Below are 57671 nucleotides of genomic sequence, written 5' to 3'. Positions count from 1 at the left end.
TTTTACGCACGAACAGGCGGAATCCCAGTCGCTGCTCCAGATCGCTGAACTGATGAGACAACGCCGATTGCGTCTGATGAAGCTGGGCCGCGGCCGCCGCCAGCGAGCCCGTATTGCGCAGAGCCTGAAGCGTCCGCAGGTGCTTGAGTTCGATCATGAGAGTCCTTCACATCGAAAATGAACATATTGCGCTTGAGCAATATACAGTACCCGCAGAGTATAGCAGTGTAAACATCTGGACGGCTAAACATCTTTGGCTGCCCATTTAAGCCAAAGTGAAAGATTATCTGGAGAACAGCACATGACTATCCTGAACCATACCCTCGGCTTTCCCCGTATTGGCCTGCGCCGTGAACTGAAAAAAGCGCTGGAGAGTTACTGGGCTGGCGACAGCACGCAGCAGGCGTTACTGGCGACGGGCCGTGAGCTGCGTGCGCGACACTGGCAACAACAGAAAGAGGCGGGCGTCGATCTGCTGCCGGTCGGCGATTTCGCCTGGTATGACCATGTGCTGACCACCAGCCTGATGCTGGGCAACGTGCCCGCGCGTCATCAGAACAAAGCCGGCACCGTGGACCTCGACACCCTGTTCCGCCTGGCACGCGGTCGTGCGCCGACCGGCGAGCCTGCAGCGGCGGCAGAAATGACCAAATGGTTTAACACCAACTATCACTACATGGTGCCGGAATTTACCCAGGGTCAGACGTTTAAACTGACCTGGACCCAACTGCTGGACGAGGTGGATGAGGCACTGGCGCTGGGACACAACATCAAGCCAGTGCTACTGGGGCCGGTGACGTATCTGTGGCTGGGTAAAGTGAAGGGTGAGCCGTTTGAACGTCTGTCGCTGCTGGAGGGGATTCTGCCGGTCTATCAGCAGGTGCTGGCGGAACTGGCAAAGCGCGGCATCGAATGGGTACAGATTGATGAACCTGCTCTGGCGCTGGAGCTGCCGCAGACGTGGCGCGAAGCCTTCCAGCCGGCGTATGACGCACTGCAGGGTCACAGCAAACTGCTGCTGACCACCTATTTTGACTGCATCGGCCAGAACATTGATGTGATTCGTGCGCTGCCGGTGCAGGGGCTGCATGTCGATCTGGCCCATGGAGGTGATGATATTCAGCAACTGAATCAGCAACTGCCCGCCAGCTGGCTGCTGTCGCTCGGCGTGATCAACGGACGCAACGTCTGGCGCGCCGATCTGAGCCGCTGGTTCAGCCGTTTGCAGCCGCTGACCAGAGCGCGTGAACAGGTGTGGATTGGCTCCTCCTGCTCGCTGCTGCATAGCCCTATCGACCTGAGCGTCGAGACCCGTCTGGATGATGAAGTCAAAAGCTGGTTCGCCTTTGCGCTGCAGAAATGTGCCGAGCTCTCGCTGCTGAGTCAGGCACTCAACAACAACGATGCGACGGCGCTGGAAGCCTGGAGCGCACCGGTACACGCCCGCGCTCACTCCCGCCGCGTGCATAATGCGGCGGTGAGCCAGCGTCTGCAGGCCATTACCCCACAGCACAGCGAACGCCAGAGCGCTTATCCGGTGCGGGCGGTCCTGCAGCGTCAGCGTTTCAATCTGCCAGCCTGGCCTACCACCACCATCGGCTCTTTTCCGCAGACCACGGAAATTCGCGGCCTGCGCCTCGACTTTAAACAGGGCCGGCTCGACAGCAACCATTACCGCACCGGCATCGCGGAGCACATTAAGCAGGCGATTCTCGAACAGGAGCGGCTGGGGCTGGATGTGCTGGTGCACGGTGAAGCGGAACGTAACGACATGGTTGAGTACTTCGGCGAACATCTGGAGGGGTTTGTCTTCACACAGAATGGCTGGGTTCAGAGCTACGGTTCACGCTGTGTGAAACCGCCTGTCATTATCGGCGATATCAGTCGCCCGGAGGCGATCACCGTTGAGTGGGCCAGATATGCTCAGTCGCTGACCGATAAACCGGTAAAAGGGATGCTGACCGGCCCGGTAACCATCCTCTGCTGGTCATTTCCGCGTGAAGATGTGTCACGCGAAACCATCGCGAAACAGATCGCGCTGGCGCTGCGTGATGAAGTCGAAGATCTGGAAAATGCGGGCATCGGGATTATCCAGATTGATGAGCCTGCGCTGCGTGAAGGTCTGCCACTGCATCAGTCACAGTGGGCCGCCTACCTGAACTGGGCGGTGGAGGCCTTCCGACTGAACGCGGCGGTGGCGCGGGATGAAACCCAGATTCACACCCATATGTGTTACTGCGAGTTCAACGACATTATGGACGCTATCGCGGCGCTGGATGCCGATGTGATCACCATCGAAACCTCGCGATCTGACATGGATCTGCTGGAGGCGTTTGAAAACTTCGACTACCCGAATGAAATCGGCCCCGGCGTCTACGACATCCATTCGCCTAACGTCCCCAGCGTGGAGTGGATAGAAGCACTGTTACTGAAGGCGGCAAAACGTATTCCGGAAGCGCGTCTGTGGGTGAACCCGGATTGCGGTTTAAAAACACGGGGCTGGACGGAAACGCGTCAGGCGCTGGCGAACATGGTGACGGCGGCGAAGAAATTGCGTGGCGAAACGGCGTAGGGAATCGGGTCTGGTGGGTGAAAAAATCAGGGGCGCATAAGCGCCCCTTTTTCATTTACTGCGATGCAACACCATACTGCCTGAACCAGGCCAGCATCCGCTGCCAGCCATCATTGGCAGATTCAGCATGATAGCTTGCACGATAGTCAGCATTAAAGGCATGGCCCGCTTCGGGATAGACGATGATCTCTGCGGTCGCATTGGCGGCATGGAGTGCCTGACGCATCTGCTCGACGCTCTCCAGCGGGATACCCTCATCCTGGCCACCATACAAACCTAATACTGGCGCATTCAGATCGACCGCAATATCAATAGGATGCTTCTGCTGCTTCAGCGTACGCTCACCGGTCAGTCGTCCATACCACGCCACGGCGGCGCGCAGTTGCGGGTTATGCGCGGCGTAGAGCCAGCTGATGCGGCCACCCCAGCAAAAACCGGTAATGCCCATGCGACGAATATCGCCGCCGTTGCGTGCGGCCCAGTTGGCGGCATGATCGAGATCGGCCAGCACCTGGCTGTCAGGCACTTTGCTGACCAGCTCGCTGAACAGCGTCGGGATATCGTTATACTCAGCGGGATCGCCCTCGCGGAAATAGAGCTCAGGCGCAATCGCCAGATAGCCTTCCAGCGCCAGGCGGCGGCAGATATCCCGGATGTGTTCATGCACACCAAAGATCTCCTGCACGACCAGCACGACAGGCCACGGGCCTTCCGCTGACTGGGGTTTTGCAAAGAATGCCGGCATGTTTTCGCCCTGGCTGGGCACTGAGGTTTCACCCGCGTGAATCGCCGGGCTGTCGGTAATGATGGTGGTGGAGGCGATGGGCTGCACGGCAGGGGCAAAGCCGCCCGTCGCCGGTTTTTGTGCCATATTATCACTGGGTTTCATTATTCTCTCCGTGCAAGCATTTGCGCAATCACGTAACTATAGCCTGGCCGGAAAGCGTATGCGCCAGGTGTCGGGTCACAGAATCAGCAGCGAATAAAATCATCCTCCTCTTTAACATTGCGCAGACCCTGACACAGCCCCACCGAGAGCTATCCGCACCAGGAAGATGCTATTGTGTGATTGTTGTCACAATTTATCTTCCTGGAAATGTAACTTTCATTTTCTTAAGTGAATTTTGTCACATATTTATCGGGCGTGCTGGCGTAGAGTGGCGCGCTACCTTCCCTTAACAGGAGTCTGAAAATGACACAGTCTGACGTTTTCCATCTTGGCCTGACTAAAGCCGATCTGCAGGGCGCCACCCTGGCGATTGTGCCGGGCGATCCGGAGCGCGTGAAGAAAATTGCCGGACTGATGGAAGATGCCACGCATCTCGCCTCACACCGTGAATTTACCTCCTGGCTGGCAAAAATTGATGGTAAGCCGGTCGTAGTCTGCTCAACCGGCATTGGCGGTCCGTCTACCTCGATTGCGGTCGAAGAGCTGGCGCAGCTTGGCGTGCGGACCTTCCTGCGTGTCGGTACTACGGGCGCTATCCAGCCGCATATCAATGTCGGCGATGTGCTGGTGACTACCGCGTCTGTTCGCCTGGACGGGGCCAGCCTGCATTTTGCGCCGATGGAGTTCCCGGCAGTGGCTGATTTCGCCTGCACCACCGCGCTGGTTGCCGCCGCAGAAGCCTGTGGCGCGAAAACGCATATCGGCATCACCGCCTCTTCTGACACCTTCTATCCGGGCCAGGAGCGCTACGACACCGTCTCGGGCCGCGTAGTCAGTCGCTTCAGGGGATCGATGAAAGAGTGGCAGGAGATGGGCGTTCTCAACTATGAGATGGAATCCGCTACACTGTTAACCATGTGCGCCAGCCAGGGTCTGCGAGCCGGCATGGTGGCGGGCGTGATTGTGAACCGCACTCAGAAAGAGATCCCGGATGCGGTCACCATGAAACAGACAGAAAGCGACGCAGTGAAGATTGTGGTCGAAGCGGCGCGTCGTTTACTATAACGATTGCGTCTGGCAGCAGGTTTTTTGTCCAGACTCAAAATCTGCTGCCGGTAGTTAACGGCGCGTAACATCAGTGAAACCTGAGAGTTTTTATGCGCAATACTATTCCCGTCCGACGTCCTGCTCCTGGTGCTAATCCGGCCGCACTCAAAGCCATGCTGGAACGCAGTGCCGAACGTTTCCGTACCGCCATGCAACAGGGCGACTATGCGCTGGCCGCTCAATGCTGTGAAGAGGTATTGCGCACGATGCCCAATCAGATGCAGGTGTTGAGCGACTACGCGCTCTGCCTGCTGCGTCTGGGTCAGTACAATAAATCGTACAAAATCTACCAGAAGATTTATCAGTCACCGCCCGCGGTGCAGGCTACCGCCTCTGAAACCTGGCTGGATGGCCTGACCGAAGTGTGTGGCTGGCTGGATAAAAAGGACGAGGTGGCGCGTCACGGTCTGGCGTCGCTGAAGCGCTCTGATGCGCGTTTCAGTCAGGGGCAGCGCGCCGCGTTTCCCGCTCCGCAACCGGAGCCTGTCGATCTCACTCATCCGCACCAGAATGTCATCGCTTTCTGCCTCTATGGCGATCAGCCGCGCTACTGTGAAACCTTAATCAAAAACGTTGAAGTGGCGCCTGAGCTCTATCCCGGCTGGGTCTGCCGCATCTACCTTGATGACAGCGTGCCGCAGCATGTCTGGCAGCGCCTTGACCAGCCGCACGTCCAGCTGATCGATATGTCCCACGAGAAAACCCTGTTTCCGACCTTGTGGCGTTTCCTGGTGATGGACGATCCTGGCGTGAAACGCTTTATCGTCCGTGATGCCGACTCGCTGCTCTCGGAGCGCGAAGCGGCAGCGGTAAACGCCTGGCTGGCGTCACCTTACTGGTTCCACCATATGCGTGACTACTTCTCCCATACTGAGCTGTTGCTGGCAGGGATGTGGGGCGGCTGTCACGGCGTCTTCCGGGATGTGGAACAGGCGATGCGCGATTTCATTGCGGAGTATCAGGGCAGCCAGCGCTTCACCGATCAATATTTCCTCAAGGTGGCGTTGTGGCCGACGGTGCGCGAAAGCCTCCTGAGCCACGATGCGCTGTTTCATTTTCATCAGGCCCAGCCGTGGCCTGACCATGCCCCCGTGCGCTGGCAGACGCCGCATTTCCATGTGGGCAGCAATGCCGGTTTTGCCAGTATGACCGGCAAATCCAGCGCCGCTGAGGGAAGCAGACAGCGCGTCGCGATCACCTCGGGCGGAACAACCTGGCACTATCTGGCGCAGGTTAAAAAGGGTGAATGGCTATTTCCCATGCCGTTTTTCCTGATTGATGATTGGCAGGCTGGCAAGCTCACGGTGGCGGCACTGTAAGGCGCTGAATCCTGCTAAAATTATCTGGACATTCATACAGTGCGACTCTACCTTTCCCTCAGCAGCCTGAGTCGCGGGGGAAATCATGGATCAGCACATCATTATCAGCGCCTGTCTGGCGCTTGCCGGGTTAGGGATTGGCTGGATGCTGGCACAGTTACGTGCCGGCCATCAGGTCGCCAGTTTCCAGACCGAGCGCCGTCTGCAGGAAGAGGCGCAACAGCGTCAGCAGCAGCAAATCGAACAGCTTCAGCAGCAGACGCAGCAGCGTGAGCAGGAGCTTCGTCAGCTGCACGGCGCGCTGAGCGGCGCCAATGAGCGGCTGCAACAGCACGATTACTGGCGCAATGAAAGTGAGCAGCTTAATCGTGAACTGCGCAATCAGCTGGAGGTCAACAGCGCGCAGGAAGCGGAGTTGCGGGAAGTGACCATTCGTCTTGAAGAGACCCGTTTCGCCGCAGAAGAGAAACAGCGCCTGCTGACCAATAGCGAACAACGCCTCAGCGCCCAGTTTGAAAACCTCGCCAACCGTATTTTCGAAAACAGCGGCCGTCGCGTCGATGAGCAGAACCGGCAAAGTCTGGACGGGCTGATTGGCCCGTTGCGTGAACAGCTTGATGGCTTTCGTCGTCAGGTTCATGAAAGCTTTGGCGCAGAGGCGCGTGAACGGCATACCCTGACCCATGAAATCCGGCAGTTACAGCAGCTGAATGCGCAGATGGCGCAGGAGGCGCTTAACCTGACCAAAGCGCTGAAGGGCGATAATAAAATCCAGGGCAACTGGGGTGAAGTGGTGCTGAGCCGGGTACTGGAAGCCTCCGGACTGCGTGAAGGCTACGAATATGAAACCCAGGTTAGCATTCAGTCAGAACAGCAGGGCAGGATGCAGCCGGATGTGATTGTACGCCTGCCGCAGGGCAAAGATGTGGTGGTGGACGCCAAAATGACGCTGGTGGCCTATGAGCGCTACTTCAATGCGGATGATGAGATCGAACGAGAGCAGGCTATTCAGGAACATGTCGCTGCTATGCGGGCGCACATCCGACTGCTGGGAAGAAAAGATTATCAACAATTGCCCGGCTTACGATCGCTGGATTATGTGCTGATGTTTATCCCGGTGGAGCCCGCCTTTTTGCTGGCCATTGACCGCCAGCCTGAGCTGATTGGCGAGGCGCTGCAGCAGAACATCATGCTGGTCAGCCCCACCACGCTGCTGGTGGCGTTACGTACCATTAATAACCTGTGGCGCTATGAGCATCAGAGCCGCAATGCACAGCGTATTGCCGATCGGGCAACGCGGCTCTATGACAAGATGCGGCTGTTTGTCGATGACATGAGCGGCATTGGTCACAGCCTGGATAAAGCACAGAACAGCTATCGCGAGGCGATGAAAAAGCTGTCAGAAGGGCGCGGCAATCTGATTGCGCAGACTGAAGGATTTCGTGCGCTGGGTGTGGAGATCAAACGACCAATCAATCCTCAACTGGCCGAACAAGCCATGCCGGAAAACCGGGCGGCTGATGACGCAGATGATGACAGTGATGCGGATGAGAGTGCGATGCGTGTGAGGCGCCTCCACGAATAGTATGGGCGCAGCGTGCCTGGCTTCCGTGACTCTGATACACTTCGGGAAGTATTGTTTGTGGAGCAGGTAAAACCGATGGCAGATGAATCACAGCAGGAAACTACCCATTTTGGCTTTCAGACGGTCGCCAAAAGCGAAAAAGCTGACAAAGTCGCGGACGTGTTTCACTCCGTAGCGGCAAAATATGACCTGATGAACGATTTGATGTCGTTTGGCGTCCATCGTATCTGGAAGCGTTTTACCATTGACAGCAGCGGCGTACGTCGCGGTCAGCGCGTGTTGGATCTGGCGGGTGGTACCGGCGATCTGACGGCTAAATTTTCTCGTCTGGTGGGCGAAACGGGTCAGGTTGTACTGGCCGATATCAACAGTTCCATGCTGAAGATGGGCCGCGAAAAGCTGCGCAATCAGGGCGTGGTCGGCAACGTGAGTTACGTACAGGCCAACGCCGAAGCCCTGCCTTTCCCCGATAACTATTTCGACTGCATTACCATCTCTTTTGGCCTGCGTAACGTTACGGAAAAAGAGAAGGCGCTGGCCTCTATGTTCCGGGTACTCAAGCCGGGCGGACGCCTGCTGGTGCTGGAGTTCTCTAAACCCGTCCTGGATCCGCTGAGCAAAGCGTATGACGCCTACTCGTTCCACATTCTGCCGCGCATCGGACAACTGGTGGCGCAGGATGCAGAGAGCTATCGCTATCTGGCCGAATCGATCCGTATGCATCCCGATCAGGAGACCCTGAAAGCGATGATGAACGATGTTGGTTTTGAAAATACCACTTACTCCAATATGACCGGCGGCATTGTGGCGCTGCATCGTGGATTTAAGTTCTGAGTGAGATGGTAATGAACCTGACGCCCTTGATTACCGCGGGCCTGGAAACGGCGCTGAACCGTATTCTCTATCGCGATCGTGGCCTGAAACCGGCGCGGCAACGCCTGAATGGCAAAGTGCTGACGCTGCGCCTGAATGAGTTCTCTCATCCGCTGGTGCTGGTCTTCAGTGAACAGCAGGTCGATGTGTTAGCTGACTGGCAGGATCGCAGTGACTGCACGGTGATCACCTCGCTGAAAACCCTGCCGAAGCTGCGCGATCGCCAGCAGCTGACGCCGCTGATCCGTAGCGGTGAACTGCAGGTTGAAGGTGACCTGCAGGTGGTGCAGCAGTTCTCTGCGCTGATGGATCTGGCTGAGCTGGATCCGGCAGAATATCTGGCTCCCTGGGTCGGCGATATCGCCGCACAGGGGATCAGCCAGCGCTCACAACAGGCATTACGCTTTTTCAAAGGTGAAGTGCAGCGTCGCCAGGATTATCTCGGACAGGCCATAACCGAAGAGTGGCGTGTTGCGCCTGGCTCGCTGGAATTAGCCTGGTTTTCTGAGGAGGTCGACGCGATGGAACGTTCGCTTGAGGCGCTTGATGCGCGTCTTGCGCAGCTGGAGGCAAAATGAGTTTTGGAGAGATCCGCCGCTTATATCTGATCATGAAGGTGTTTCTGACCTATGGCCTTGATGAACTGATTCCTCAGACACGCCTCACTTTCCTGTTTCGCCTGTGGCGTCGCTCTGTTTTCTGGATCCCTAATCTGCATCAGCATGAACCGATCGGCGCACGTATGCGCATGGCGATGGAGCAGCTGGGTCCGGTCTGGATCAAGTTTGGCCAGATGCTGTCGACCCGTCGTGATCTCTTCCCGCCGCTGATTGCCGATCAACTGGCGATCCTGCAGGACCGCGTTGCGCCGTTCGATGGCGTCAAAGCCAAAGCGCAGATTGAAGCTTCAATGGGCGCGCCGATTGAAACCTGGTTTGATGATTTTGATATCAAGCCACTGGCTTCGGCATCCATTGCGCAGGTGCACACCGCCACGCTGAAATCAAACGGCAAGAAAGTGGTGATCAAAGTGATTCGCCCCGATATTTTGCCGGTGATTCGGGCGGACATGAAGCTGATTTATCGCCTGGCCCGCTGGGTCCCGCGCCTGTTGCCGGATGGCCGTCGTCTGCGTCCGGTCGAGGTGGTGCGTGATTATGAGAAAACCCTGCTTGATGAGCTGAATCTGTTACGTGAAGCGGCTAACGCCATTCAGCTGCGCCGGAATTTTGAAGATAGCCGCATGCTCTATGTGCCGGAAGTCTATTCCGACTACTGCAGCGAAACCATGATGGTGATGGAGCGCATCTACGGCATTCCGATTTCAGACGTTGCCACGCTGGAGCGTCATGGCGTTAATATGAAGCTGCTGGCAGAACGTGGCGTGCAGGTCTTCTTCACCCAGGTCTTCCGCGACAGCTTCTTCCATGCGGATATGCATCCGGGCAATATTTTTGTCAGCTACGAACATCCGGAAGATCCACAATATATCGGCATCGACTGCGGTATCGTGGGTTCACTGAACAAAGAAGATAAGCGCTATCTGGCTGAAAACTTTATCGCCTTCTTCAACCGTGACTACCGTAAGGTCGCGGAGTTGCACGTTGACTCAGGCTGGGTGCCACCCGATACCAACGTAGAAGATTTCGAGTTTGCGATTCGCACAGTCTGCGAGCCGATTTTTGAAAAACCGCTGGCTGAAATCTCCTTCGGGCATGTGCTGCTGAACCTGTTCAACACTGCACGCCGCTTTAATATGGAAGTGCAGCCGCAGCTGGTCCTGCTGCAAAAAACGCTGCTCTATGTTGAAGGCATCGGCCGTCAGCTCTATCCGCAGCTCGACCTGTGGAAGACAGCCAAGCCCTTCCTGGAAGAGTGGATTAAAGATCAGGTGGGATTACCGGCTATTATCCGTGCGGTAAAAGAGAAAGCGCCATTCTGGGCTGAGAAGCTCCCTGAGCTGCCGGAGCTGTTTTACGACAGCATGCGCCAGCACAAACTTTTACGGCACAGCGTCGATAAATTAGTGGGCGATATGAATGCGCAGCGCGTCCGGCACCATCAGGCGCGTTACCTGTTCGGCGTCGGTGCAACGTTGCTGTTAAGCGGAACGGCTGTGCTGCTCACCCGACCGGATTGGGACTTTTTCCCGGCGGTGTTAATGGCAGCAGGAATTGTCTCCTGGTTAATCGGCTGGCGTAAGACAAACTGATTGTCACGTCCGTCTAAAAAAAGGTAATGTCGCTGGCTCAGGCCCGGTTGAAAAGGGCACTCTGTGGTGCATTACCTCATCGTTTTCACAGAATATTAGAGGCTATCTCATGGGCGGTATTAGTATCTGGCAATTGGTAATCATTGCCGTGATTGTTGTACTTCTGTTCGGTACTAACAAATTACGTAATCTGGGTTCAGATTTGGGTTCTTCGATTCGTGGCTTCAAAAAAGCCATGAGTGACGAGGACGACAAAAAGGATCAACCGAAAGAGCAGGACGCTGACTTCGCTGCCAAAACGCTGGCGGACAAACAGCAAACTTCGGCTAACAAAGAAGAAGCCAAGAACGACAAGCAGGTGTAAACCGTGTTTGATATTGGTTTTAGTGAACTGGTATTGGTGTTCGTGATCGGGCTGATTGTACTCGGCCCGCAACGTTTACCGGTTGCGGTGAAAACCGTGGTCGGCTGGATCAGGGCGATTCGTTCGCTGGCAGCCAATGTACAACATGAACTGGCGCAGGAGCTCAAGTTGCAGGAGTTGCAGGAGAGCCTGAAAAAGGTGGAAGAAGCGGGCCGTGGCACGCTCTCACCTGAGCTGAAAGAGTCAATGGAAGAGCTGCGTAAAACTGCGGATTCAATGAAACGCTCGGTCAGCCAGAGCATCGACATTGAAAAAGAGGAAGACGAGGCAAACACCATCCATTCGGCTCAGCACAGGCCCGCGCCTCATCCGGTCTCTGAGCCTGCTGCGTCTGAGCCTTCGGCGACACCGGCTACTGCAGAACACCAGGCCAGTGCCCCGGCACAGACGCCGTCTGCGGTTTCAGACTCAGGTCCGGCGGCGCAATCCTCTGCTGCACCTTCTGCCGTCGCCACTGCTCCGGCACCGGCTTCTCCAGCGGTTTCATCAGGTCCGGCGGTGCAATCCTCTGCCGCACCAACCGCTGTGGCCAGCGCACCGGCACAGGTACCCGCTGGCGACGTTGCCAGGCCGGCAGATCCTGCGCGTCATTCCGCTACCCCCTCTTCTGCAAGTGATGAACGATAATGGCCGTTGAAGATACCCAACCGCTCATCAGTCATCTGATTGAGCTGCGTAAGCGCCTACTGAACTGCATCATCGCCGTATTAGCGATTTTCCTGGTGCTGGTTTATTTCGCCAACGACATCTACCAGCTGGTCGCGGCACCGCTAATCAGCCAGATGCCGGTGGGCTCCAGCATGATCGCGACCGATGTGGCCTCACCGTTTTTCACCCCGATTAAGCTGACCATTATTGTGTCGGTGTTTCTTGCGGTGCCGGTGATCCTCTATCAGGTCTGGGCATTTGTCGCCCCGGCGCTTTACCGGCATGAGCGCAGGCTGGTTATGCCGCTGCTGTTTTCCAGCACCTTCCTGTTCTACTTTGGCGTGGCCTTTGCCTATTTCGTGGTCTTCCCGCTGGCATTTGGTTTTTTCACCAAGACAGCGCCGATCGGCGTGACCGTAGCAACGGATATCTCTAAGTATCTCGATTTTGTCATGACGCTGTTTATGGCATTTGGCGTGGCGTTTGAAGTGCCGGTGGCGATTGTGTTGCTGTGCTGGACCGGGATCACCAGCCCGGAAGAGTTGAAGAAGAAACGTCCCTATATTCTGGTGGGCGCCTTCGTGGTCGGGATGTTGCTCACACCGCCGGATGTTTTTTCCCAAACTTTGCTCGCTATTCCGATGTACTGCCTGTTTGAAGTCGGCGTATTCTTTTCCCGTTACTATGTGGGTAAAGGCCGCCGGTTACAGGATGAAGACGAGAATACCGACTCCTGATGCGGACAGCTTTACCCGCACTGGCGGGAAGCGATCAATCCAAACCGCCCTGATGGGCGGTTTTTGTTTATAAACTGTGGGAAAAATTATGTTTGATATCGGTGTAAACCTGACCAGCACGCAATTCGCCTCCGATCGGCAAAAGGTGGTTAAACGCGCGCGTGATGCGGGCGTCACCGGCATGCTTATTACCGGCACTAACGCGCTGGAGAGCCAGCAGGCTCAGCGACTGGCTGAGGATCAACCGGGCTTCTGTTGGTCTACTGCTGGCGTCCATCCTCATCATGCCAGCGAATGGTCAACGGAAATTGCCAGCACCCTGCGTCGTCTGGCTGAAAAACCGGAAGTGGTTGCCATCGGTGAGTGCGGACTCGATTTCAATCGCAACCTGTCGGCTCATGAGCAGCAGGAGTATGCGTTTGATGCGCAGCTGGCTCTGGCGGCGGAACTCAATATGCCGGTCTTTCTGCACTGCCGCGAAGCCCATGCGCGTTTCGCCGCAGTGCTGGCGCCCTGGCTGCCAAAATTGCCTGGCGCGGTGATCCACTGCTTTACCGGCACGCGTGACGAACTGGAAGCCTGTCTGGGCATGGGATTATCGGTAGGAATTACGGGCTGGGTATGCGATGAGCGCCGTGGTCTGGAGTTGCGCGAGCTGCTGCCACTGATTCCGGCCGATCGCCTGCTGCTGGAAACGGATGCCCCATATCTGCTGCCGCGAGACATGCGTCCACGCCCGACTTCGCGCCGTAATGAACCCTGCTTTTTACCGCATATTGTGCATCAGGTGGCGACATGGCGTGGTGAGAGTGCTGAGGAACTTGCGACCCGCATCGACCATAATGCGCGGACGTTATTCAGACTGGCTTAAATCTTGCGGAACTGCTTGTTGTCGACGCTGCGCATCACCTGCTTGTTCAGCAAATTAAGCAACAGAATCGAGCGTGTTTCGCCATCCGGCTCGGCAAAGATGGCGCGCAGCCCTTCAAACGTCCCTTCGGTGATGACCACTTCATCGCCGCTTTGCGGCGTTTCAGGGTCAAGCAGGATTTGCGGAACGTCCGTTTCCAGCGCTTCGATCACGGCTGAAGGCACGGTCGCGGGCGTCGTGCCAAAGCGCACAAAGTGACTGACACCACGGGTACTGCTGATCGTCGTGGTGTGAATGGCTTCCGGATCAAACTCGATAAACAGATAATTCGGGAACAGTGGCTCACTCACGGTGGTGCGTTTACCGCGCACGATCTTTTCCAGAGCGATCATCGGGCTGAGGCAATGCACTTCCTGCCGCTCCAGATGCTCCTTCGCGCGCAGTAGCTGTCCACGTTTGCAATAGAGTAAGTACCAGGATTCCATAACTGCTCCCATTGAATGGACGCTAAGAATAGCAAACCTGCTGCCAGAGTTATAGCGCAGGGGCAGGGTAAAGCGTCCCGCAAAGAAAATAAACTGAGACTTTTCTTAAGATGCCCGATGGCAGCAGAAAAGGTGACTGAAAATTGACGTCTGCTATTGCTCTGTATCAGACTCAATGACCATCACATCTGCAAAAGGATCCTCTGATGGAACTCTTTCTGTTGAGCAACGGCAAGCTGGCCGATGATGCGCCGCTGCTGGGCTATGCGCAGCCGCAGCTGCACGCCATGATCGCCCAACGCGCTATTCGCTCGGCGGTATTAATCCCCTACGCGATTATTCGTGGCGATCAGCAGCAACGCGCCGCCGAACTTAGTGCCTCTCTGGGTATTCAGGTTGAGCGGGTTCAGGCATTCGCCTCACCGGCTGAAGCGATTGCGCAGGCAGAGCTGATTTTAGTCAGCGGCGGTAACACCTGGTTCCTGAATCAGATGCTGCATGAGCAGGGTCTGATCGGGGCGATTCAGCGCGCGGTGCGGGAGCGGCAGGTACCTTATGTCGGCTGGAGCGCAGGCTGCAACGTGGCGACGCCCTCAATCCGTACCACGAATGATATGCCGGTGCGCAGCAGCGTGGTGCTGCCTGCGCTGGGACTCTTTCCGGTGCAGATTAATCCCCACTATCTGGATGCCAGCGTCAGCGGGCATATGGGCGAAACCCGCGACGAACGGCTGGCAGAGTTCTGTGCAGTTAATCCGACCGAGTCTGTGATTGCACTGCGTGAAGGTAGTTTTCTGCACCTTCACGACAATCAGCTGCGCTATCACAGCGTGCGAAACGAAGATTTTAAACTGTTTCGCCACGGCGAGCCGATTCAGGGGTATCACGATGCCCGCGCGTTACAACCGCTGGTTCCCTTTCAGTGCGTATGACGCTGCCATATAAACCTCAGCATAACCGCTTAATCAGACCTATAATGGCCGATTCACTCTGGCCGGAAAGCTAAAGCCGCATGAAATATCACGATTTAAGAGACTTTCTCGCGCTGCTCGAACAGCGCGGTGAGCTAAAGCGCATTACCCAGTCGATCGATCCTGAACTGGAAATGACCGAAATCGCCGACCGCACCCTGCGTGCCGGTGGCCCGGCTCTGCTGTTTGAAAACCCGAAAGGGTACGACATGCCGGTGCTGTGCAATCTGTTCGGCACACCAAAGCGTGTGGCAATGGGCATGGGCCAGGAAGAGGTCAGCGCACTACGTGAAGTGGGGAAGCTGCTGGCCTTCCTGAAAGAGCCGGAGCCGCCAAAAGGCTTCCGCGATCTGTTCGATAAGATGCCGCAGTTTAAGCAGGTCCTGAACATGCCGACCAAACGCCTGCGCAATGCACCCTGTCAGGAAGAGGTGTTCAGCGGCGATGAAGTCGATCTGACGCGCATTCCGGTGATGAAGTGCTGGCCGGGCGATGCGGCACCGCTGATTACCTGGGGGCTGACCGTGACGCGCGGTCCGCACAAAGAGCGGCAGAATCTTGGGATCTACCGGCAGCAGGTGATCGGCAAAAATCGTCTGATTATGCGCTGGCTGTCGCACCGTGGCGGCGCGCTCGACTATCTGGAGTGGACGAAAGCGCATCCGGGTGAGCGTTTTCCGGTCTCGGTGGCGCTGGGTGCCGATCCCGCCACTATCCTTGGAGCTGTAACGCCGGTGCCTGATACGCTGTCAGAATATGCGTTCGCCGGGTTGCTGCGCGGCAATAAAACTGAAGTAGTGAAATGCCTCTCGAACGATCTCGAAGTTCCCGCCAGCGCGGAAATCGTGCTGGAAGGGTATATCGAAGCGGGCGATATGGCGCCGGAAGGACCTTACGGCGACCACACCGGCTACTACAATGAAGTAGATAGCTTCCCGGTGTTTACCGTTACGCATATTACGCAGCGCCATAAGCCTATCTATCACTCCACCTACACCGGCCGTCCGCCGGATGAACCTGCGGTGCTGGGCGTGGCGCTGAATGAAGTACTGGTGCCGATTCTGGTGAAGCAGTTCCCGGAGATCGTGGACTTCTATCTGCCGCCAGAAGGGTGTTCATACCGGCTGGCGGTCGTGACGATTAAAAAGCAGTACGCGGGGCATGCCAAACGTGTCATGTTTGGCGTCTGGTCGTTTCTGCGGCAGTTCATGTACACCAAATTTGTTATTGTGTGTGACGATGACGTTAATGCGCGTGACTGGAACGACGTGATCTGGGCGATCACCACGCGTATGGATCCGGCCCGCGATACGGTATTAGTGGAAAATACCCCAATCGATTATCTCGATTTCGCTTCGCCCGTTTCCGGGCTGGGATCGAAGATGGGGATGGATGCGACCAATAAGTGGCCAGGTGAAACGCAGCGCGAATGGGGTACACCTATCGTCAAAGATCCTGCGGTCACCGCGCGCATTGATGCTATCTGGGATGAGCTAGGTATTTTTGATCAGCCGCCACAGCGTTGATGGCGAGCACAACCATAAAGACGACCCGACAGAGGGAACGCATGACAACGTTAAGCTGTAAAGTAACTTCGGTTGAGGCGATTACCGACACGGTCTATCGCGTTCGCCTGATCCCTGAAGCGGAATTCAGTTTTCGCGCGGGACAGTATCTGATGGTGGTGATGGACGAGCGTGACAAGCGTCCGTTCTCACTGGCCTCAACGCCGATGGAAAAAGATATCATTGAGCTGCATATCGGCGCGTCCGATCTGAACCTCTATGCCATGGCCGTCATGGATCGCATCCGTAACGATCGCCAGATTACGGTTGATATGCCGCACGGCGATGCCTGGCTGCGTGAAGAGAGCAGCAAGCCGCTGATTCTGATTGCAGGCGGCACCGGTTTCTCCTATGCCCGTTCGATTCTGCTCACTGCACTGGCGGAACAGCCAGAGCGCGATATCGCCATTTACTGGGGCGGACGTGAACTCAAGCATCTGTACGATCTGGAAGAGCTGGATGCGCTGGCGGTGAAGCATCCGAACCTGAAGGTGATCCCGGTTGTCGAGCAACCTGAAGCGGGCTGGCAGGGCCGCTCAGGCACGGTACTGACGGCAGTGATGCAGGACTTCAGTACGCTGAGCGAGCATGAGATCTACATCGCCGGACGTTTTGAGATGGCGAAGATTGCGCGCGATCGTTTCTGTGCCGAGCGTGGCGCAGTGGAGTCACAGATGTACGGCGATGCGTTTGCCTTTATCTGATCCCCTGTAGCAGCCTGTAGCAGACAGAAAAAACCCGCCGGTTTACTGGCGGGTAAATCTGACAAAGTAAGACTCAACGTATTACAGACGCTCGAATACGGTCGCAATGCCCTGACCCAGTCCGATACACATGGTGGCGAGGCCAAAACGGGCATCGCGTCGTTCCATAATATTCAGCAACGTCGTGCTGATGCGTGCGCCGGAGCAGCCCAGCGGATGGCCTAACGCAATCGCGCCGCCATTCAGATTGACCTTATCATCCATCCGTTCCAGCAAACCTAAGTCCTTGATACACGGCAGCGTCTGCGCGGCAAAGGCTTCGTTCAGCTCAAACACATCGATATCACTGACGCTCAGTCCCGCCCGTTTTAATGCCAGTTTGCTGGCCGGTACCGGTCCATAGCCCATGATCGAAGGATCACAGCCCACCACCGCCATGCTGCGGATGCGCGCGCGCGCTGTCAGCCCCAGTTCACGGGCGCGTGATTCACTCATGACCAGCATGGCGGCCGCGCCATCTGACAACGCCGACGACGTGCCCGCTGTGACGGTGCCGTTAACCGGATCGAAGGCGGGTTTGAGTGCTGCCAGTCCTTCGGCGCTGGTCTCCTCGCGAATCACCTCATCGAAGTCATAGCGTTTAAGAATGCCGTCGCTGTCGTGACCATAGGTGGCGACAATCTCTGTTGCAAAGTCTCCGCGCTGGGTGGCCTGCCAGGCCCGCTGGTGCGAACGCAGGGCAAATGCATCCTGCTGCTCACGGCTGATATGATGCATCCGCGCCAGCATTTCAGCTGTTAAGCCCATCATGCCTGCTGCTTTTGCCACGGTACGGCCCAGACCGGGATGAAAGTCGACGCCGTGATTCATCGGCACGTGCCCCATATGCTCCACGCCACCGATCAGACAACATTGCGCATCACCGACCATAATGGCGCGGGCCGCATCATGCAGCGCCTGCATTGAAGAGCCACACAGTCGGTTGACGGTGGTGGCCGGCACTGAGTGCGGGATTTCGGCCAGCAGCGCGGCGTTACGCGCGATATTAAATCCCTGCTCCAGCGTCTGCTGTACGCAGCCCCAGACGATATCATCCAGTGATGTCGGGTTCACCGCCGGGTTGCGGCTCAGGAGTTCGCGCATCAGGTGCGCAGAGAGATCTTCAGCGCGCACGTGACGAAAGGCGCCGCCTTTTGAACGTCCCATTGGCGTGCGCACCGCATCAATAATCACCACATTTTCCATCTTTTTGCCCTCAGGCGCTTTTCAGCGCGGCTTCATCAATCGGTTTGGCGGCGGGATACCAGCTTTCATGCTGATGGGCTTTTTGCACCAGCAGCGCAGGCAGGGCATATAAGCCTCCGAGCGCGCTATAACGCCGGGCCTGATCCACCACGTTGCTGTTGCCCAGGGTATCGAGATAGCGGAAAGCGCCGCCACGGAAAGGCGGGAAGCCGAGACCATAGACCAGCGCCATATCCGCTTCCGCTGGCGAGGCAATAATCTTCTCTTCCAGGCAGCGCACTACTTCATTCAGCATTGGCAGCATCATGCGGTTCAGGATCTCTTCGTCGCTAAAGACCCGCTTAGGCTGGCAGACCTGCTCCAGCAGCGTATCCACTTCGGTATCAGCCACTTTTGTCAGTTTGCCCTTTTTATCTTCTTCCCAGCGCCAGAAGCCTTTGCCATTTTTCTGGCCAAAACGACCGGCATCAAACAGCAGATCGATCGCATCACGATAGTCATACTTCATACGATCCGGGAAACCGTCAGCCATGACGCTTTGCGCGTGGTGCGCGGTATCAATGCCCACCACATCCAGCAGCCATGAGGGGCCCATCGGCCAGCCAAACTGTTTTTCCATCACTTTATCAATCTGACGGAAATCAGCGCCGTCGCGCAGCAGCAGGCTGAAAGCGGCGAAGTAAGGGAACAGCACCCGGTTAACAAAGAAGCCCGGACAGTCATTCACTACGATGGGGGTTTTGCCCATTTTGCTGGCCCAGGCCACCACTTTGCTCAGGGTCGCTTCACTGGTTTTCTCGCCACGAACCACCTCTACCAGCGGCATACGCGGTACCGGATTGAAGAAGTGCATGCCGCAGAAGTTTTCCGGTCGCTGCAGCGCCTGCGCCAGCTGGCTGATGGGAATGGTCGAGGTATTGGAGGCCAGAATCGCATCCTTACGCAGATGCTGTTCGGTTTCCGCCAGCACTTTTGCCTTGATCAGCGGGTTCTCTACGACCGCTTCAACCACCACATCAGCCTGTTCAAAACCGGCGTAATCCAGCGTGGGCTGGATAGTAGCGATCACACTGGCGAGTTTGTTGCCGTCGATTTTGCCGCGTTCCAGCAGCTTATTGAGCAGCTTGCTGGCTTCGTTCATCCCCAGCGTTAACGCCTGTGGATTAATATCTTTCATTCTGACCGGCACGCCTTTCCACGCAGACTGGTAGCTGATGCCGCCACCCATGATGCCTGCGCCCAGTACCGCTGCCTGAGCGGGTGCGCCGCTTTCGCTGCCGCGCTTTTTCGCCAGACCTTTCACGTACTGATCGTTGAGGAAGATGCCGACCAGCGCGCGTGCTTCATCAGACTGGGCCAGCGGCACAAACGCTGCGGTTTCAAGTTTCAGCGCGTCATCCCGGCCAAGGCTGGCTGCGGCTTCAATGGTTTTTACCGCCATCAGCGGAGCGGGATAATGCTTGCCTGCGGTTTGCAGCACCATGGCTTTCGCGATAGTGAAGCTCATGGCCGCTTCAATCGGGCTGAGTTTCAGCGGAGCCAGCTTAGGGGCCCGGCGTGCGCGCCAGCTGCCATCAGTGGCAGCGGCTTTGAGCATGATGATCCCCGCCTCACGCAGTTTCTCGCGAGACACCACCGCATCGACCAGACCGAGTTTAAGAGCGGCATTGCCATCGACATCTTTTCCCGCCGCAATAATTTCCAGCGCACTGTCGGCACCCAGCAGGCGCGGCAATCGCACGCTCCCGCCAAATCCCGGCATGATGCCGAGTTTGGTTTCCGGCAGGCCAATACGGGCGTCCGCAGTAGCGATACGCAGATCGGTTGCCAGTACGCATTCACATCCGCCGCCCAGTGCATAGCCGTCAATGGCGGCCAGAGTCGGGACCGGCAAATCTTCCAGACGATTGAAGATGCTGTTGGCGTAACTCAGCCACTGGCTCAGTTTTTCGGTGGGTGCATCAAACAGTGAAAGGAACTCGGTGATATCTGCCCCTACAATAAATGCAGGTTTAGCGGAGCTCAGCAGCAGGCCGCGCAGTTCTGGCTCCTGCTCCAGCACAGCTATCGCCTCGCCCAGGCTGGCGACAGTTTGCGTATCGAGCTTGTTGACCGAGCCCGTAGCGTCAAAAACCAGCTCGGCGATGCCATCGTCCAGCCAGTGAAGAGTAAGGTTAGCGCCTTGGTAGAGCATGTGCGTCTCCTGAAACCGCGAAAAGTGATCTGGTCATACCAGATGATCGTGAGTGTGGGAGCGATGTTAATTTTTTGCAAACTGGTCTTTGCTTATTTGCTAACAAGATCACAGCTGCGCCGACTTCGGCATCTGCGCAAGGGGTATGCTAAACTGCGGCCATTTCGCGACACTGGAGAGACGTCAATGGATTCACTGAAGACCTTGTATCACGCTCACATCGCCACGTTGCAACAACGGGCGCAGCAGGTGCTGGCACGCAATAAACTGGATGCGATGTTGATCCATTCCGGTGAGTTGTTGACGGTGTTTCTGGATGATCACACTTATCCATTTAAGGTGAATCCGCAGTTCAAGGCCTGGGTGCCGGTGACGCAGGTGCCCAACTGCTGGCTCTGGATTGATGGGGTGAACAAACCGAAACTGTGGTTCTACTCTCCGGTGGATTACTGGCATAACGTTGAACCGTTGCCGGATAGCTTCTGGACCGGGGATGTCGAAGTTATCGGCCTGAAAAATGCGGATGAGATTGCGCAGTTGCTGCCTGCACAGCGTGATAACGTCGCCTATATCGGCCCGGTTAACGCGCGTGCGTCTCAGCTCGGCATCGCCTCTGGCAATATTAATCCCAAAGCGGTCATCGACTTCCTGCACTTCCATCGCAGCATCAAAACTGATTATGAACTCGCCTGTCTGCGCCAGGCACAGAAGCTGGCGGTTGCCGGTCATCGCGCTGCTAAAGAGGCGTTCTCGGCGGGCTTAAGCGAGTTCGATATCAATCAGGCGTATCTGACCGCTACCGGTCATCGCGACACCGATGTACCTTACGGCAATATCATTGCGCTGAATGAGCACGCTGCGGTGCTGCACTACACCCGGCTGGATCATCAGCCACCGGCGAAACGCCATAGCTTTTTGATTGATGCGGGTGCCGAGTATCTTGGCTATGCCGCTGATTTGACCCGCAGCTATGCGGCGCAGAGCAGTTCGCTCTATGCCAGAATGGTTGAGGCGATGAACACTGAAGAGCTGGCCCTGATAGCCACGCTGAAACCGGGCGTACGCTACACCGATTACCATCTTCAGATGCATCAGCGTATTGCGAAGATGTTGCTGAAGTTTGAGCTGGTTCAGGGAATCAGTGAAGAAGCGCTGGTGGCTGAAGATCTGACTGGTCCGTTTATGCCACATGGCCTGGGGCATCCGCTGGGTCTGCAGGTCCATGACGTTGCCGGTTTTATGCAGGATGAGCAGGGCACCCATCTCGCCGCGCCAGCGCAATATCCTTATCTTCGCTGCACCCGCGTGCTGCAACCGGGCATGGTATTAACCATTGAGCCGGGCTTCTATATTATTGACTCGTTACTGAAGCCGCTGCGTGAAGGCCGTTTCAGTCAGCACTTTAACTGGCAGGCCATTGATGCGCTTCGGCCTTATGGCGGGATTCGTATCGAGGATAACGTGGTGATCCATGCGCATCGCGTTGAGAACATGACCCGCGATCTGCATCTGGCCTGATGGAGGCCTTTGATATTCCCGCTGTGCCAGTGAGCAGCAGTGAGGAGACAATCAAAAAGAGTCGCTTCATTACGCTACTGGCGCACACCGAGGGTGCAGAGGCGGCGCGCGCGTTTGTCCAGCAGGTTAAAAGCGAGCATCCCACTGCCCGGCATCACTGCTGGGCCTGGGTAGCGGGCGCACCGAATGATTCTCAGCAACTCGGTTTCTCTGATGATGGTGAACCTTCGGGTACGGCAGGGAAACCGATGCTGGCGCAACTGATGGGCGCGGATATTGGCGAGATTACCGCTGTGGTGGTGCGTTATTACGGTGGCATCATGCTGGGAACCGGCGGCTTAGTGAAAGCGTATGGTGGTGGCGTCCAGCAGGGGCTTAAGCAGCTGCCACGGCAGCGCAAAGTGCCGATGAAGCTGTTCACTTTGCAATGTGACTATGCACAGCTCAGTGATATTGAACGGCTGGTACAGCGTTTTGAAGGTAAGGTGACCGACAGCCAGTTTCAGGATCGTATTGCGTTGACGCTGGCTGTACCTTACGGACAGATCGACGGGTTCAAAAAAAATCTGTCAGACTTTAGTCGGGGCGCGTTATCGCTGATCCCGCTCACACCATGATGTTCATCTCTTTTATTTAAAGGAACGGCTGAATGCACTTTCGCGCCATTACCCGCATAGTCGGTCTGCTGGTGATCCTCTTTTCAGTGACGATGATTTTGCCCGGCCTGGTCGCCTTAATTTATCGCGATGGCGCAGGGCGGGCATTTAGCCAGACCTTTATGATGGCGCTGGTGATCGGCTCGCTGCTGTGGTGGCCGAATCGCAAAAAGAAAACCGAACTCAAACCGCGGGAAGGGTTTCTGATTGTGGTCCTGTTCTGGACGGTGCTGGGCAGTGTAGGGGCGATGCCCTTTATCTTTGCCGAACAGCCGCATCTTTCGGTGACGGATGCATTCTTTGAATCTTTCTCTGGCCTGACGACCACGGGTGCTACCACGCTGGTGGGGCTGGACTCGTTGCCTAAGGCGATTCTCTTCTATCGGCAGATGCTGCAGTGGCTGGGCGGTATGGGGATCATCGTATTAGCCGTGGCGATACTGCCGATTCTGGGCGTCGGGGGCATGCAGCTCTATCGCGCTGAAATGCCGGGGCCGCTGAAAGATAATAAAATGCGACCACGTATCGCCGAGACGGCCAAAACACTCTGGCTGATCTACGTTCTGCTGACGATAGCCTGTGCGCTGGCATTGTGGCTGGCGGGAATGCCAGCGTTTGATGCTATTGGCCACAGCTTCTCGACTATCGCCATTGGCGGCTTCTCAACCCATGATGCCAGTATCGGCTATTTTAACAGTGGTACTATCAATACCATCGTGGCGGTGTTTCTGCTGATCTCCGGCTGTAACTACGGCCTGCACTTTGCCATGTTAAGCGGACGCAATCTGCGCGTGTACTGGCGCGACCCTGAGTTCCGCATGTTTATTGGCGTTCAGCTGACACTGGTGTTGATCTGTACTCTGGTGCTCTGGTTCCATAATGTCTATGAAAGTGGCTGGCAGACGCTGAACCAGGCCTTTTTCCAGGTGGTCTCAATGGCGACGACGGCGGGATTCACGACCGACAGCATCGCACGCTGGCCATTGTTCCTGCCGGTACTGCTGTTGTGCTCCGCCTTTATCGGCGGTTGTGCCGGTTCAACCGGCGGTGGTCTGAAGGTGATTCGCATACTGCTGTTATGCAAGCAGGGTAACCGTGAGCTTAAGCGTCTGGTTCACCCCAATGCGGTCTACACCATTAAGCTGGGCAACCGGGCGCTGCCGGAACGTATCCTTGAAGCCGTATGGGGATTCTTCTCGGCTTATGCGCTGGTGTTCCTGATCAGCATGCTGGCGATCATCGCTACCGGTGTTGATGACTTCTCGGCTTTTGCTGCCGTTGCCGCGACGCTCAATAACCTCGGCCCTGGCTTAGGGGTCGTAGCTGATAACTTCACTTCAATGAATGACGTGGCGAAATGGATTCTTATTTCCACCATGTTGTTTGGGCGTCTCGAGGTATTCACCTTGCTGGTGCTGTTCACGCCTACTTTCTGGCGTGAATAATTAATAAGGATGCTGACATGAAAGCGCTGATTCTCTATTCCACTCGCGACGGACAAACAAAGAAGATTGCCTCTTCTATTGCTGATGTGATCCGTCAGCAGCAGCAGTGTGATGTGCTGAACATTCAGGATGCCACTCTGCCTGACTGGGCACAGTATGATCGCGTGTTAATTGGCGCATCTATCCGCTATGGCCATTTTCAGCCGGTCGTCGATAAGTTCGTTAAACAATACCTTCATGAGTTGCAGCAGCGTACCAGCGGTTTCTTTTCGGTGAACCTGACGGCGCGCAAACCTGAGAAGCGTTCTCCTGAAACCAATGCCTATACGCAGAAGTTCCTGGCACACTCGCCGTGGCAGCCTGATTGCTGTGCCGTGTTCGCAGGCGCGCTCTATTACCCGCGCTATCGCTGGTTCGATCGCGTCATGATTCAGTTGATTATGCGCATGACCGGTGGTGAGACAGATTCGACGAAAGAAGTGGAGTACACGGACTGGCAGCAGGTACGCACTTTTGCCAATGATTTTGCACAGTTACCAGGCAAATCGTAGCGAAATAGCGCGATTTGATGAAAATTACTGCGAACGATAATATTTTCGTAATAAACGCTTGTCAGCCCGCGGAAACTCCCTATAATGCGCCTCCATCGACACGGAACACCGGCAACGGAATGACAGGTTGAGAGGCGCAGGAGACTGAGCCGCCGGAGAAAAACTTCTGAGAAAGAAGTTGACTCTGCAGGAGGAAAGCGTAATATACGCCACCTCGCGACAGGACGCTAACGCACTGTTCGCACTGCTCTTTAACAATTTATCAGACAATCTGTGTGGGCACTCGCAGGATTGATATCAGCGTCTCCGGACGTAAAAAAATATCAAGCCTCACGAGTGAACACATAATGAAATTCATTATGACGTTTTACAGATGAGCACCGCTTAACTTGTTTAAGCAAATCAAACTTAAATTGAAGAGTTTGATCATGGCTCAGATTGAACGCTGGCGGCAGGCCTAACACATGCAAGTCGGACGGTAGCACAGAGAGCTTGCTCTTGGGTGACGAGTGGCGGACGGGTGAGTAATGTCTGGGGATCTGCCCGATAGAGGGGGATAACCACTGGAAACGGTGGCTAATACCGCATAACGTCGCAAGACCAAAGAGGGGGACCTTCGGGCCTCTCACTATCGGATGAACCCAGATGGGATTAGCTAGTAGGCGGGGTAATGGCCCACCTAGGCGACGATCCCTAGCTGGTCTGAGAGGATGACCAGCCACACTGGAACTGAGACACGGTCCAGACTCCTACGGGAGGCAGCAGTGGGGAATATTGCACAATGGGCGCAAGCCTGATGCAGCCATGCCGCGTGTATGAAGAAGGCCTTCGGGTTGTAAAGTACTTTCAGCGGGGAGGAAGGCGATGAGGTTAATAACCGCGTCGATTGACGTTACCCGCAGAAGAAGCACCGGCTAACTCCGTGCCAGCAGCCGCGGTAATACGGAGGGTGCAAGCGTTAATCGGAATTACTGGGCGTAAAGCGCACGCAGGCGGTCTGTTAAGTCAGATGTGAAATCCCCGGGCTTAACCTGGGAACTGCATTTGAAACTGGCAGGCTTGAGTCTTGTAGAGGGGGGTAGAATTCCAGGTGTAGCGGTGAAATGCGTAGAGATCTGGAGGAATACCGGTGGCGAAGGCGGCCCCCTGGACAAAGACTGACGCTCAGGTGCGAAAGCGTGGGGAGCAAACAGGATTAGATACCCTGGTAGTCCACGCCGTAAACGATGTCGACTTGGAGGTTGTTCCCTTGAGGAGTGGCTTCCGGAGCTAACGCGTTAAGTCGACCGCCTGGGGAGTACGGCCGCAAGGTTAAAACTCAAATGAATTGACGGGGGCCCGCACAAGCGGTGGAGCATGTGGTTTAATTCGATGCAACGCGAAGAACCTTACCTACTCTTGACATCCACGGAATTTGGCAGAGATGCCTTAGTGCCTTCGGGAACCGTGAGACAGGTGCTGCATGGCTGTCGTCAGCTCGTGTTGTGAAATGTTGGGTTAAGTCCCGCAACGAGCGCAACCCTTATCCTTTGTTGCCAGCGATTCGGTCGGGAACTCAAAGGAGACTGCCGGTGATAAACCGGAGGAAGGTGGGGATGACGTCAAGTCATCATGGCCCTTACGAGTAGGGCTACACACGTGCTACAATGGCGCATACAAAGAGAAGCGACCTCGCGAGAGCAAGCGGACCTCACAAAGTGCGTCGTAGTCCGGATCGGAGTCTGCAACTCGACTCCGTGAAGTCGGAATCGCTAGTAATCGTGGATCAGAATGCCACGGTGAATACGTTCCCGGGCCTTGTACACACCGCCCGTCACACCATGGGAGTGGGTTGCAAAAGAAGTAGGTAGCTTAACCTTCGGGAGGGCGCTTACCACTTTGTGATTCATGACTGGGGTGAAGTCGTAACAAGGTAACCGTAGGGGAACCTGCGGTTGGATCACCTCCTTACCTGAAGATACCTTCCCGCGCAGTGTCCACACAGATTGTCTGATAAAAAGTAACGAGCAGAAAAAACCTCTACAGGCTTGTAGCTCAGGTGGTTAGAGCGCACCCCTGATAAGGGTGAGGTCGGTGGTTCAAGTCCACTCAGGCCTACCAAATTTCTTCTCATGCTGCGTTATGCGCGCGGTCGTTTACCTGAGTAAACTTCCCTTCCGCATGCCTTGCCTGAAAAGAAATTGCATCCTTCTCCTGAAGAATGTAACTCGGTTGAGTGGTAGTAGTGGTCTCTGCAGTAACTGTATGGGGCTATAGCTCAGCTGGGAGAGCGCCTGCCTTGCACGCAGGAGGTCAGCGGTTCGATCCCGCTTAGCTCCACCATACCGTTTATCTGTTTTTTTTCTGAAATACCTCAGAGCATACCGGCGACGGTGTGCTGCGACGTATTATGCTCTTTAACAATCCGGAACAAGCTGAAAATTGAAACGACGCAGCGCGTCATTCCTCCGTAATTAAGGAATGACAAAGCGATGCGTTCGAGTCTCTCAAATGCTTGCAACACGCAGCGTTGTAAAACGCCTGTGGGTTGTGAGGTTAAGCGACTAAGCGTACACGGTGGATGCCCAGGCAGTCAGAGGCGATGAAGGACGTGCTAATCTGCGTAAAGCGACGGTAAGGTGATATGAACCGCTACAGCCGTCGATGTCCGAATGGGGAAACCCGGTGCACTCTGTGCATCATTGCAGCATGAATACATAGTGCTGCAAGGCGAACCGGGGGAACTGAAACATCTAAGTACCCCGAGGAAAAGAAATCAACCGAGATTCCCCCAGTAGCGGCGAGCGAACGGGGAGCAGCCCAGAGCCTGAATCAGCTTGTGTGTTAGTGGAAGCGTCTGGAAAGTCGCAGGGTACAGGGTGATACTCCCGTACACAAAAACACACATGCTGTGAGCTCGATGAGTAAGGCGGGACACGTGGTATCCTGTCTGAATATGGGGGGACCATCCTCCAAGGCTAAATACTCCTGACTGACCGATAGTGAACCAGTACCGTGAGGGAAAGGCGAAAAGAACCCCGGCGAGGGGAGTGAAACAGAACCTGAAACCGTGTACGTACAAGCAGTGGGAGCCCTCTTTATGGGGGTGACTGCGTACCTTTTGTATAATGGGTCAGCGACTTATATTCTGTAGCAAGGTTAACCGTATAGGGGAGCCGCAGGGAAACCGAGTCTTAACTGGGCGTTAAGTTGCAGGGTATAGACCCGAAACCCGGTGATCTAGCCATGGGCAGGTTGAAGGTTGGGTAACACTAACTGGAGGACCGAACCGACTAATGTTGAAAAATTAGCGGATGACCTGTGGCTGGGGGTGAAAGGCCAATCAAACCGGGAGATAGCTGGTTCTCCCCGAAAGCTATTTAGGTAGCGCCTCGTGAACTCATCTTCGGGGGTAGAGCACTGTTTCGGCTAGGGGGCCATCCCGGCTTACCAACCCGATGCAAACTGCGAATACCGAAGAATGTTATCACGGGAGACACACGGCGGGTGCTAACGTCCGTCGTGAAGAGGGAAACAACCCAGACCGCCAGCTAAGGTCCCAAAGTCATGGTTAAGTGGGAAACGATGTGGGAAGGCACAGACAGCCAGGATGTTGGCTTAGAAGCAGCCACCATTTAAAGAAAGCGTAATAGCTCACTGGTCGAGTCGGCCTGCGCGGAAGATGTAACGGGGCTAAACCATGCACCGAAGCTGCGGCAGCGACGCTTATGCGTTGTTGGGTAGGGGAGCGTTCTGTAAGCCGTCGAAGGTGTGCTGTGAGGCATGCTGGAGGTATCAGAAGTGCGAATGCTGACATAAGTAACGATAAAGCGGGTGAAAAGCCCGCTCGCCGGAAGACCAAGGGTTCCTGTTCAACGTTAATCGGAGCAGGGTGAGTCGACCCCTAAGGCGAGGCCGAAAGGCGTAGTCGATGGGAAACAGGTTAATATTCCTGTACTCGGTGTTACTGCGAAGGGGGGACGGAGAAGGCTATATCAGCCGGGCGACGGTTGTCCCGGTTTAAGCGTGTAGGCGGAGCGTCCAGGTAAATCCGGACGCTTGTTAACGCTGAGGCGTGACGACGAGGCACTACGGTGCTGAAGTGATAAATGCCCAGCTTCCAGGAAAAGCCTCTAAGCATCAGGTAACACAGAATCGTACCCCAAACCGACACAGGTGGTCAGGTAGAGAATACCAAGGCGCTTGAGAGAACTCGGGTGAAGGAACTAGGCAAAATGGTGCCGTAACTTCGGGAGAAGGCACGCTGGCGCGTAGGTGGAGGGACTTGCTCCCCGAGCCGAAGCCAGTCGAAGATACCAGCTGGCTGCAACTGTTTATTAAAAACACAGCACTGTGCAAACACGAAAGTGGACGTATACGGTGTGACGCCTGCCCGGTGCCGGAAGGTTAATTGATGGGGTTATCCGCAAGGAGAAGCTCTTGATCGAAGCCCCGGTAAACGGCGGCCGTAACTATAACGGTCCTAAGGTAGCGAAATTCCTTGTCGGGTAAGTTCCGACCTGCACGAATGGCGTAATGATGGCCAGGCTGTCTCCACCCGAGACTCAGTGAAATTGAACTCGCTGTGAAGATGCAGTGTACCCGCGGCAAGACGGAAAGACCCCGTGAACCTTTACTACAGCTTGACACTGAACATTGAGCCTTGATGTGTAGGATAGGTGGGAGGCTTTGAAGCGCGGACGCCAGTTCGCGTGGAGCCAACCTTGAAATACCACCCTTTAATGTTTGATGTTCTAACGTAGGCCCGTTACCCGGGCTGCGGACAGTGTCTGGTGGGTAGTTTGACTGGGGCGGTCTCCTCCTAAAGAGTAACGGAGGAGCACGAAGGTCAGCTAATCACGGTCGGACATCGTGAGGTTAGTGCAATGGCATAAGCTGGCTTGACTGCGAGAGTGACGGCTCGAGCAGGTGCGAAAGCAGGTCATAGTGATCCGGTGGTTCTGAATGGAAGGGCCATCGCTCAACGGATAAAAGGTACTCCGGGGATAACAGGCTGATACCGCCCAAGAGTTCATATCGACGGCGGTGTTTGGCACCTCGATGTCGGCTCATCACATCCTGGGGCTGAAGTAGGTCCCAAGGGTACGGCTGTTCGCCGTTTAAAGTGGTACGCGAGCTGGGTTTAGAACGTCGTGAGACAGTTCGGTCCCTATCTGCCGTGGGCGCTGGAGAATTGAGGGGGGTTGCTCCTAGTACGAGAGGACCGGAGTGAACGCACCACTGGTGTTCGGGTTGTCATGCCAATGGCATTGCCCGGTAGCTAAGTGCGGAAAAGATAAGTGCTGAAAGCATCTAAGCACGAAACTTGCCCCGAGATGAGTTCTCCCTGACTCCTTGAGAGTCCTGAAGGGACGTTGAAGACTACGACGTTGATAGGCCGGGTGTGTAAGCGCAGCGATGCGTTGAGCTAACCGGTACTAATGACCCGTGAGGCTTAACCTTACAACGCCAGAGGCGTTTTTGAGAGACACAATTTTCAGCCTGTACCGGATATTCTGCGCGGCCTTACGGGCGGCGCGGAGACAGAATTTGCCTGGCGGCTTTAGCGCGGTGGTCCCACCTGACCCCATGCCGAACTCAGAAGTGAAACGCCGTAGCGCCGATGGTAGTGTGGGGTCTCCCCATGCGAGAGTAGGGAACTGCCAGGCATTAAATAAGTGAAAAAGCCCCGCACAGTAGTGCGGGGCTTTTTCACGTCTGCAGATCGTGAAAAACCTCATCATAACCCCCGAAAACAGCCTGAGAACCCCTCTCTGATACGGTAAACTACGGCCAGATAACTCAGTAAAGGCCGTCAAATGTCCAGCCAGCATCTCTCCTTAAAAGCCGACAATACACTTGGGCTTGAAGTACATACACAGAAACGCATCGTCGCCGAGACGCCAGCCGCCATTCTGGCAGCATGGCAGGCCAGCCGGAGTGATCAAACGCCTTTTCTCGTGCTCGGTGAAGGCAGTAATGTCCTCTTCCTGGAAGATTTTGCCGGTACAGTGGTGCTGAACCGCATCAAAGGCATCAAAATTCAGGATGAATATGAGTGCTGGAAATTGCATGTCGGGGCAGGTGAGAACTGGCATCAGCTGGTTAAAAGCACGCTGGAAAAAGGGATCACGGGCCTTGAAAATCTGGCGTTGATCCCCGGTATGACAGGTTCGGCACCGATTCAGAACATAGGCGCTTATGGCGTGGAATTAAAAGACGTCTGCGAATACGTGGATGTACTTAATCTGCACAATGGTCAGACAGAACGTCTCGATCGTGAAGCCTGCGAGTTTGGCTATCGTGACAGCATTTTTAAACATCACTATCAGTCAGGCTATGTCATCGTTGCGGTCGGGATAATATTGCCTAAGCAATGGCAACCGGTATTAACCTACGGCGATCTGAAAACGCTCAATCCGGTGACCGCCAATGCCTGGGATGTCTATCATGCGGTATGCCAGATGCGGCAGAGCAAATTACCCGATCCTAAAGTCACCGGTAATGTAGGCAGCTTTTTTAAAAATCCTGTCGTCACCGAGGCGCAGTGCAGCTCACTACTGACGCATTTTCCGGCTATGCCACACTATCTGATGCCAAATGGTGAAATCAAACTGGCAGCAGGATGGCTTATCGATCAGTGCCAGCTGAAAGGTTATCGCATCGGGGGCGCGGCAGTTCACCAGCAACAGGCACTGGTGCTGATCAACGCTGAAAATGCCACACCCGACGATATCGTTGCGCTGGCAAAAACCGTGCGCGCTCAGGTTGGTGAAAAATTCGATGTCTGGCTTCAACCCGAAGTGCGCTTTATTCAGGCGCAGGGTGAGTGTAATGCCGTCGGGGTGATCGCATGAAAGACCATAATGTTCCGCTAAAGCTGGTTGATATCTTATCTGATGGTGAGTTCCATTCCGGTGAGCAGTTGGGTGAAACGCTGGGCATGAGTCGCGCAGCCATAAATAAGCATATCCAGACGTTAAAAAGCTGGGGTCTTGATGTCTATACCGTGACAGGCAAAGGTTACAGTCTCTCTGCCCCGATACAGCTGCTGGATGAGCAGGCGATTCTCTCACAGGTTACGCAGGGTAACGTCTCGGTAATCCCGGTGATTGATTCCACAAATCAGTATCTGCTGGAACGTATGCATGAAATGGAGTCGGGTGCTGCCTGCATTGCTGAATATCAGCAGGCGGGTCGAGGCCGTCGTGGGCGTCAGTGGTTTTCGCCCTTTGGCGCGAACCTCTACATGTCTATGTACTGGCGTCTGGAGCAGGGGCCGGCAGCGGCGATGGGCCTGAGTCTGGTAATTGGCATTATCATGGCTGAGACATTACGTTCATTAGGGGCCGATTATGTCCGCGTAAAATGGCCCAATGATATTTACCTGAACGATCGTAAACTGGCGGGTATTCTGGTTGAACTGACAGGTAAAACCGGCGATGCTGCGCAGATCGTGATTGGTGCCGGGATTAACCTGGCGATGCGAACAGCCGATGCATCACAGATTAATCAGGGCTGGATTAACCTGCAGGAGGCCGGGGTAACGGTAAACCGCAATGAGCTGGCGGCACGTCTGATCAACAGTCTGCGCGAAGCTCTGCCGCTCTTTGAGCAGGAGGGATTAACCCCGTTTGTCGCACGCTGGGCTGCACTGGATAACTTTATTAACCGGCCGGTTAAGTTGCTTATCGGTGAACGTGAGGTCCATGGTATTGCGCGAGGCGTAGACAGCCAGGGTGGTCTGTTACTGGAACAGGATGGCGAAATAAAAGCCTGGGTGGGTGGAGAAATATCACTGCGTCCTGTCTGAGTAAAAAAAGCCTGCAGAAACGCAGGCTTTTTTATGACTGCAGTTATTTACGTAAGCGAACCTTATCGACTGCATGATCGCCACTTTTGGTCATAATCAGGCTGGCTCGTTCGCGCGTCGGCAGGATATTTTCCTGCAGGTTAAGCCAGTTAATTTCTTTCCATAAATTGCCAGCAATTTCAACCGCTTCTGCCTCTGAAAGCTGGGCGTAATGATGGAAATAGGAGTCCGGATTGGTAAATGCGCCCTGGCGGAATTTCAGGAATCGATTGATATACCAGCTTTGCAGGAGATCTTCCTCTGCATCTACATAGATAGAAAAATCGACGAAGTCTGAAACAAAGACATGATGGGGATCGTGGGGATAGTCCATTCCACTCTGTAATACATTCAGACCTTCCAGAATAAGAATATCAGGCTGCTGTATCACTTTATCGCCATCAGGGATGACATCATAAATCAGATGTGAATAGACCGGAGCGGTCACCTGACTGGCTCCCGACTTCAAATCGGAGACAAAATTGACCAACCGATGCATGTCGTAGGATTGCGGAAATCCTTTTTTCTTCATTAACCCACGCTCTTTCAGCACGGCATTAGGATGAAGGAAGCCATCAGTAGTGATCAATTCGACTTTGCGATGTTCAGGCCAGCGGCTGAGCAAAGCCTGCAAGACACGCGCAGTCGTGCTTTTACCGACCGCTACGCTACCCGCAATACTGATGATATAGGGGATTTTCTGGCCATTGGTGCCCAGAAATTGCTCCAGTACAGCCTGCCGGCGAACGTTAGAACTTATATAGAAATTGAGCAGACGCGAAAGTGGCAGATAAATTTCCGCTACTTCCTCCAGCGAGAGATCCTCGTTGATGCCCTCCAGCTGCGCGATCTCTTCCTCTGACAGCGTCATAGGAACGGAATCACGTAATGCAGCCCATTGCTCACGAGTGAACTCTAAATAAGGCGTTGTCAGGGGGGTCGTTTTATCCATAAGCATGCATCTGACCGCAAATTCATGGCTATCAACCGCGTGTTATCCGATAAGCAGGACAGCACAGGTGAAGTGAATCACGAATCGCTGGTTTATCAGTGAGAACAATGGGCTGGAGGGTATCACCAGTATGGCTTTTAACAGAAGTAAAAAGATAAACGTGATCTCGCTTTCGTCGGCATACCCACAAAACATCATGGTGGCTTTAATTTTTACTGCTTTATCGTTGTTTATGATATTGCAGGTCATCACAGCGCATGTGCGGCTTTTATCTGCTTTTTATATCTGACTACGTCTGAATGACAAAACGCCGCCATAAAGGCATACAGAGAGGCTGAGGCGTTACAGATTCAATCTGTCCCATGAGAACTGCAGCAAAAGAACAAACGGTATAGAGTCATTTTGAACAACTCCACGGCAGGTCATCGTCGTACCGACATAAGGGACACGCATGTCAAAACGGCCTGCTTTCTACAGAAAAGTGCCTGCACATGAAAAAAACAGCGCAGGCGAGGTCAAAAAAGCATCGTTCGGTACAGGCGTGTAAAATAAAAATGCTGCCTGCAGATTTATTTACCTGCTGAAAAGCGACCCGGAGAAAGGCGTGAGGCAATAGCGCGAGCCGACTGAACCTATGAAAACAGGACCAGATTGCACAAATATTCTGCACAAGAACACTAAAATGCGATGATTTGCACAAATAGTAAGCGATAGAAAAAAATAAGCGATTTTTTAGTTGCATCCAGAGCCCGACCTTCCTAGAATGCGCACCACTTGATGCCGGCTTAGCTCAGTTGGTAGAGCAACTGACTTGTAATCAGTAGGTCACCAGTTCGATTCCGGTAGCCGGCACCATCAAGTAGGTGGGATTCCCGAGCGGCCAAAGGGAGCAGACTGTAAATCTGCCGTCACAGACTTCGAAGGTTCGAATCCTTCTCCCACCACCATCTCAACCTCGCGGTTGGGTACGCAGATGAACAACCTGTTTATCTGCCAGGTGAGTCACTTATCACCCTGAATTCAGACTGAGCGTTAGCGAAGTCAAAGTCGGTCAGCTTCGCTGACAGGCAGTAGATAGTAGAGAAACATCTCTGTTATCTACAAGCTACAGAAAGAACAGGTAGCCGAGTTCCAGGATGCGGGCATCGTATAATGGCTATTACCTCAGCCTTCCAAGCTGATGATGCGGGTTCGATTCCCGCTGCCCGCTCCAGATGTGCTGATATGGCTCAGTTGGTAGAGCGCACCCTTGGTAAGGGTGAGGTCCCCAGTTCGACTCTGGGTATCAGCACCACTTCCTTTAATCTCCCTCCTGATTTTCTCTGTAACTTCCTTGCAGTCAGGCATTGCCTGGTTAATGTGATGATATCATTGATATATCCGTGTCTTAGAGGGACTAGCGATGGCTAAAGAGCAATTTCAACGTAACAAACTGCACGTAAACGTGGGCACCATCGGTCACGTTGACCACGGTAAAACCACCCTGACTGCAGCTATCACTACCGTACTGGCTAAAACCAACGGCGGCCAGGCTCGTGCATTCGATCAGATCGACAGCACGCCTGAAGAAAAAGCCCGCGGTATCACCATCAACACCGCACACGTTGAGTATGAGACTGCTGCACGTCACTACGCTCACGTTGACTGCCCAGGCCACGCCGACTATGTGAAAAACATGATCACCGGTGCTGCTCAGATGGACGGCGCGATCCTGGTTGTTGCTGCGACTGATGGCCCAATGCCACAGACCCGTGAGCACATCCTGCTGGGTCGTCAGGTTGGCGTTCCTTACATCATCGTGTTCCTGAACAAATGTGACATGGTTGATGATGAAGAGCTGCTGGAACTGGTAGAGATGGAAGTTCGTGACCTGCTGTCAGCATATGACTTCCCAGGCGACGACACTCCAATCGTTCGTGGTTCTGCTCTGAAAGCGCTGGAAGGCAACCCAGAGTGGGAAGCGAAGATCATCGAGCTGGCTGAACACCTGGACAACTACATCCCGGATCCAGTCCGTGCGATCGACATGCCGTTCCTGCTGCCAATCGAAGACGTATTCTCAATCTCTGGCCGTGGTACCGTTGTTACCGGTCGTGTTGAGCGCGGCATCGTTAAAGTCGGCGACGAAGTTGAAATCGTGGGTATCAAAGATACTGTGAAATCAACCTGTACCGGTGTTGAGATGTTCCGTAAGCTGCTGGACCAGGGTCAGGCAGGCGAAAACTGTGGTGTTCTGCTGCGCGGTATCAAGCGTGAAGACATCCAGCGTGGCCAGGTTCTGGCTAAGCCAGGCTCAATCAAGCCGCACACCCAGTTCGAGTCAGAAGTTTACGTTCTGTCTAAAGACGAAGGTGGTCGCCATACTCCGTTCTTCAAAGGCTATCGTCCACAGTTCTACTTCCGTACAACTGACGTAACCGGCTCAGTAGAGCTGCCAGAAGGCGTTGAAATGGTAATGCCAGGCGACAACATCAAAATGGTTGTTACCCTGATCCACCCAATCGCAATGGACGAAGGTCTGCGCTTCGCAATCCGCGAAGGTGGCCGTACCGTTGGCGCGGGTGTTGTTGCTAAAGTTATCGCATAATTACCGATAACGTTTGACGCAATGCACACGGAAAGGGCATCATTTGATGCCCTTTTTGCACGCTGTTTCATAGAACCTGGCTCATCAGTGATTTTTTGAATCATAATCATTGCTGAGACAGGCTCTGTTATGCGGCGTTGGATACCGAGTTACGCCCCAAAAGCTCATTCGGTTTGGACGCCTCGCACTGCGGGGCAGAATAGTTTCTGAATTATTGTGGCAGGTTGGTTTATGAGTGCGAATACCGAAGCTCAAGGGAGCGGGCGTGGCCTGGAAGCGGTAAAGTGGGTAGTAGTCGTGTTACTGCTGCTTGCAGCGATTGTAGGTAACTACCTCTATCGTGATGTGTCACTGCCACTGCGTGCTTTAGCCGTAGTTGTACTGATTGCAGCGGCTGGCGGCATTGCGCTTTTAACGACCAAAGGCAAAGCGACCGTGGCTTTTGCTCGTGAAGCAAGAACAGAAATGCGTAAGGTTATCTGGCCAACCCGCCAGGAAACGCTGCACACCACGTTAATCGTTGCCGCGGTTACTGCCGTGATGTCACTGATTTTGTGGGGGCTGGATGGTATTCTGGTCCGTCTGGTATCGTTTATCACTGGCCTGAGGTTCTGAGATGTCTGAAGCTCCAAAGAAACGCTGGTACGTCGTACAGGCGTTTTCCGGTTTTGAAGGCCGCGTAGCACAATCGCTGCGCGAGCATATCAAATTGCACAACATGGAAGAGCTGTTTGGCGACGTCATGGTTCCGACTGAAGAAGTCGTTGAAATTCGTGGTGGCCAGCGTCGTAAGAGCGAGCGCAAGTTTTTCCCGGGATACGTACTGGTTCAGATGGTGATGAATGACGCCAGCTGGCATCTGGTACGCAGCGTCCCACGCGTGATGGGTTTCATCGGCGGTACATCTGACCGTCCGGCACCTATCAGCGATAAAGAAGTTGATGCGATCATGAACCGTCTGCAGCAGGTCGGCGATAAGCCTCGTCCGAAAACGCTGTTTGAGCCAGGTGAAATGGTTCGCGTTAATGACGGTCCTTTTGCTGACTTTAACGGTGTGGTTGAAGATGTGGATTACGAGAAGAGCCGCCTGACGGTATCCGTTTCCATCTTTGGACGTGCGACGCCGGTTGAGCTCGACTTCGGTCAGGTGGAGAAAGGTTAACCTCTTTCCGCTCACAAATTAGCTGTTGCAGCAGGCGCGAAATTTAACTACAATTTCGCGCCTTTTGTTTTTATGCGCTGGCAACAGCGTGTAAATCGTTATCACGGGGAGCCTTTACAGGCGCTATAACCCAATTGAGGAAATATCATGGCTAAGAAAGTCCAAGCCTACGTCAAGCTGCAGGTTGCAGCTGGTATGGCGAACCCAAGTCCACCGGTTGGTCCAGCTCTGGGTCAGCAGGGTGTTAACATCATGGAATTCTGTAAAGCGTTCAACGCTAAGACCGAATCTCTGGAAAAAGGTCTGCCGACTCCAGTTGTTATCACCGTATACAGCGACCGTTCTTTTACCTTCATTACCAAAACGCCTCCGGCTGCCGTACTGCTGAAAAAAGCAGCGGGCATCAAGTCTGGTTCTGGTAAGCCGAACAAAGATAAAGTCGGTAAAGTGACTCGTGCTCAGGTACGTGAAATCGCAGAAACCAAAGCTGCGGACATGACTGGTTCTGACGTTGAAGCGATGACTCGCTCAATCGAAGGTACTGCTCGTTCCATGGGCCTGGTAGTAGAGGACTAAGAAATGGCTAAGCTGACCAAGCGCATGACCGTAATTCGCGACAAAGTTGACGCGACCAAGCAGTATGATATTGCTGAAGCTGTTGCTCTGCTGAAAGAACTGGCTACTGCCAAGTTCGTTGAAAGCGTTGACGTTGCTGTCAACCTCGGCATTGACGCACGTAAATCTGATCAGAACGTTCGCGGCGCGACCGTTCTGCCACACGGTACTGGTCGTTCAGTACGTGTTGCTGTCTTCGCCCAGGGCGCCAACGCTGAAGCTGCTAAAGCAGCAGGCGCTGAGCTGGTAGGCATGGAAGACCTGGCTGATCAGATCAAGAAAGGCGAAATGAATTTTGACGTTGTGATTGCTTCTCCGGATGCAATGCGCGTTGTTGGCCAGCTGGGCCAGATTCTGGGTCCACGTGGCCTGATGCCAAACCCGAAAGTCGGTACTGTAACGCCTAACGTTGCTGAAGCGGTTAAGAACGCTAAAGCGGGTCAGGTTCGTTATCGTAACGACAAAAACGGCATCATCCACACTACCATCGGTAAAGTGGACTTTGACGCTGACAAACTGAAAGAAAACCTGGAATCTCTGCTGGTTGCGCTGAAAAAAGCAAAACCATCTCAGGCGAAAGGCGTGTACATCAAGAAAGTTAGCCTTTCAACCACCATGGGCGCCGGCGTTGCCGTTGACCAGGCTGGTCTGAACGCAACAGCAAACTAATTGCTGCTTGAAACGGGCGAAAAATTCACCTAGAATCTTACGCCCGTTGTTCTGTTATTAACGGAACAGGACACCAGAGAGCCAGAACTGATTGTTGCGTTTATCGCCTTTCCCTCTGACTCTGCTGCGTCGCACAGAATTTAGGTTGGAGCCAGGCCTTATCCTGGCCTCCGTCCAAGACCGCAGGAGCTGTTTATCTCCGGATATTCCGCTTAATACCCTGCGTAGACGGTGACAGAACCAAAAGAATTTTTTCTTAGCTGGATTCTGCTCACCGTGTTCGAGCGCTTATTTCCCTTCGGGGTGAGTAAGTGAAGTGAGTTCCGGGGAAATCCTTTCCCGGTCAAATCCAGGAGCAAAAGCTAATGGCATTAAATCTTCAAGACAAACAAGCGATTGTTGCTGAAGTCAGCGAAGTAGCCAAAGGTGCGCTTTCAGCGGTTGTTGCGGATTCCCGTGGCGTTACCGTTGATAAAATGACCGAACTGCGTAAAGCAGGCCGTGAAGCTGGCGTTTACATGCGTGTTGTTCGTAACACCCTGCTGCGCCGCGTCGTTGAAGGAACTCAGTTTGAGTGCCTGAAAGACACGTTTGTTGGTCCGACCCTGATTGCATATTCTATGGAACACCCGGGCGCTGCTGCTCGTCTGTTCAAAGATTTCGCGAAAGCGAATGCAAAATTTGAGGTCAAAGCTGCAGCCTTTGAAGGTGAGCTGATCACGGCGGCCAATATTGACCGTCTGGCAACGCTGCCGACCTACGAAGAAGCACTGGCACGTCTGATGTCGACCATGAAAGAAGCCGCTGCCGGCAAACTGGTCCGCACTCTGGCTGCTGTACGCGATGCAAAAGAAGCGGCTTAAGGCCATATTCTTTTCTTCGTACTTGCTTACGTATAAACTTTTTCTGATTCTTAGGAACAATTGTCATGTCTATTACTAAAGACCAAATTCTGGAAGCTGTTGCAGCGATGTCCGTAATGGAAGTAGTTGAGCTGGTTTCTGCTATGGAAGAAAAATTCGGCGTTTCTGCTGCTGCTGCTGTAGCTGTTGCTGCGGGCCCGGCTGAAGCTGTTGAAGAAAAAACTGAATTCGACGTAGTCCTGAAAGCTGTTGGCCCGAACAAGGTTGCAGTAATCAAAGCCGTACGTACTGCAACTGGTCTGGGCCTGAAAGAAGCCAAAGATCTGGTTGAAGCAACTGGCGTAATCAAAGAAGCGATCAGCAAAGATGACGCAGCTGCACTTGAAGCTGCTCTGAAAGAAGCTGGCGCTGAAGTTGAAGTTAAGTAAGACAGCCTTCGGGTTGCAGTCTGAGTAGTTTCAGGCTGATGGCTGGTGACTTTTTGGTCACCAGCCTTTTTGCGCTACAGGGTCTCAATGGGGTTTCACACTGTTTGTCCATTGTTACTCTTCAATATCTTTCTCTATCGACGACTTAATATACCGCTCTACCTGTGCGGGTTCCCTGCCCTCGCAACAGCGATGAAATGATTTAAGCGTGATAGAAAGAGGTATTGCACTGCTGCTGCGCAGCCAGTGAATCAAACAAAATCGTGTTGCATGAACTGTCCTGTCAGGACGGACAGCGTGGGTCGACTTGTCAGCTAGCTGAGGAACCCTATGGTTTACTCCTATACCGAGAAAAAACGTATTCGTAAGGATTTTGGTAAACGTCCGCAAGTACTGGACATACCTTATCTCCTTTCCATCCAGCTCGACTCGTTCCAGAAGTTTATCGAGCAAGATCCAGAAGGTCAGTACGGACTGGAAGCTGCATTCCGCTCTGTATTCCCTATTGCGAGCTACAGCGGCAACTCTGAGTTGCAGTATGTCAGCTATCGCCTGGGTGAACCTGTCTTTGACGTGAAAGAGTGTCAGATCCGTGGCGTGACCTATTCGGCACCGCTGCGCGTGAAACTGCGTCTGGTGGTCTATGAGCGCGAAGCGCCAGAAGGCACCGTAAAAGACATTAAAGAACAAGAAGTCTACATGGGCGAAATTCCGCTCATGACCGACAATGGTACCTTTGTTATCAATGGTACCGAGCGCGTTATCGTTTCTCAGCTGCACCGTAGTCCTGGCGTGTTCTTTGATAGCGATAAGGGTAAAACCCACTCATCGGGTAAAGTGCTCTACAACGCACGTATCATCCCTTACCGCGGTTCATGGCTCGACTTTGAGTTTGACCCGAAAGATAACCTGTTTGTCCGTATTGACCGTCGTCGTAAGCTGCCGGCCACTATCATCCTGCGTGCGTTGCAGTTCACTACACCTCAGATCCTCGATATCTTCTTCGAGAAAGTGGTGTTTGAGATTCGCGACAACAAGCTGCAGATGGAGCTGGTGCCTGAGCGCCTGCGCGGTGAAACTGCGACCTTCGATATCGAAGCGAACGGCACCGTCTACGTCGAAAAAGCACGCCGTATTACTGCGCGCCATATCCGTCAGCTGGAAAAAGATGGCATTCAGCACATCGAAGTTCCGGTTGAATATATCGCGGGCAAAGTGGTCGCTAAAGACTACATCGATGAGAGCACCGGTGAGCTGATCATTGCAGCGAACATGGAACTGTCACTGGATCTGCTGGCCAAGCTGAGCCAGTCCGGTCACAAGCGCATCGAAACGCTGTTCACCAACGATCTGGACCACGGTCCATATATGTCCGAGACCCTGCGTGTTGACCCAACCAGCGATCGTCTGAGCGCACTGGTTGAGATCTACCGCATGATGCGTCCTGGTGAGCCGCCAACACGCGAAGCAGCAGAGAACCTGTTTGAGAACCTGTTCTTCTCTGAAGATCGTTACGATCTTTCTGCTGTGGGTCGTATGAAGTTCAACCGTTCATTGCTGCGTGATGAAATCGAAGGTTCAGGCATCCTGAGCAAAGATGACATCATCGAAGTGATGAAGAAGCTGATCGACATCCGTAACGGTAAAGGCGAAGTGGACGATATCGACCACCTCGGTAACCGTCGTATTCGTTCAGTTGGTGAAATGGCTGAGAACCAGTTCCGTGTCGGTCTGGTACGTGTTGAGCGTGCGGTTAAAGAGCGTCTGTCACTGGGCGACCTTGATACCCTGATGCCACAGGACATGATCAACGCGAAGCCGATTTCGGCCGCGGTGAAAGAGTTCTTTGGTTCCAGCCAGCTTTCTCAGTTTATGGATCAGAACAACCCGCTGTCAGAGATTACGCACAAACGTCGTATCTCTGCTCTCGGCCCGGGTGGTTTGACACGTGAGCGTGCCGGCTTCGAAGTGCGTGACGTACACCCAACGCACTACGGTCGTGTCTGCCCAATCGAAACCCCTGAAGGCCCGAACATCGGTCTGATCAACTCCTTGTCTGTGTATGCACAGACCAACGAGTACGGTTTCCTTGAGACGCCTTACCGCCGTGTTATCGACGGTCTGGTTTCTGACGAGATTCACTACCTCTCTGCTATCGAAGAGGGTAACTACGTTATCGCTCAGGCGAACGCCCCTCTTGATGATAACGGTGCGTTTGTTGATGACCTGGTCACCTGCCGTAGCAAAGGCGAATCGAGCCTGTTCAGCCGCGATCAGGTTGACTACATGGACGTTTCGACTCAACAGATCGTTTCTGTCGGTGCGTCACTGATCCCGTTCCTGGAACACGATGATGCTAACCGCGCCCTGATGGGTGCGAACATGCAACGTCAGGCCGTTCCAACTCTGCGTGCTGATAAGCCGCTGGTTGGTACGGGTATGGAACGTGCTGTTGCCGTTGACTCCGGTGTAACTGCCGTTGCCAAACGTGGCGGTACCGTACAGTACGTCGACGCATCACGCATCGTTATCAAAGTTAACGAAGACGAAATGCATGCTGGCGAAGCCGGTATCGACATTTATAACCTGACCAAATATACCCGTTCTAACCAGAACACCTGCATCAACCAGATGCCATGTGTTTCTCTGGGTGAGCCGGTTGAGCGCGGCGACGTGCTGGCAGATGGCCCGTCCACCGATCTGGGTGAACTGGCGCTGGGCCAGAACATGCGCGTAGCGTTCATGCCGTGGAACGGTTACAACTTCGAAGACTCCATCCTGGTCTCCGAGCGTGTGGTACAGGAAGATCGCTTTACGACTATCCACATTCAGGAACTGGCTTGCGTGTCGCGTGACACCAAACTGGGGCCGGAAGAGATTACCGCTGATATCCCGAACGTGGGTGAAGCTGCACTCTCTAAACTGGATGAGTCAGGCATCGTCTACATCGGTGCTGAAGTGACCGGTGGCGACATTCTGGTTGGTAAGGTTACGCCGAAAGGTGAAACCCAGCTGACGCCAGAAGAGAAACTGCTGCGCGCTATCTTCGGTGAAAAAGCCTCTGACGTGAAAGATTCGTCACTGCGCGTACCGAATGGCGTGTCAGGCACCGTGATCGACGTTCAGGTCTTTACCCGCGATGGCGTGGAAAAAGACAAACGTGCGCTGGAAATCGAAGAGATGCAGCTGAAGCAGGCCAAGAAAGACCTGTCTGAAGAACTGCAGATTCTGGAAGCGGGCCTGTTCAGCCGTATTCAGAACGTATTGATTTCTGGTGGCGTTGAAGCAGACAAACTGGACAAGCTGCCGCGCGAGCGCTGGCTGGAACTGGGTCTGACTGACGAAGCCAAGCAAAACCAGCTGGAGCAGCTGGCAGAGCAGTACGACGAACTGAAGCACGAGTTTGAGAAAAAACTCGAAGGTAAGCGTCGTAAAATCACCCAGGGCGATGATCTGGCACCAGGCGTGCTGAAAATCGTTAAGGTTTATCTGGCTGTTAAACGTCAGATTCAGCCGGGTGACAAAATGGCAGGCCGTCACGGTAACAAAGGTGTTATCTCCAAGATCAACCCGATTGAAGATATGCCTTACGATGAAAACGGCACGCCGGTTGACATCGTTCTGAACCCGCTGGGCGTACCATCGCGTATGAACATCGGTCAGATTCTGGAAACCCACCTGGGTATGGCAGCGAAAGGCATCGGCGAGAAGATCAACGCCATGCTCAAAAAGCAGGAAGATGTCGCGAAACTGCGCGAATTCATCCAGCGCGCCTATGACCTGGGTAGCGATCTGCGTCAGAAAGTTGACCTGAACACCTTCTCCGATGACGAAGTATTGCGTCTGGCTGAGAACCTGAAGAAAGGTATGCCAATCGCCACTCCGGTGTTTGATGGCGCGAAAGAGAGCGAAATCAAAGAGCTGCTGCAGCTCGGCGGCTTGCCTTCTTCCGGTCAGATTACCCTGTTTGACGGCCGTACCGGTGAGCAGTTCGAACGTCAGGTAACCGTTGGCTACATGTACATGCTGAAACTCAACCACCTGGTTGATGACAAGATGCATGCACGTTCAACCGGTTCCTACAGCCTGGTTACTCAGCAGCCGCTGGGTGGTAAGGCGCAGTTCGGTGGTCAGCGCTTTGGTGAGATGGAAGTATGGGCACTGGAAGCATACGGTGCCGCGTATACCCTGCAGGAAATGCTTACCGTTAAGTCTGATGACGTCAACGGCCGTACCAAGATGTATAAAAACATCGTTGACGGTAACCATCAGATGGAACCGGGCATGCCGGAATCCTTCAACGTACTGTTGAAAGAGATTCGCTCGCTGGGTATCAACATCGAGCTGGAAGACGAGTAACCCCTTTTCAGGCTGCGGTTCGCCGCCGCCTGAAAGTGCAGGGTTTAAAGCGCTCGCAATTGTACTGGTTACGGGGCGTTCAATTTCGGTTGGACGCCCTCTGAGTCTCACTCCGACGGGAGCTAATCCGTGAAAGACTTACTTAAGTTTCTGAAAGCGCAAACTAAGACCGAAGAGTTTGATGCGATCAAAATTGCGCTGGCTTCGCCAGACATGATCCGTTCCTGGTCTTTTGGTGAAGTGAAAAAGCCAGAAACCATTAACTACCGTACTTTTAAGCCAGAGCGCGATGGTCTGTTCTGTGCCCGTATCTTCGGGCCGGTAAAAGACTATGAGTGCCTGTGCGGCAAATACAAGCGCCTGAAACACCGTGGTGTGATTTGTGAGAAGTGCGGCGTTGAAGTGACCCAGACTAAAGTACGCCGTGAGCGTATGGGCCACATCGAACTGGCGTCTCCGACTGCGCACATCTGGTTCCTGAAGTCACTGCCATCGCGTATCGGCTTACTGCTGGATATGCCACTGCGTGACATTGAGCGCGTGCTCTACTTTGAATCTTACGTGGTAATCGAAGGTGGCATGACCAACCTCGAGAAGCGTCAGATTCTGACTGAAGAGCAGTACCTTGACGCTCTGGAAGAGTTCGGTGACGAGTTCGACGCCAAAATGGGCGCCGAAGCGATCCAGGCCCTGTTGAAAAACATGGATCTGGAGCAGGAGTGCGAGCAGCTGCGTGAAGAGCTGAACGAAACTAACTCCGAAACCAAACGTAAAAAACTGACCAAGCGCATCAAGCTGCTGGAAGCGTTCGTACAGTCTGGCAACAAGCCAGAGTGGATGATCCTGACCGTGCTGCCTGTTCTGCCACCGGATCTGCGTCCGCTGGTACCGCTGGATGGTGGCCGTTTCGCAACGTCGGATCTGAACGATCTCTATCGTCGCGTGATCAACCGTAACAACCGCCTGAAACGCCTGCTGGATCTGGCTGCGCCAGATATCATCGTGCGCAACGAAAAGCGTATGTTGCAGGAAGCGGTCGATGCACTGCTGGACAACGGTCGTCGCGGTCGTGCGATCACCGGTTCCAACAAGCGTCCGCTGAAATCACTGGCTGACATGATCAAAGGTAAGCAGGGTCGTTTCCGTCAGAACCTGCTGGGTAAACGTGTCGACTATTCTGGTCGTTCGGTTATCACCGTAGGTCCATATCTGCGCCTGCATCAGTGCGGTCTGCCGAAGAAAATGGCACTCGAACTGTTCAAACCGTTCATTTACGGCAAGCTGGAACTGCGTGGCCTGGCCACCACCATCAAAGCCGCGAAGAAAATGGTTGAGCGCGAAGAAGCGGTTGTCTGGGATATCCTCGACGAAGTGATCCGTGAGCACCCGGTTCTGCTGAACCGTGCGCCTACGCTGCACCGTCTGGGTATTCAGGCCTTTGAACCGGTTCTGATCGAAGGTAAAGCAATCCAGCTGCACCCGCTGGTTTGTGCGGCATATAACGCCGACTTCGATGGTGACCAGATGGCTGTTCACGTACCGCTGACGCTGGAAGCCCAGCTGGAAGCACGTGCGCTGATGATGTCGACCAACAACATCCTGTCACCTGCGAACGGCGAGCCAATCATCGTTCCTTCTCAGGACGTTGTACTGGGTCTGTACTACATGACCCGTGACTGTGTTAACGCCAAAGGCGAAGGCATGGTGCTGACTGGCCCGAAAGAAGCTGAGCGTATTTATCGCGCTGGCCTCGCATCGCTGCATGCTCGCGTTAAGGTGCGTATCACCGAACACGAGAAAAATGAGCAGGATGAGTGGGTTGCTAAAACCAGCATCATCGACACCACTGTTGGCCGTGCCATCCTGTGGATGATCGTGCCAAAAGGTCTGCCTTTCTCCATCGTTAACCAGGCGCTGGGCAAAAAAGCTATCTCCAAAATGCTGAACACCTGTTACCGCATTCTGGGCCTGAAGCCGACCGTTATCTTTGCTGACCAGACCATGTACACCGGTTTCGCTTACGCAGCCCGTTCAGGCGCGTCTGTCGGCATCGACGACATGGTTATTCCAGAGAAGAAAGTGGAAATCATCACCGAAGCGGAAGCAGAAGTGGCTGAGATCCAGGAGCAGTTCCAGTCTGGTCTGGTAACCGCCGGCGAACGTTACAACAAAGTCATCGATATCTGGGCAGCGGCCAACGAACGTGTTGCCAAGGCGATGATGGAAAACCTCTCAACCGAAACCGTTATTAACCGTGACGGCGTAGAAGAGCGACAGGTTTCCTTTAACAGCATCTTTATGATGGCTGACTCCGGTGCGCGTGGTTCTGCTGCACAGATTCGTCAGCTGGCCGGTATGCGTGGTCTGATGGCGAAGCCAGATGGCTCCATCATCGAAACACCAATCACGGCGAACTTCCGTGAAGGGTTGAACGTACTCCAGTACTTCATCTCAACCCACGGTGCACGTAAAGGTCTGGCGGATACCGCACTGAAAACGGCGAACTCCGGTTATCTGACGCGTCGTCTGGTTGACGTTGCACAGGATCTGGTTGTTACCGAAGATGACTGTGGTACACACGAAGGCATCATGATGACACCTGTCATCGAAGGTGGCGATGTTAAAGAGCCACTGCGTGAACGTGTACTGGGTCGTGTGACCGCTGAAGACGTTCTGAAGCCGGGTACTGCTGACATTCTGGTTCCACGCAACACGCTGCTCGATGAGCACTGGTGTGACGTGCTGGAACTGAACTCAGTCGATAGCCTGAAAGTCCGCTCAGTAGTAGGTTGTGAAACCGACTTTGGTGTGTGTGCGCATTGCTATGGTCGCGACCTGGCACGTGGTCACATCATCAACAAAGGTGAAGCGATCGGTGTTATCGCGGCACAGTCCATCGGTGAGCCAGGTACACAGCTGACGATGCGTACGTTCCACATCGGTGGTGCGGCATCACGTGCGGCTGCTGAATCCAGCATTCAGGTGAAGAACAAAGGTACCATCAAGCTGACCAACGCCAAGTCGGTAACGAACTCGGCAGGCAAGCTGGTAATCACCTCGCGTAACGTTGAACTGAAAATGATCGACGAATTTGGTCGTACCAAAGAGAGCTATAAAGTTCCTTATGGTTCTACCATGGCGAAAGGTGATGGTGAGCAGGTTGCAGCGGGCGAAACCGTCGCAAACTGGGATCCGCATACCATGCCAGTCATCACCGAAGTGGGCGGTTTCATTCGCTTCACGGACATGGTTGATGGCCAGACCATTACCCGTCAGACAGATGACTTAACCGGTCTTTCTTCGCTGGTGGTTCTGGACAGTGCTGAACGTACTGCGGGCGGTAAAGATCTGCGTCCTGCGCTGAAAATTGTTGATGCCAACGGCAACGACGTTCTGATTCCGGGCACCGACATGCCGGCTCAGTACTTCCTGCCTGGTAAAGCGATTGTTCAGCTGGAAGATGGCGTGAAGATCAGTGCTGGTGACACGCTGGCGCGTGTTCCGCAGGAATCTGGCGGTACCAAGGATATTACCGGTGGTCTGCCACGCGTTGCTGACCTGTTCGAAGCGCGTCGTCCGAAAGAGCCAGCTATTCTGGCGGAGATCAGCGGCATCATCTCCTTCGGTAAAGAGACCAAAGGTAAGCGTCGTCTGGTCATCACTCCGCTGGATGGCAGTGAGCCGTACGAAGAGATGATTCCGAAATGGCGTCAGCTGAACGTGTTCGAAGGTGAACGTGTTGAGCGCGGTGACGTGGTTTCCGATGGCCCAGAGTCTCCACATGACATCCTGCGCTTGCGTGGCGTGCATGCGGTGACCCGTTACATCACTAACGAAGTGCAGGAAGTTTACCGTCTGCAAGGCGTTAAGATTAACGATAAGCACATCGAAGTCATCGTTCGTCAGATGCTGCGTAAAGCAACCATCGTGAGCGCAGGAAGTGCAGACTTCCTGGAAGGTGAGCAGGCTGAATTCTCTCGCATCAAGATCTCTAACCGTGATCTGGAAGCGAACGGAAAAGTTGGCGCAACCTTCATGCGTGACCTGCTGGGTATTACCAAAGCGTCACTGGCAACCGAATCGTTCATCTCTGCAGCATCGTTCCAGGAAACCACGCGTGTCCTGACCGAAGCAGCAGTAGCAGGTAAGCGCGATGAACTGCGCGGCCTGAAAGAGAACGTAATCGTGGGTCGTCTGATCCCGGCCGGTACCGGTTATGCGTACCATCAGGATCGTATGCGCCGCAAAGCGGCAGGTGAAGTTCCGGTTGCACCGCAGGTTACTGCGGATGAAGCCTCAGCCAGCCTGGCTGAACTGTTAAACGCCGGTCTCGGCGGCAACAAAGACGATTAATCGTCCTTTGCCTGATAAAAACCCTGCTTCGGCAGGGTTTTTTTTTGTCTCTGATTCAGGCATTCCAGTCGTTGCGGCCAAGGCCAATGTCTTTCAGCTGACTGTCACTCAGCTTCGACAGGATGACGCGTGTCTCACGCCGCAGCTGCCAGCGTTTATAACTGCGCCACAAGTAACGAACCAGCTGGTAAGGCGTGCCTGTAAACGGTTTAGCTGCGCGATTCTCGTCGTATCCCATGATAGTGCCCTCATTGAATTGTCTGAGGACTATTCTCAGCGGATCGCTCTGTATGATACAGACGCAAAAATCACCTTTCTTTAACATACAGATTGCGGTAATGGCGATCTGAATGGTAAAAAAGAGACATAACTGTACCGGTTAATGCTCAGCTCCTGAGTCAGAGGAAATACAATGACGCGATATGAACATCTGGCCACGCTGCTGGCTCAGCGTATCGAACAAGGTTTATATCGCAGCGGTGAGCGCCTGCCCTCGGTACGCAGTCTGAGTGCCGAACATGGCGTCAGTATCAGCACCGTGCAGCAGGCTTATCATCTGCTGGAAGAGAAGCAGATGATTACGCCGCAGTCGCGCTCTGGCTATTTTGTGGCCTCGCGTAAAGCGACGCCCCCGATGCCTGCGCTGACCCGTCCCGCACAGCGGCCGGTTGAGGTAACGCAGTGGGATGCGGTACTGGAGCTGATTAACAGCCGTCTGGAAGATGATGTGTTGCAGCTGGGAAGCGGCATGCCCGATCTGACCCAACCGACGCTTAAGCCGCTGTGGAAAGCCTTCAGCCGACAGGCTCAGAAGCAGGACATCGCGCTGCTCAATTATGACAACCTCTATGGTGTTCTCGCACTGCGGCAACAGGTTGCACGACTGGCGATAGATAGCGGTTGCCAGCTCACCGCCGATGACATTGTTATTACCACCGGCTGCCATGAAGCCTTATCGGTAGCCGTGCGTGCGGTCTGCGAGCCGGGCGATATCATTGCCGTTGAGTCGCCTTCGTTTCACGGGATCATGCAAACCCTGCGCGGATTTGGCATTCGTGCCATTGAGATCCCGACCGATGCGGTAACCGGCATCAGCCTGGAAGCGCTGGAACTGGCGTTTGATCAATGGCCGATTAAAGCAGTCGTTGTTGTACCTAACTGTAATAATCCGCTGGGATTTATCATGCCTGAGCAGCGTAAGCGGGCATTGCTGGCCCTGGCGCAGCGGTTTGACGCGGCGGTCATTGAAGATGATGTTTATGGTGAGTTAGCCTGGGAATATCCGCGCCCAGCGACCATTAAAGCGCTGGATCTCGATGGCCGGGTTCTGCTGTGCAGCTCCTTTTCCAAAACGCTGGCGCCAGGTTTGCGTGTCGGCTGGGTTGCACCCGGCCGCTATCGCGACCGTGTACTGCACATGAAATATATCGTCACAGGTTCCACCGCCACACAGCCTCAGCATGCGGTCTCCGAATTTATCCGCCAGGGCCATTATCAGCCCCATCTGCGCCGGATGCGGCAAATCTACCATCGTAACTATGAAACCTTTAGCTGCTGGGTGCGCCACTACTTTCCCTGCGGCATCTGCGTTTCCCGTCCTCAGGGCGGTTTTCTGATGTGGATAGAGCTCCCCGAAGCGTTTGATGCGGTCCGGCTCAATCGCGAATTGCGCGAGTCAAAAATTCAGATAGCCGTAGGCTCACTCTTTTCGGCCTCGGGTAAATACCGTAACTGTCTGCGCTTAAACTACGGGCTGCCGATCAACGAGCAGACTGAAAAGGCGCTGGCGCTGGTGGGTGCAGCCGTCGAACGCGCCATGCTCTCGTGCCAGCATGAAACGCAGATTTCAGCTTCTACTCTCGCATAGCGAAAAGAAGAAGCAGGGCCGGCAAGAGGAGGGAACCGGCCCTGGTCAGATAACCTTAACCTGACGGAGGCCACGTTAAGGTTTTACATCAGAGCACGCCAGCAGCAACTTACGCTTTTGCGCGTCACTTTCCCGGCAGAAACGCTGGCGTTACTGGTTTTGCAGCCGCTATGCGGGACAGCTTCCACAATTCCTTATTGGTGAGGCTCTGCCAGCGCCAGCAGAGTTCGTGTTGCTTCACGCCAGTCATCTGCCTGGGTAATCGCACTCACCACCGCAATACTGCCCACGCCGGTTGCCAGCACGTCAGGTGCGCGTTCAATCGAAATACCGCCAATTGCCACGGTGGGGATATGCGTCAGGCGCGTCAGATGCCGCTTCAGCTGCTCAATGCCCTGCGGCGCGGAAGGCATCTCTTTGGTCTGCGTCGGGAAAATATGTCCAAGCGCGATGTAAGAGGGCTGGATTGCCAGTGCGCGGTCCAGTTCAGTATCGTCATGGGTGGAGAGCCCCAGACGCAATCCTGCCTGATGAATCCGGGCAAGATCGGCGACATCGAGATCCTCCTGACCCAGATGCACGCCATAAGCCTGATGCCTTATCGCCAGCTGCCAGTAGTCATTGATAAACAAGCGCGCGTCATAGCGTTTACCCAGTGCAATCGCCTGAGCGATGGCGGGCTCGGCGACCTCATCGGGCTGATCTTTGATGCGCAGCTGCAGCGTACGAACGCCCATCTCCAGCAGGCGTTCAATCCAGTCGGGGCTATCAACCACCGGATAAAGCCCCAGGCGTGGGGCGGTAGCGGGAAATGCGGGCATCGTTACTCCTCCTTAGTGGCGTCGGCGGGATGATAAAGCTCACCGCCGCGACGACGAAAACGGTCTGACATCTGCGCCATGCCCACTTCAACGGGCTCGGCGCGCGTATCCTGACGTGCCGCGAACTCGCGCACCTCCTGGGAAATTTTCATCGAGCAGAACTTAGGGCCGCACATCGAGCAGAAATGGGCCACCTTGCCCGACTCCTGCGGCAGGGTTTCGTCATGCATTGCCCGTGCCGTATGGGGATCCAGCGCCAGATTAAACTGATCTTCCCAGCGGAACTCAAAGCGCGCTTTGGACATAGCGTTATCACGGATCTGCGCACCCGGATGGCCTTTCGCGAGATCGGCGGCATGCGCCGCGATTTTGTAGGTGATCAATCCCTGCTTCACATCCTCTTTGTTCGGCAGCCCGAGATGCTCTTTGGGCGTGACGTAACACAACATGGCGCAACCAAACCAGCCAATCATGGCGGCACCGATACCTGAGGTGAAATGGTCATAGCCGGGCGCGATGTCGGTGGTCAGCGGGCCAAGAGTGTAGAAGGGGGCTTCATCGCACAGGTCGAGCTGTTCGGTCATGTTGCGGCGGATCATATGCATCGGGACGTGCCCCGGGCCTTCAATCATTACCTGAACGTCATATTCCCATGCAATACGGGTCAGTTCGCCCAGGGTACGCAGTTCGGCAAACTGCGCCTCATCGTTGGCATCCTGAATGGAACCCGGACGAAGGCCATCGCCCAGCGACAGGGAGACATCATAAGCGGCGCAGATTTCACAAATCTCCCGGAAGTGCTGATACAGGAAGCTCTCCTGATGATGCGACAGGCACCATTTCGCCATGATAGATCCACCCCGCGATACAATCCCGGTCAGACGTTTCGCCGTCATCGGGACATAACGCAGCAGCACGCCAGCGTGGATAGTGAAGTAATCGACACCCTGTTCCGCCTGCTCAAGCAGCGTATCGCGGAATATTTCCCAGTTCAGCGCCTCGGCCACGCCATTCACTTTTTCCAGTGCCTGATAAATCGGCACTGTACCGATTGGCACCGGGCTGTTTCGCAAAATCCATTCGCGCGTTTCATGAATATAACGACCGGTAGAGAGATCCATCACCGTATCGGCACCCCAGCGAGTCGACCAGACCAGTTTTTCCACCTCTTCCTCAATAGAAGAGGTCACCGCCGAGTTACCGATGTTGGCGTTGACCTTAACCAGAAAGTTGCGGCCAATGATCATCGGCTCCGATTCAGGGTGATTGATATTGGCAGGGATGATGGCGCGTCCGGCAGCGACCTCCTGACGCACAAACTCGGGCGTGATACTGGCTGGCAGATGCGCGCCAAAACTGTGGCCGGGATGCTGTTGCAGCAATACCTCACTGCGGATTCGCTCACGGCCCATGTTTTCCCGCAGTGCGATAAATTCCATTTCCGGGGTGATGATCCCCTGACGGGCATAGTGCAATTGCGTGACGCAGCAGCCTGCGCGGGCACGGCGCGGTGTCGGGAGTTGATCGAAGCGCAGATGATCCAGTCCCTCGTCAGCCAGCCGCTGCTGGGTATAACCCGAGCTGTTCTGTTCGAGAAATTCGCTGTCGTCGCGTTCAGCAATCCAGCGGGCGCGCAGCTTTTCCAGGCCACGATGAACATCGATCTGTGCTGCGGGATCGCCATAGGCACCCGCCGTGTCATAGACCGGTACCGCTTCGTTCTGCTCATAGAGAGGCTGTTCTTTGCTGCCGCCGATGTGGGTCGGGTTTAGCACGATTTCACGCATGGGAACGCGGATATCCTCGCGGCTGCCGGTAATCCAGATGCGGCGGGACTGGGGAAATGCACTACCGCTTTGCAGGGAATCGATAAATTCCTGCGCCTGGGCACGCTGTTCACGACGGGTTGTTTTTTGGTCAGACATAGCAATCTTCCTGTTAAGGGGGAACGATGCTTGTCCGGAGTTCGGAAGGAGTAACCGTATAGACAGCGTAAGCATGCTGGCATACAGAGAATATTTACTCTTGTTCCCTTCGCAGGTTCTAACCTGATCAGGTTCCGCGGATCCCGAATTAACGGTCTCAGCCCAACTGGGCACTCCGACAAGAAGCTGTTTTTACGCTGGTGTCTGATAACAGTGCCAGGCGTAAAAACCTTATATTTCAAAGCAAAAATAAAAAAGGTTCTTTGGAGCACTCTCCTCAGAACCTGTTCAGCATAAAAGGGCTACGGGATAATCTCAACCCCTTTGCCGGAGATGATGATTAAGCCGGACGCGCGATATGGCTGTCATTGGCTACCGGCGGGGGGACAAGCTGGTTGTCCCATGCCAGCTGAATCAGCTTATCTTCCAGCGTAAAGCGTGCTTCCAGCACTTCACCCACTTCGGAGAGTGCCTGCTGGAAGGTCATGCAGTTCTCGTCGTCGATCGCCTGCTGCAGGTGGCCGTCATACAGCTGCATCAGACGCTCAGTATTGGCTTCCAGCGGTGGATAGATCTGTGCGGCGGCAATCATCGGGCTGTCGCCACTCATTTCACTGATCACGCGTTCATAGATACTGAAGTGACCCGCAGAAAGATAATCGACCAGACCGTGACAGAAGTTGTCCAGAGCCTGCTCATCAAGACGCGTCAGCGCCTCTTTGTTTGGTTTAAGTCCGACCAGGTGATAATAGGTCACCAGTAGCTGACGACGGGCTTCAAGCCACGAATCGACCAGTTCATTACTGCCACCTACGCGTTCAGCCAGGACGTCTAACTGGTTAAGCATATCTAACTCCATGTGAGTTATAGTTGTTTATCTACACACTTAACATCAGGACTTCAGCGTGCGAGTTGACGCTAAGGATGACGAAATAAATGCAATGCGAAATCTCAAGCGTAGACGCTGGATGGTGGATTGTCAGCCATGAACAGAAACTTTGGTTGCCACAAGGTGATTTACCCCACGGAAACGCCGAAAAATTTGGTTTGACCGGCAGTAAAGCCCGGACCATCGGTGAGTGGCAGGGCGAAAAAGTCTGGCTGATTTGTGAGCCGCGTTCTGCCGATATGTTCTCAGTACGACAGCTGATCGATCAGGATGTGGCGCTGTTTCAGCTGGTGGGGCGCGGTGTGCAACTGGCAGAATTCTACCGTTCTCATCGCTGGTGCGGCTATTGCGGCCATGAAATGCACCAAAGCAAACATGAATTTGCCTGTCTCTGCAGCCATTGTCGCGAGCGTTATTATCCGCAGATAGCACCCTGCATCATTGTGGCTATCCGTCGCGGTGATGAAATCCTGCTGGCGAATCATGCCCGCCATCGCAACAAGGTCTACACCGTGCTGGCGGGTTTTGTGGAAGTTGGCGAGACGCTGGAGCAGGCCGTTGCCCGCGAAGTGATGGAAGAGAGCAATATCCGCGTCAAAAACGTCCGTTACGTTACCTCCCAGCCGTGGCCCTTCCCGCAATCGCTGATGACAGCCTTTATGGCGGAGTATGACAGCGGCGATCTGCAGCACGACGGTAAAGAGCTGCTGGATGCGGCCTGGTTCCGTTTTGATGAGCTGCCGTTGCTGCCACCGCCAGGCACCGTGGCGCGCCGCCTGATTGAAGATACCGTCGCCCTGTGCCGCGCCGAAGTGTGAAAGTGCTACACTACACGCCTGTTATTGAGAGAGTGTTGAGATGAGTGAACTGAAGAACGATCGTTATTTGCGTGCCCTGTTACGTCAGCCGGTTGATGTCACGCCGGTCTGGATGATGCGACAAGCCGGGCGCTATTTGCCGGAGTACAAAGCGACACGCGCCCAGGCGGGTGACTTTATGTCGCTGTGTAAAAACGCCGAGCTGGCCTGTGAAGTCACCCTGCAGCCGCTGCGCCGTTATCCGCTGGATGCCGCCATCCTCTTCAGTGACATCCTGACCATTCCGGATGCGATGGGACTGGGTCTCTACTTTGAAACCGGCGAAGGCCCGCGTTTCTCAAATCCTGTGACCTGTCGCGCTGACGTTGAGCGTTTACCGGTGCCCGATCCGGAAATGGAGCTGGGCTATGTGATGAATGCTGTCCGCACCATCCGTAAGAACCTGAACGGCGATCTGCCGCTGATTGGCTTCTCTGGCAGTCCGTGGACGCTGGCCACCTATATGGTGGAAGGCGGGAGCAGCAAGGCGTTTACCAAAATTAAGAAGATGATGTATGCCGATCCCGCTACGCTCCACGCGATGCTGGATAAGCTGGCCGACAGCGTCATCCTCTATCTCAATGCTCAGATCCGCGCCGGTGCGCAGTCCGTTATGGTCTTTGATACCTGGGGCGGCGTGCTGACCGGTCGTGATTACCGCGAATTCTCACTCCATTACATGCACAAAATTGTCGATGGCCTGCTGCGTGAAAACGACGGTCGCCGCGTGCCGGTGACGCTCTTCACTAAAGGCGGCGGACAGTGGCTGGAAGCGATGGCCGCCACCGGTTGTGACGCGCTGGGGCTCGACTGGACCACCGATATTGATGACGCACGCCGTCGCGTGGGCGACAAAGTCGCACTGCAGGGCAACATGGATCCTTCTATGCTCTATGCGGCACCTGAGCGTATCGAACAGGAAGTGGCTGGGATCCTGGAGCGCTTTGGCTCGGGCACCGGGCATGTCTTTAATCTGGGTCATGGTATTCATCTGGATGTGCCACCGGAAAATGCGGGCGTCTTTGTTGAGGCGGTACACCGTTTATCACGTCCCTGGCATCAGGAGTAATCATGGATATTGCCGCACTTCGCGCTGAGCAGTTACAACGCGCCGCTGATGTGGTGCGTGAAGATGACTTTGATGTGCTGCCACCCCGCTTTATCGGCGGGGCGGACGTTGGATTTGAGCAGGAAGGCACTATCACCCGGGCGGCGATGGTGATACTGGAGTATCCCTCCTTAAAGCTGGTGGAGCATCGCATCGCACGCGTTGAGACCACCATGCCTTATATTCCGGGCTTTCTCTCATTCCGTGAATATCCAGCGCTGATGGCCGCCTGGCAGATGCTGGAGCAAAAGCCGGACCTGCTGTTTGTGGATGGACACGGTATTTCGCATCCACGACGACTTGGCGTCGCGTCACATTTTGGTCTGCTGGTCGATGTGCCCACCATTGGTGTCGCGAAAAGTCGCCTGTGTGGCCGTTTTGCCGATCTGGATGCGCAGCCTGGCAGTCGCCAGCCACTGATCGACAAAGGTGAGCAGATAGGCTGGGTATGGCGCAGCAAGCTCCGTTGTAATCCGCTGTTTGTCGCCACCGGTCATCGTGTCAGCCTGGATACCGCGTTGCAGTGGGTCGAAAACTGTACGCGTGGTTACCGCCTGCCGGAACCGACCCGCTGGGCCGACGCGGTTGCCTCGAACCGAACCGCTTTCCAGCGCTGGCAAAACGCGCTTTAACACTGTTTGTGCTGCGGTTTTGCAGTTACACTGCGGCCAGCGAAACGAATAAGAGCCATCTTTATGTTACAAAATCCCGTTCATCTGCGTCTGGCGAAGCTGGAAAGCTGGCAGCACCTTACTTTTATGGCCTGCCTGTGCGAGCGCATGTATCCCAACTATCGTGCGTTCTGCGAGCAGACTGAATTTGCCGATCCGGCACTCTATCGCCGTATTCTTGATCTGATCTGGGAAAACCTGACGGTCAAAGATGCGAAGATTAACTTCGACAGCCAGCTGGAAAAGCTCGAAGCCGCCATTCCGGATGGTGATGCGTTTGAGGTTTACGGCGTTTATCCGGCTATCGATGCCTGTGTGGCATTAAGCGAAGTCGTACATGCGCAGCTGAGCGGTGAAACTCTTGAGCATGCAATTGAAGTCAGCGAGACCTCAATTACCACTATCGCCATGCTGGAAATGACCCAGGCTGGACGCGAAATGACCGACGAAGAGCTGCGTGAAAACCCGGCTATCATCGATGAGTGGGACCTTCAGTGGGAGATTTTCCGCCTGCTGGCGGAGTGTGAAGAGCGCGACCTTGAATTGATTAAAGGTCTGCGATCTGACCTGCGTGAAGCTGGAATTAGCAACATCGGTATAAATTTCCAGCAGTAAGGCGATAAAACGTGACTTCAGGCCCGAATTAGCGCGCCTGGAGGCTTCACATTGGCCCCCTGTCTGGTCTACATTTGGGGGGCTGAAAATTGTGGCTATCGGTGCGTGCAGGCAGAAGAGTGCCAGAATATGGCTTTTCCCTCGCACTCGTTGCTTAGCAAGCGATAAATACACTTTAAGGATAACTTATGAACAAGACTCAACTGATTGATGTGATCGCAGAAAAAGCTGACCTGTCTAAAACCCAGGCAAAGGCAGCGCTGGAATCTACTCTGGCTGCGATCACTGAGTCTCTGAAAGATGGTGATGCTGTACAACTGGTTGGTTTTGGTACTTTTAAAGTGAACCACCGCGCTGAGCGTACCGGTCGTAACCCGCAGACTGGCAAAGAGATCAAAATCGCTGCAGCAAATGTACCGGCATTCGTGTCTGGTAAAGCGCTGAAAGACGCCGTTAAGTAAGACGTCGCACTGCGGTTAAGCTTTAAAACAGGGGGCGTTTCGCCCCTTTTGTTTAAGAGGCCAGCCA

At 54.4% G+C, this 57671-nt stretch carries 45 protein-coding genes, 6 tRNA genes, 3 rRNA genes and 1 riboswitch (1 of these 55 only partly in view); of the genes, 44 read left to right on the top strand and 10 right to left on the bottom strand.

All coding sequences use genetic code 11. The annotated features are described in order from the left end of the window. A protein-coding gene (gene metR, locus ACR8BN_RS18295; RefSeq protein ID WP_003854400.1) for an HTH-type transcriptional regulator MetR crosses the window boundary here: on the bottom strand, nt 1-157 show its 5' portion. The gene continues 770 nt to the left of window position 1, outside the view; 157 of the gene's 927 nt are visible here — the first part of the coding sequence; the start codon lies at nt 155-157; the stop codon falls past the left edge of the window. A gap of 144 nt (nt 158-301) precedes the next feature. Between metR and metE the strand changes: the two genes are divergently transcribed. Next, nucleotides 302-2572, top strand: coding sequence for a 5-methyltetrahydropteroyltriglutamate--homocysteine S-methyltransferase (gene metE, locus ACR8BN_RS18290; protein WP_434747202.1), 2271 nt, complete (start codon nt 302-304; stop codon nt 2570-2572). Nucleotides 2573-2627: 55 nt separating this feature from the next. Here the strand turns inward: metE and ACR8BN_RS18285 are convergent, their stop codons facing one another. Continuing rightward, nucleotides 2628-3461, bottom strand: a complete 834-nt coding sequence (locus tag ACR8BN_RS18285; protein WP_434747201.1) for a dienelactone hydrolase family protein — start codon at nt 3459-3461, stop codon at nt 2628-2630. 303 nt (nt 3462-3764) lie between these two features. Between ACR8BN_RS18285 and udp the strand changes: the two genes are divergently transcribed. The 10 genes from udp to tatD all read left to right on the top strand — a co-directional run bounded on the left by udp (nt 3765) and on the right by tatD (nt 13237). Beyond that, nucleotides 3765-4526, top strand: coding sequence for a uridine phosphorylase (gene udp / locus ACR8BN_RS18280; RefSeq protein WP_010257266.1), 762 nt, complete (start codon nt 3765-3767; stop codon nt 4524-4526). 92 nt (nt 4527-4618) lie between these two features. Further along, complete coding sequence (locus tag ACR8BN_RS18275) at nt 4619-5887, top strand: tetratricopeptide repeat protein (protein WP_434747200.1); 1269 nt, start codon at nt 4619-4621, stop codon at nt 5885-5887. An 85-nt stretch (nt 5888-5972) separates the two neighbouring features. Then, nucleotides 5973-7472, top strand: a complete 1500-nt coding sequence (gene rmuC / locus ACR8BN_RS18270) for a DNA recombination protein RmuC (protein ID WP_434747199.1) — start codon at nt 5973-5975, stop codon at nt 7470-7472. 75 nt (nt 7473-7547) lie between these two features. Continuing rightward, entirely contained in the window at nt 7548-8306 is a 759-nt protein-coding gene (gene ubiE / locus ACR8BN_RS18265; protein ID WP_008926452.1) for a bifunctional demethylmenaquinone methyltransferase/2-methoxy-6-polyprenyl-1,4-benzoquinol methylase UbiE, read from the top strand. An 11-nt stretch (nt 8307-8317) separates the two neighbouring features. Further along, nucleotides 8318-8923, top strand: a complete 606-nt coding sequence (gene ubiJ / locus ACR8BN_RS18260) for a ubiquinone biosynthesis protein UbiJ (RefSeq protein WP_010257253.1) — start codon at nt 8318-8320, stop codon at nt 8921-8923. Further along, complete coding sequence (gene ubiB, locus ACR8BN_RS18255; RefSeq protein WP_031590268.1) at nt 8920-10557, top strand: ubiquinone biosynthesis regulatory protein kinase UbiB; 1638 nt, start codon at nt 8920-8922, stop codon at nt 10555-10557. Before ubiJ ends, ubiB begins: the two co-directional genes overlap by 4 nt. Before the next feature lie 109 nt (nt 10558-10666). Then, nucleotides 10667-10921 (top strand): Sec-independent protein translocase subunit TatA, encoded by a 255-nt coding sequence (tatA, locus tag ACR8BN_RS18250; RefSeq protein WP_039390514.1) that lies wholly within the window; start codon nt 10667-10669, stop codon nt 10919-10921. A 3-nt stretch (nt 10922-10924) separates the two neighbouring features. After that, on the top strand, nt 10925-11608 hold the full coding sequence (gene tatB / locus ACR8BN_RS18245) for a Sec-independent protein translocase protein TatB (protein ID WP_039390516.1): 684 nt from the start codon (nt 10925-10927) through the stop codon (nt 11606-11608). Further along, nucleotides 11608-12366, top strand: a complete 759-nt coding sequence (gene tatC / locus ACR8BN_RS18240; protein WP_031590265.1) for a Sec-independent protein translocase subunit TatC — start codon at nt 11608-11610, stop codon at nt 12364-12366. The genes tatB and tatC overlap by 1 nt, the downstream gene beginning before the upstream one ends. Before the next feature lie 88 nt (nt 12367-12454). Next, a complete protein-coding gene (tatD, locus tag ACR8BN_RS18235) occupies nt 12455-13237 on the top strand; it encodes a 3'-5' ssDNA/RNA exonuclease TatD (protein ID WP_039390518.1) in 783 nt (260 codons plus the stop codon). Here the strand turns inward: tatD and rfaH are convergent. Continuing rightward, nucleotides 13234-13722, bottom strand: coding sequence for a transcription/translation regulatory transformer protein RfaH (rfaH, locus tag ACR8BN_RS18230; protein ID WP_033734838.1), 489 nt, complete (start codon nt 13720-13722; stop codon nt 13234-13236). The two genes, tatD and rfaH, sit on opposite strands and share 4 nt — an antisense overlap. Before the next feature lie 206 nt (nt 13723-13928). On the opposite strand from rfaH, the gene pepE reads away from it, so the two are divergent. From pepE to fre, 3 genes are all read left to right on the top strand, one after another. Then, nucleotides 13929-14654, top strand: coding sequence for a dipeptidase PepE (pepE, locus tag ACR8BN_RS18225; RefSeq protein ID WP_191939463.1), 726 nt, complete (start codon nt 13929-13931; stop codon nt 14652-14654). An 80-nt stretch (nt 14655-14734) separates the two neighbouring features. Further along, complete coding sequence (gene ubiD / locus ACR8BN_RS18220; protein WP_010257222.1) at nt 14735-16219, top strand: 4-hydroxy-3-polyprenylbenzoate decarboxylase; 1485 nt, start codon at nt 14735-14737, stop codon at nt 16217-16219. Nucleotides 16220-16260: 41 nt separating this feature from the next. After that, on the top strand, nt 16261-16962 hold the full coding sequence (gene fre / locus ACR8BN_RS18215) for an NAD(P)H-flavin reductase (RefSeq protein WP_010257219.1): 702 nt from the start codon (nt 16261-16263) through the stop codon (nt 16960-16962). 81 nt (nt 16963-17043) lie between these two features. On the opposite strand, the gene fadA is transcribed toward fre, so the two are convergent. Together fadA and fadB are read right to left on the bottom strand one after the other, a co-directional pair. Beyond that, the gene (gene fadA, locus ACR8BN_RS18210; protein ID WP_031590260.1) at nt 17044-18207 is read right to left on the bottom strand and encodes an acetyl-CoA C-acyltransferase FadA; all 1164 of its coding nucleotides are present in this window, start codon (nt 18205-18207) and stop codon (nt 17044-17046) included. 10 nt (nt 18208-18217) lie between these two features. Beyond that, the gene (fadB, locus tag ACR8BN_RS18205; protein ID WP_434747198.1) at nt 18218-20401 is read right to left on the bottom strand and encodes a fatty acid oxidation complex subunit alpha FadB; all 2184 of its coding nucleotides are present in this window, start codon (nt 20399-20401) and stop codon (nt 18218-18220) included. A 186-nt stretch (nt 20402-20587) separates the two neighbouring features. Between fadB and pepQ the strand changes: the two genes are divergently transcribed. From pepQ to birA, 11 genes are all read left to right on the top strand, one after another. Next, complete coding sequence (gene pepQ, locus ACR8BN_RS18200; protein WP_083070395.1) at nt 20588-21919, top strand: Xaa-Pro dipeptidase; 1332 nt, start codon at nt 20588-20590, stop codon at nt 21917-21919. Next, nucleotides 21919-22536 (top strand): IMPACT family protein, encoded by a 618-nt coding sequence (locus ACR8BN_RS18195; RefSeq protein ID WP_010257205.1) that lies wholly within the window; start codon nt 21919-21921, stop codon nt 22534-22536. Before pepQ ends, ACR8BN_RS18195 begins: the two co-directional genes overlap by 1 nt. A gap of 32 nt (nt 22537-22568) precedes the next feature. Further along, nucleotides 22569-24020, top strand: coding sequence for a Trk system potassium transporter TrkH (trkH, locus tag ACR8BN_RS18190; RefSeq protein WP_010257200.1), 1452 nt, complete (start codon nt 22569-22571; stop codon nt 24018-24020). Between the two features lie 17 nt (nt 24021-24037). Next, nucleotides 24038-24571: a menaquinone-dependent protoporphyrinogen IX dehydrogenase gene (gene hemG, locus ACR8BN_RS18185; protein WP_143991262.1), complete on the top strand. Its 534-nt coding sequence runs from the start codon at nt 24038-24040 to the stop codon at nt 24569-24571. Nucleotides 24572-24981: 410 nt separating this feature from the next. Next, nucleotides 24982-26521, top strand: a 16S ribosomal RNA gene (locus tag ACR8BN_RS18180). A gap of 73 nt (nt 26522-26594) precedes the next feature. Next, a tRNA-Ile gene (locus tag ACR8BN_RS18175) sits at nt 26595-26671 on the top strand. A 146-nt stretch (nt 26672-26817) separates the two neighbouring features. Continuing rightward, nucleotides 26818-26893, top strand: a tRNA-Ala gene (locus ACR8BN_RS18170). Between the two features lie 211 nt (nt 26894-27104). Then, a 23S ribosomal RNA gene (locus ACR8BN_RS18165) occupies nt 27105-30013 on the top strand. Between the two features lie 90 nt (nt 30014-30103). Beyond that, nucleotides 30104-30219 (top strand): 5S ribosomal RNA (rrf, locus tag ACR8BN_RS18160). The 16S, 23S and 5S rRNA genes sit together here with 2 tRNA genes alongside, the layout of an rRNA operon. Nucleotides 30220-30369: 150 nt before the next feature. Continuing rightward, complete coding sequence (murB, locus tag ACR8BN_RS18155; protein ID WP_143991717.1) at nt 30370-31407, top strand: UDP-N-acetylmuramate dehydrogenase; 1038 nt, start codon at nt 30370-30372, stop codon at nt 31405-31407. Next, the gene (gene birA, locus ACR8BN_RS18150; RefSeq protein WP_434747197.1) at nt 31404-32363 is read left to right on the top strand and encodes a bifunctional biotin--[acetyl-CoA-carboxylase] ligase/biotin operon repressor BirA; all 960 of its coding nucleotides are present in this window, start codon (nt 31404-31406) and stop codon (nt 32361-32363) included. The genes murB and birA overlap by 4 nt, the downstream gene beginning before the upstream one ends. 43 nt (nt 32364-32406) lie before the next feature. Here the strand turns inward: birA and coaA are convergent, their stop codons facing one another. Then, the gene (gene coaA / locus ACR8BN_RS18145) at nt 32407-33354 is read right to left on the bottom strand and encodes a type I pantothenate kinase (protein ID WP_010672227.1); all 948 of its coding nucleotides are present in this window, start codon (nt 33352-33354) and stop codon (nt 32407-32409) included. Between the two features lie 779 nt (nt 33355-34133). On the opposite strand from coaA, the gene ACR8BN_RS18140 reads away from it, so the two are divergent. From ACR8BN_RS18140 to rpoC, 13 genes are all read left to right on the top strand, one after another. Beyond that, nucleotides 34134-34209 (top strand) — tRNA-Thr (locus ACR8BN_RS18140). Nucleotides 34210-34216: 7 nt separating this feature from the next. Further along, a tRNA-Tyr gene (locus tag ACR8BN_RS18135) sits at nt 34217-34301 on the top strand. 191 nt (nt 34302-34492) lie between these two features. Then, a tRNA-Gly gene (locus ACR8BN_RS18130) sits at nt 34493-34567 on the top strand. 5 nt (nt 34568-34572) lie between these two features. Next, a tRNA-Thr gene (locus ACR8BN_RS18125) sits at nt 34573-34648 on the top strand. 108 nt (nt 34649-34756) lie between these two features. Next, nucleotides 34757-35941, top strand: a complete 1185-nt coding sequence (gene tuf, locus ACR8BN_RS18120) for an elongation factor Tu (RefSeq protein ID WP_031594449.1) — start codon at nt 34757-34759, stop codon at nt 35939-35941. A 231-nt stretch (nt 35942-36172) separates the two neighbouring features. Continuing rightward, nucleotides 36173-36556 (top strand): preprotein translocase subunit SecE, encoded by a 384-nt coding sequence (gene secE / locus ACR8BN_RS18115; protein ID WP_008927141.1) that lies wholly within the window; start codon nt 36173-36175, stop codon nt 36554-36556. 1 nt (nt 36557) lies between these two features. Further along, nucleotides 36558-37103 carry a transcription termination/antitermination protein NusG gene (nusG, locus tag ACR8BN_RS18110; RefSeq protein WP_003848088.1) on the top strand — a complete coding sequence of 182 codons (546 nt, stop codon included), beginning with the start codon at nt 36558-36560 and terminating at the stop codon, nt 37101-37103. Between the two features lie 147 nt (nt 37104-37250). Then, nucleotides 37251-37679: a 50S ribosomal protein L11 gene (gene rplK / locus ACR8BN_RS18105; protein WP_006121495.1), complete on the top strand. Its 429-nt coding sequence runs from the start codon at nt 37251-37253 to the stop codon at nt 37677-37679. Nucleotides 37680-37682: 3 nt separating this feature from the next. Beyond that, on the top strand, nt 37683-38387 hold the full coding sequence (gene rplA, locus ACR8BN_RS18100; protein ID WP_010261038.1) for a 50S ribosomal protein L1: 705 nt from the start codon (nt 37683-37685) through the stop codon (nt 38385-38387). 365 nt (nt 38388-38752) lie between these two features. Beyond that, complete coding sequence (gene rplJ, locus ACR8BN_RS18095; protein WP_003848098.1) at nt 38753-39250, top strand: 50S ribosomal protein L10; 498 nt, start codon at nt 38753-38755, stop codon at nt 39248-39250. A gap of 65 nt (nt 39251-39315) precedes the next feature. Beyond that, on the top strand, nt 39316-39678 hold the full coding sequence (gene rplL, locus ACR8BN_RS18090) for a 50S ribosomal protein L7/L12 (protein WP_008927142.1): 363 nt from the start codon (nt 39316-39318) through the stop codon (nt 39676-39678). A 330-nt stretch (nt 39679-40008) separates the two neighbouring features. Beyond that, the gene (rpoB, locus tag ACR8BN_RS18085; RefSeq protein WP_010261046.1) at nt 40009-44037 is read left to right on the top strand and encodes a DNA-directed RNA polymerase subunit beta; all 4029 of its coding nucleotides are present in this window, start codon (nt 40009-40011) and stop codon (nt 44035-44037) included. A 129-nt stretch (nt 44038-44166) separates the two neighbouring features. Next, nucleotides 44167-48390, top strand: a complete 4224-nt coding sequence (gene rpoC / locus ACR8BN_RS18080) for a DNA-directed RNA polymerase subunit beta' (RefSeq protein ID WP_010261049.1) — start codon at nt 44167-44169, stop codon at nt 48388-48390. A gap of 55 nt (nt 48391-48445) precedes the next feature. On the opposite strand, the gene ACR8BN_RS18075 is transcribed toward rpoC, so the two are convergent. Further along, entirely contained in the window at nt 48446-48628 is a 183-nt protein-coding gene (locus ACR8BN_RS18075; protein WP_033787304.1) for a DUF1127 domain-containing protein, read from the bottom strand. Nucleotides 48629-48802: 174 nt separating this feature from the next. Here ACR8BN_RS18075 and ACR8BN_RS18070 point away from each other — a divergent pair, with 174 nt between their 5' ends. Further along, nucleotides 48803-50257, top strand: a complete 1455-nt coding sequence (locus tag ACR8BN_RS18070; RefSeq protein ID WP_033759501.1) for a PLP-dependent aminotransferase family protein — start codon at nt 48803-48805, stop codon at nt 50255-50257. Nucleotides 50258-50451: 194 nt separating this feature from the next. Here ACR8BN_RS18070 and thiE read toward each other — a convergent pair whose 3' ends face one another. From thiE to ACR8BN_RS18055, 3 genes are all read right to left on the bottom strand, one after another. Beyond that, complete coding sequence (thiE, locus tag ACR8BN_RS18065) at nt 50452-51078, bottom strand: thiamine phosphate synthase (RefSeq protein WP_109654310.1); 627 nt, start codon at nt 51076-51078, stop codon at nt 50452-50454. Between the two features lie 2 nt (nt 51079-51080). Then, nucleotides 51081-53003 (bottom strand): phosphomethylpyrimidine synthase ThiC, encoded by a 1923-nt coding sequence (gene thiC / locus ACR8BN_RS18060; protein WP_434747196.1) that lies wholly within the window; start codon nt 53001-53003, stop codon nt 51081-51083. Between the two features lie 87 nt (nt 53004-53090). After that, nucleotides 53091-53191, bottom strand: a riboswitch (TPP riboswitch). A 152-nt stretch (nt 53192-53343) separates the two neighbouring features. Continuing rightward, the gene (locus tag ACR8BN_RS18055) at nt 53344-53850 is read right to left on the bottom strand and encodes an Rsd/AlgQ family anti-sigma factor (RefSeq protein ID WP_010261059.1); all 507 of its coding nucleotides are present in this window, start codon (nt 53848-53850) and stop codon (nt 53344-53346) included. An 89-nt stretch (nt 53851-53939) separates the two neighbouring features. On the opposite strand from ACR8BN_RS18055, the gene nudC reads away from it, so the two are divergent. The 5 genes from nudC to hupA all read left to right on the top strand — a co-directional run bounded on the left by nudC (nt 53940) and on the right by hupA (nt 57604). Next, nucleotides 53940-54710, top strand: a complete 771-nt coding sequence (nudC, locus tag ACR8BN_RS18050; RefSeq protein ID WP_010672223.1) for an NAD(+) diphosphatase — start codon at nt 53940-53942, stop codon at nt 54708-54710. Between the two features lie 40 nt (nt 54711-54750). Continuing rightward, nucleotides 54751-55818 carry a uroporphyrinogen decarboxylase gene (hemE, locus tag ACR8BN_RS18045; RefSeq protein WP_010672222.1) on the top strand — a complete coding sequence of 356 codons (1068 nt, stop codon included), beginning with the start codon at nt 54751-54753 and terminating at the stop codon, nt 55816-55818. 2 nt (nt 55819-55820) lie between these two features. After that, on the top strand, nt 55821-56489 hold the full coding sequence (gene nfi / locus ACR8BN_RS18040; protein WP_010261068.1) for a deoxyribonuclease V: 669 nt from the start codon (nt 55821-55823) through the stop codon (nt 56487-56489). A gap of 63 nt (nt 56490-56552) precedes the next feature. Further along, nucleotides 56553-57143: a YjaG family protein gene (locus ACR8BN_RS18035; RefSeq protein ID WP_010261070.1), complete on the top strand. Its 591-nt coding sequence runs from the start codon at nt 56553-56555 to the stop codon at nt 57141-57143. Between the two features lie 188 nt (nt 57144-57331). Continuing rightward, entirely contained in the window at nt 57332-57604 is a 273-nt protein-coding gene (hupA, locus tag ACR8BN_RS18030; protein ID WP_003850136.1) for a nucleoid-associated protein HU-alpha, read from the top strand. Nucleotides 57605-57671 lie beyond the last annotated feature (67 nt).

The sequence above is a fragment of the Pantoea sp. Lu_F5_004 genome, assembly GCF_051136245.1.
Classification (GTDB): Bacteria; Pseudomonadota; Gammaproteobacteria; order Enterobacterales; family Enterobacteriaceae; genus Pantoea; species Pantoea agglomerans.
Note: the sequence above shows the minus strand (reverse complement) of the source record. Positions and strands in the feature narration are given on the sequence as shown.

Bases quoted from the DNA above. Each gene is read 5' to 3' on its own strand.
- rmuC (WP_434747199.1), top strand. From the start codon at position 5,973: ATGGATCAGCACATCATTATCAGCGCCTGTCTGGCGCTTGCCGGGTTA.
- nfi (WP_010261068.1), top strand. From the start codon at position 55,821: ATGGATATTGCCGCACTTCGCGCTGAGCAGTTACAACGCGCCGCTGAT.
- rfaH (WP_033734838.1), bottom strand. From the start codon at position 13,722: ATGGAATCCTGGTACTTACTCTATTGCAAACGTGGACAGCTACTGCGC.
- tuf (WP_031594449.1), top strand. From the start codon at position 34,757: ATGGCTAAAGAGCAATTTCAACGTAACAAACTGCACGTAAACGTGGGC.
- ACR8BN_RS18075 (WP_033787304.1), bottom strand. From the start codon at position 48,628: ATGGGATACGACGAGAATCGCGCAGCTAAACCGTTTACAGGCACGCCT.
- ACR8BN_RS18285 (WP_434747201.1), bottom strand. From the start codon at position 3,461: ATGAAACCCAGTGATAATATGGCACAAAAACCGGCGACGGGCGGCTTT.
- ACR8BN_RS18195 (WP_010257205.1), top strand. From the start codon at position 21,919: ATGGAGGCCTTTGATATTCCCGCTGTGCCAGTGAGCAGCAGTGAGGAG.
- thiC (WP_434747196.1), bottom strand. From the start codon at position 53,003: ATGTCTGACCAAAAAACAACCCGTCGTGAACAGCGTGCCCAGGCGCAG.
- secE (WP_008927141.1), top strand. From the start codon at position 36,173: ATGAGTGCGAATACCGAAGCTCAAGGGAGCGGGCGTGGCCTGGAAGCG.
- birA (WP_434747197.1), top strand. From the start codon at position 31,404: ATGAAAGACCATAATGTTCCGCTAAAGCTGGTTGATATCTTATCTGAT.
- rplL (WP_008927142.1), top strand. From the start codon at position 39,316: ATGTCTATTACTAAAGACCAAATTCTGGAAGCTGTTGCAGCGATGTCC.
- ubiD (WP_010257222.1), top strand. From the start codon at position 14,735: ATGAAATATCACGATTTAAGAGACTTTCTCGCGCTGCTCGAACAGCGC.
- tatC (WP_031590265.1), top strand. From the start codon at position 11,608: ATGGCCGTTGAAGATACCCAACCGCTCATCAGTCATCTGATTGAGCTG.
- rpoB (WP_010261046.1), top strand. From the start codon at position 40,009: ATGGTTTACTCCTATACCGAGAAAAAACGTATTCGTAAGGATTTTGGT.
- trkH (WP_010257200.1), top strand. From the start codon at position 22,569: ATGCACTTTCGCGCCATTACCCGCATAGTCGGTCTGCTGGTGATCCTC.
- tatA (WP_039390514.1), top strand. From the start codon at position 10,667: ATGGGCGGTATTAGTATCTGGCAATTGGTAATCATTGCCGTGATTGTT.
- nudC (WP_010672223.1), top strand. From the start codon at position 53,940: ATGCAATGCGAAATCTCAAGCGTAGACGCTGGATGGTGGATTGTCAGC.
- ACR8BN_RS18055 (WP_010261059.1), bottom strand. From the start codon at position 53,850: ATGCTTAACCAGTTAGACGTCCTGGCTGAACGCGTAGGTGGCAGTAAT.
- ubiE (WP_008926452.1), top strand. From the start codon at position 7,548: ATGGCAGATGAATCACAGCAGGAAACTACCCATTTTGGCTTTCAGACG.
- ACR8BN_RS18070 (WP_033759501.1), top strand. From the start codon at position 48,803: ATGACGCGATATGAACATCTGGCCACGCTGCTGGCTCAGCGTATCGAA.
- thiE (WP_109654310.1), bottom strand. From the start codon at position 51,078: ATGCCCGCATTTCCCGCTACCGCCCCACGCCTGGGGCTTTATCCGGTG.
- metE (WP_434747202.1), top strand. From the start codon at position 302: ATGACTATCCTGAACCATACCCTCGGCTTTCCCCGTATTGGCCTGCGC.
- hemG (WP_143991262.1), top strand. From the start codon at position 24,038: ATGAAAGCGCTGATTCTCTATTCCACTCGCGACGGACAAACAAAGAAG.
- rplA (WP_010261038.1), top strand. From the start codon at position 37,683: ATGGCTAAGCTGACCAAGCGCATGACCGTAATTCGCGACAAAGTTGAC.
- rplK (WP_006121495.1), top strand. From the start codon at position 37,251: ATGGCTAAGAAAGTCCAAGCCTACGTCAAGCTGCAGGTTGCAGCTGGT.
- ubiB (WP_031590268.1), top strand. From the start codon at position 8,920: ATGAGTTTTGGAGAGATCCGCCGCTTATATCTGATCATGAAGGTGTTT.
- pepQ (WP_083070395.1), top strand. From the start codon at position 20,588: ATGGATTCACTGAAGACCTTGTATCACGCTCACATCGCCACGTTGCAA.
- hupA (WP_003850136.1), top strand. From the start codon at position 57,332: ATGAACAAGACTCAACTGATTGATGTGATCGCAGAAAAAGCTGACCTG.
- pepE (WP_191939463.1), top strand. From the start codon at position 13,929: ATGGAACTCTTTCTGTTGAGCAACGGCAAGCTGGCCGATGATGCGCCG.
- udp (WP_010257266.1), top strand. From the start codon at position 3,765: ATGACACAGTCTGACGTTTTCCATCTTGGCCTGACTAAAGCCGATCTG.
- ubiJ (WP_010257253.1), top strand. From the start codon at position 8,318: ATGAACCTGACGCCCTTGATTACCGCGGGCCTGGAAACGGCGCTGAAC.
- fadB (WP_434747198.1), bottom strand. From the start codon at position 20,401: ATGCTCTACCAAGGCGCTAACCTTACTCTTCACTGGCTGGACGATGGC.
- nusG (WP_003848088.1), top strand. From the start codon at position 36,558: ATGTCTGAAGCTCCAAAGAAACGCTGGTACGTCGTACAGGCGTTTTCC.
- murB (WP_143991717.1), top strand. From the start codon at position 30,370: ATGTCCAGCCAGCATCTCTCCTTAAAAGCCGACAATACACTTGGGCTT.
- ACR8BN_RS18275 (WP_434747200.1), top strand. From the start codon at position 4,619: ATGCGCAATACTATTCCCGTCCGACGTCCTGCTCCTGGTGCTAATCCG.
- fadA (WP_031590260.1), bottom strand. From the start codon at position 18,207: ATGGAAAATGTGGTGATTATTGATGCGGTGCGCACGCCAATGGGACGT.
- coaA (WP_010672227.1), bottom strand. From the start codon at position 33,354: ATGGATAAAACGACCCCCCTGACAACGCCTTATTTAGAGTTCACTCGT.
- ACR8BN_RS18035 (WP_010261070.1), top strand. From the start codon at position 56,553: ATGTTACAAAATCCCGTTCATCTGCGTCTGGCGAAGCTGGAAAGCTGG.
- fre (WP_010257219.1), top strand. From the start codon at position 16,261: ATGACAACGTTAAGCTGTAAAGTAACTTCGGTTGAGGCGATTACCGAC.
- rplJ (WP_003848098.1), top strand. From the start codon at position 38,753: ATGGCATTAAATCTTCAAGACAAACAAGCGATTGTTGCTGAAGTCAGC.
- tatD (WP_039390518.1), top strand. From the start codon at position 12,455: ATGTTTGATATCGGTGTAAACCTGACCAGCACGCAATTCGCCTCCGAT.
- hemE (WP_010672222.1), top strand. From the start codon at position 54,751: ATGAGTGAACTGAAGAACGATCGTTATTTGCGTGCCCTGTTACGTCAG.